50 protein-coding genes and 1 pseudogene (2 of these 51 cut by a window edge) are annotated in these 56,901 nt (G+C 68.0%); 8 read left to right on the forward strand and 43 right to left on the reverse strand.

The window, feature by feature from the left end:
* Nucleotides 1–316, forward strand: partial view of a helix-turn-helix domain-containing protein gene (locus FHS02_RS03915; RefSeq protein ID WP_137317290.1) — the 3' portion only. Its footprint begins 20 nt before the window's first position; 316 of the gene's 336 nt are visible here — the last part of the coding sequence; the start codon falls outside the window, past its left edge; the stop codon is at nt 314–316.
* A gap of 393 nt (nt 317–709) precedes the next feature.
* Nucleotides 710–1,105: pseudogene (locus FHS02_RS03920) on the forward strand (thymidylate synthase); the annotation flags it as partial.
* Here FHS02_RS03920 and FHS02_RS03925 read toward each other — a convergent pair.
* The 28 genes from FHS02_RS03925 to FHS02_RS04060 form a co-directional block, all read right to left on the reverse strand.
* Entirely contained in the window at nt 1,050–1,745 is a 696-nt protein-coding gene (locus FHS02_RS03925; RefSeq protein ID WP_137312892.1) for a hypothetical protein, read from the reverse strand. The pseudogene FHS02_RS03920 and the gene FHS02_RS03925 overlap by 56 nt on opposite strands.
* A 39-nt stretch (nt 1,746–1,784) precedes the next feature.
* Nucleotides 1,785–2,090, reverse strand: coding sequence for a protealysin inhibitor emfourin (locus FHS02_RS03930; protein ID WP_137312893.1), 306 nt, complete (start codon nt 2,088–2,090; stop codon nt 1,785–1,787).
* Nucleotides 2,091–2,156: 66 nt separating this feature from the next.
* On the reverse strand, nt 2,157–3,227 hold the full coding sequence (locus FHS02_RS03935) for a M4 family metallopeptidase (protein WP_137312894.1): 1,071 nt from the start codon (nt 3,225–3,227) through the stop codon (nt 2,157–2,159).
* Between the two features lie 182 nt (nt 3,228–3,409).
* Nucleotides 3,410–3,832: a hypothetical protein gene (locus FHS02_RS03940; RefSeq protein WP_137312895.1), complete on the reverse strand. Its 423-nt coding sequence runs from the start codon at nt 3,830–3,832 to the stop codon at nt 3,410–3,412.
* A gap of 54 nt (nt 3,833–3,886) precedes the next feature.
* Nucleotides 3,887–4,717: a hypothetical protein gene (locus tag FHS02_RS03945; RefSeq protein ID WP_137312896.1), complete on the reverse strand. Its 831-nt coding sequence runs from the start codon at nt 4,715–4,717 to the stop codon at nt 3,887–3,889.
* Between the two features lie 205 nt (nt 4,718–4,922).
* Nucleotides 4,923–7,790, reverse strand: a complete 2,868-nt coding sequence (locus FHS02_RS03950) for a carbohydrate-binding protein (RefSeq protein ID WP_137312897.1) — start codon at nt 7,788–7,790, stop codon at nt 4,923–4,925.
* 138 nt (nt 7,791–7,928) lie between these two features.
* Nucleotides 7,929–8,561: a DJ-1/PfpI family protein gene (locus tag FHS02_RS03955; protein WP_137312898.1), complete on the reverse strand. Its 633-nt coding sequence runs from the start codon at nt 8,559–8,561 to the stop codon at nt 7,929–7,931.
* Between the two features lie 35 nt (nt 8,562–8,596).
* Nucleotides 8,597–10,219, reverse strand: coding sequence for a M48 family metallopeptidase (locus FHS02_RS03960; RefSeq protein WP_137312899.1), 1,623 nt, complete (start codon nt 10,217–10,219; stop codon nt 8,597–8,599).
* A gap of 120 nt (nt 10,220–10,339) precedes the next feature.
* Nucleotides 10,340–11,512 (reverse strand): ABC transporter substrate-binding protein, encoded by a 1,173-nt coding sequence (locus FHS02_RS03965; protein ID WP_137312900.1) that lies wholly within the window; start codon nt 11,510–11,512, stop codon nt 10,340–10,342.
* 22 nt (nt 11,513–11,534) lie between these two features.
* A complete protein-coding gene (locus FHS02_RS03970) occupies nt 11,535–13,394 on the reverse strand; it encodes a feruloyl-CoA synthase (protein WP_137312901.1) in 1,860 nt (619 codons plus the stop codon).
* 9 nt (nt 13,395–13,403) lie between these two features.
* A complete protein-coding gene (locus FHS02_RS03975) occupies nt 13,404–14,849 on the reverse strand; it encodes an aldehyde dehydrogenase (RefSeq protein ID WP_137312902.1) in 1,446 nt (481 codons plus the stop codon).
* Between the two features lie 90 nt (nt 14,850–14,939).
* A complete protein-coding gene (locus FHS02_RS03980) occupies nt 14,940–15,773 on the reverse strand; it encodes a p-hydroxycinnamoyl CoA hydratase/lyase (protein ID WP_137312903.1) in 834 nt (277 codons plus the stop codon).
* Between the two features lie 105 nt (nt 15,774–15,878).
* Complete coding sequence (locus FHS02_RS03985) at nt 15,879–17,645, reverse strand: tannase/feruloyl esterase family alpha/beta hydrolase (RefSeq protein ID WP_137312904.1); 1,767 nt, start codon at nt 17,643–17,645, stop codon at nt 15,879–15,881.
* Between the two features lie 90 nt (nt 17,646–17,735).
* Nucleotides 17,736–19,364: a rhodanese-related sulfurtransferase gene (locus tag FHS02_RS03990; RefSeq protein WP_137312905.1), complete on the reverse strand. Its 1,629-nt coding sequence runs from the start codon at nt 19,362–19,364 to the stop codon at nt 17,736–17,738.
* 15 nt (nt 19,365–19,379) lie between these two features.
* Nucleotides 19,380–19,961 (reverse strand): cysteine dioxygenase family protein, encoded by a 582-nt coding sequence (locus FHS02_RS03995; protein ID WP_137312906.1) that lies wholly within the window; start codon nt 19,959–19,961, stop codon nt 19,380–19,382.
* A gap of 12 nt (nt 19,962–19,973) precedes the next feature.
* Nucleotides 19,974–21,305 (reverse strand): LLM class flavin-dependent oxidoreductase, encoded by a 1,332-nt coding sequence (locus FHS02_RS04000; RefSeq protein ID WP_137312907.1) that lies wholly within the window; start codon nt 21,303–21,305, stop codon nt 19,974–19,976.
* Nucleotides 21,302–22,321: an ABC transporter substrate-binding protein gene (locus FHS02_RS04005; RefSeq protein ID WP_137312908.1), complete on the reverse strand. Its 1,020-nt coding sequence runs from the start codon at nt 22,319–22,321 to the stop codon at nt 21,302–21,304. The genes FHS02_RS04000 and FHS02_RS04005 overlap by 4 nt, the downstream gene beginning before the upstream one ends.
* Nucleotides 22,311–24,800 carry a TonB-dependent receptor plug domain-containing protein gene (locus tag FHS02_RS04010; RefSeq protein WP_137312909.1) on the reverse strand — a complete coding sequence of 830 codons (2,490 nt, stop codon included), beginning with the start codon at nt 24,798–24,800 and terminating at the stop codon, nt 22,311–22,313. Before FHS02_RS04010 ends, FHS02_RS04005 begins: the two co-directional genes overlap by 11 nt.
* A gap of 39 nt (nt 24,801–24,839) precedes the next feature.
* Nucleotides 24,840–25,844, reverse strand: coding sequence for an ABC transporter substrate-binding protein (locus tag FHS02_RS04015; RefSeq protein ID WP_137312910.1), 1,005 nt, complete (start codon nt 25,842–25,844; stop codon nt 24,840–24,842).
* Between the two features lie 22 nt (nt 25,845–25,866).
* Nucleotides 25,867–26,307 carry a protein TolR gene (tolR, locus tag FHS02_RS04020; RefSeq protein WP_137312911.1) on the reverse strand — a complete coding sequence of 147 codons (441 nt, stop codon included), beginning with the start codon at nt 26,305–26,307 and terminating at the stop codon, nt 25,867–25,869.
* 2 nt (nt 26,308–26,309) lie between these two features.
* Nucleotides 26,310–27,071, reverse strand: coding sequence for a protein TolQ (gene tolQ / locus FHS02_RS04025; RefSeq protein ID WP_137312912.1), 762 nt, complete (start codon nt 27,069–27,071; stop codon nt 26,310–26,312).
* A 73-nt stretch (nt 27,072–27,144) separates the two neighbouring features.
* On the reverse strand, nt 27,145–27,951 hold the full coding sequence (locus tag FHS02_RS04030; protein WP_137312913.1) for an energy transducer TonB: 807 nt from the start codon (nt 27,949–27,951) through the stop codon (nt 27,145–27,147).
* A 12-nt stretch (nt 27,952–27,963) separates the two neighbouring features.
* On the reverse strand, nt 27,964–28,845 hold the full coding sequence (locus tag FHS02_RS04035) for a class II aldolase/adducin family protein (RefSeq protein ID WP_137312914.1): 882 nt from the start codon (nt 28,843–28,845) through the stop codon (nt 27,964–27,966).
* Nucleotides 28,846–28,861: 16 nt separating this feature from the next.
* A complete protein-coding gene (locus tag FHS02_RS04040; RefSeq protein WP_137312915.1) occupies nt 28,862–29,815 on the reverse strand; it encodes an NAD(P)-dependent oxidoreductase in 954 nt (317 codons plus the stop codon).
* Between the two features lie 8 nt (nt 29,816–29,823).
* On the reverse strand, nt 29,824–30,927 hold the full coding sequence (locus tag FHS02_RS04045; RefSeq protein WP_137312916.1) for an LLM class flavin-dependent oxidoreductase: 1,104 nt from the start codon (nt 30,925–30,927) through the stop codon (nt 29,824–29,826).
* A 23-nt stretch (nt 30,928–30,950) separates the two neighbouring features.
* Nucleotides 30,951–32,180, reverse strand: coding sequence for an acyl-CoA dehydrogenase family protein (locus FHS02_RS04050; protein ID WP_137312917.1), 1,230 nt, complete (start codon nt 32,178–32,180; stop codon nt 30,951–30,953).
* Between the two features lie 2 nt (nt 32,181–32,182).
* Complete coding sequence (locus FHS02_RS04055) at nt 32,183–33,082, reverse strand: ABC transporter ATP-binding protein (protein WP_137312918.1); 900 nt, start codon at nt 33,080–33,082, stop codon at nt 32,183–32,185.
* Between the two features lie 2 nt (nt 33,083–33,084).
* Nucleotides 33,085–33,843 (reverse strand): ABC transporter permease, encoded by a 759-nt coding sequence (locus FHS02_RS04060; protein WP_137312919.1) that lies wholly within the window; start codon nt 33,841–33,843, stop codon nt 33,085–33,087.
* Nucleotides 33,844–34,076: 233 nt separating this feature from the next.
* Here FHS02_RS04060 and FHS02_RS04065 point away from each other — a divergent pair, with 233 nt between their 5' ends.
* A complete protein-coding gene (locus FHS02_RS04065; RefSeq protein ID WP_137312920.1) occupies nt 34,077–34,988 on the forward strand; it encodes an EamA family transporter in 912 nt (303 codons plus the stop codon).
* A 9-nt stretch (nt 34,989–34,997) separates the two neighbouring features.
* On the opposite strand, the gene FHS02_RS04070 is transcribed toward FHS02_RS04065, so the two are convergent.
* The 4 genes from FHS02_RS04070 to FHS02_RS04085 form a co-directional block, all read right to left on the reverse strand.
* Entirely contained in the window at nt 34,998–35,900 is a 903-nt protein-coding gene (locus FHS02_RS04070; protein ID WP_137312921.1) for a LysR family transcriptional regulator, read from the reverse strand.
* Between the two features lie 76 nt (nt 35,901–35,976).
* Nucleotides 35,977–38,361 carry a TonB-dependent receptor plug domain-containing protein gene (locus tag FHS02_RS04075; RefSeq protein WP_137312922.1) on the reverse strand — a complete coding sequence of 795 codons (2,385 nt, stop codon included), beginning with the start codon at nt 38,359–38,361 and terminating at the stop codon, nt 35,977–35,979.
* A gap of 58 nt (nt 38,362–38,419) precedes the next feature.
* On the reverse strand, nt 38,420–38,938 hold the full coding sequence (locus tag FHS02_RS04080; RefSeq protein WP_137312923.1) for a RidA family protein: 519 nt from the start codon (nt 38,936–38,938) through the stop codon (nt 38,420–38,422).
* The gene (locus FHS02_RS04085) at nt 38,938–40,596 is read right to left on the reverse strand and encodes a flavin monoamine oxidase family protein (RefSeq protein ID WP_137312924.1); all 1,659 of its coding nucleotides are present in this window, start codon (nt 40,594–40,596) and stop codon (nt 38,938–38,940) included. The genes FHS02_RS04080 and FHS02_RS04085 overlap by 1 nt, the downstream gene beginning before the upstream one ends.
* Before the next feature lie 198 nt (nt 40,597–40,794).
* On the opposite strand from FHS02_RS04085, the gene FHS02_RS04090 reads away from it, so the two are divergent.
* The 4 genes from FHS02_RS04090 to FHS02_RS04105 all read left to right on the forward strand — a co-directional run bounded on the left by FHS02_RS04090 (nt 40,795) and on the right by FHS02_RS04105 (nt 45,938).
* Nucleotides 40,795–41,241 (forward strand): MarR family winged helix-turn-helix transcriptional regulator, encoded by a 447-nt coding sequence (locus FHS02_RS04090; protein WP_137312925.1) that lies wholly within the window; start codon nt 40,795–40,797, stop codon nt 41,239–41,241.
* A gap of 138 nt (nt 41,242–41,379) precedes the next feature.
* Nucleotides 41,380–41,865 (forward strand): dihydrofolate reductase, encoded by a 486-nt coding sequence (locus FHS02_RS04095; protein ID WP_137312926.1) that lies wholly within the window; start codon nt 41,380–41,382, stop codon nt 41,863–41,865.
* Between the two features lie 191 nt (nt 41,866–42,056).
* Nucleotides 42,057–44,312: an arginine/lysine/ornithine decarboxylase gene (locus tag FHS02_RS04100; RefSeq protein WP_137312927.1), complete on the forward strand. Its 2,256-nt coding sequence runs from the start codon at nt 42,057–42,059 to the stop codon at nt 44,310–44,312.
* 210 nt (nt 44,313–44,522) lie between these two features.
* Entirely contained in the window at nt 44,523–45,938 is a 1,416-nt protein-coding gene (locus FHS02_RS04105; RefSeq protein ID WP_229422540.1) for a sigma 54-interacting transcriptional regulator, read from the forward strand.
* 27 nt (nt 45,939–45,965) lie between these two features.
* Here the strand turns inward: FHS02_RS04105 and FHS02_RS04110 are convergent, their stop codons facing one another.
* From FHS02_RS04110 to FHS02_RS04160, 11 genes are all read right to left on the reverse strand, one after another.
* Nucleotides 45,966–46,532, reverse strand: a complete 567-nt coding sequence (locus tag FHS02_RS04110) for a hypothetical protein (RefSeq protein WP_137312928.1) — start codon at nt 46,530–46,532, stop codon at nt 45,966–45,968.
* Nucleotides 46,516–47,340, reverse strand: coding sequence for an amidohydrolase family protein (locus FHS02_RS04115; RefSeq protein WP_137312929.1), 825 nt, complete (start codon nt 47,338–47,340; stop codon nt 46,516–46,518). Before FHS02_RS04115 ends, FHS02_RS04110 begins: the two co-directional genes overlap by 17 nt.
* A gap of 10 nt (nt 47,341–47,350) precedes the next feature.
* Complete coding sequence (locus tag FHS02_RS04120; protein ID WP_137312930.1) at nt 47,351–47,998, reverse strand: hypothetical protein; 648 nt, start codon at nt 47,996–47,998, stop codon at nt 47,351–47,353.
* 25 nt (nt 47,999–48,023) lie between these two features.
* Nucleotides 48,024–48,941 (reverse strand): GIY-YIG nuclease family protein, encoded by a 918-nt coding sequence (locus tag FHS02_RS04125; protein ID WP_137312931.1) that lies wholly within the window; start codon nt 48,939–48,941, stop codon nt 48,024–48,026.
* Complete coding sequence (locus tag FHS02_RS31925) at nt 48,938–49,996, reverse strand: aminotransferase class I/II-fold pyridoxal phosphate-dependent enzyme (RefSeq protein WP_217496907.1); 1,059 nt, start codon at nt 49,994–49,996, stop codon at nt 48,938–48,940. The genes FHS02_RS04125 and FHS02_RS31925 overlap by 4 nt, the downstream gene beginning before the upstream one ends.
* 7 nt (nt 49,997–50,003) lie before the next feature.
* Nucleotides 50,004–52,184 (reverse strand): hypothetical protein, encoded by a 2,181-nt coding sequence (locus FHS02_RS04135; RefSeq protein ID WP_137312933.1) that lies wholly within the window; start codon nt 52,182–52,184, stop codon nt 50,004–50,006.
* 21 nt (nt 52,185–52,205) lie between these two features.
* Nucleotides 52,206–53,492 (reverse strand): hypothetical protein, encoded by a 1,287-nt coding sequence (locus tag FHS02_RS04140; RefSeq protein WP_175424729.1) that lies wholly within the window; start codon nt 53,490–53,492, stop codon nt 52,206–52,208.
* Nucleotides 53,493–53,497: 5 nt separating this feature from the next.
* A complete protein-coding gene (locus tag FHS02_RS04145) occupies nt 53,498–54,238 on the reverse strand; it encodes a hypothetical protein (protein ID WP_137312935.1) in 741 nt (246 codons plus the stop codon).
* Nucleotides 54,239–54,300: 62 nt separating this feature from the next.
* Nucleotides 54,301–54,894, reverse strand: coding sequence for a hypothetical protein (locus tag FHS02_RS04150; protein WP_137312936.1), 594 nt, complete (start codon nt 54,892–54,894; stop codon nt 54,301–54,303).
* Between the two features lie 180 nt (nt 54,895–55,074).
* Nucleotides 55,075–55,977 (reverse strand): intradiol ring-cleavage dioxygenase, encoded by a 903-nt coding sequence (locus FHS02_RS04155; RefSeq protein WP_137312937.1) that lies wholly within the window; start codon nt 55,975–55,977, stop codon nt 55,075–55,077.
* A 36-nt stretch (nt 55,978–56,013) separates the two neighbouring features.
* Complete coding sequence (locus FHS02_RS04160; protein WP_137312938.1) at nt 56,014–56,601, reverse strand: Spy/CpxP family protein refolding chaperone; 588 nt, start codon at nt 56,599–56,601, stop codon at nt 56,014–56,016.
* Nucleotides 56,602–56,793: 192 nt separating this feature from the next.
* On the opposite strand from FHS02_RS04160, the gene FHS02_RS04165 reads away from it, so the two are divergent.
* Nucleotides 56,794–56,901, forward strand: the 5' portion of a protein-coding gene (locus FHS02_RS04165) for a response regulator transcription factor (RefSeq protein ID WP_137312939.1). Its footprint extends 582 nt past the window's final position; 108 of the gene's 690 nt are visible here — the first part of the coding sequence; it begins with the start codon at nt 56,794–56,796; the stop codon falls past the right edge of the window.

Consider the following 56,901-nt stretch of genomic DNA (forward strand, 5'->3'; position numbering starts at 1 on the left):
AGACGCTAACAGTAAGCAAAACTTGGTGAGCTCAGCCGTTGGAAAGAGCCTCAAGAGGCACCGCATATCCTCGAACATGAGCCAAGTGGCCCTCGCTTCGAAAGCAGAGTTAGACCGAGCCTTTATCTCTAGGATTGAACGGGGAATTGCCAATCCATCAGTTCTCACTCTGGCCAATGTCTGCTATGCGCTTGGAATCACATTGGCTGACTTTTTCAGTGACATCAACGTCGCGTTGCCGCCTGGCCAAGATCAACCACGCAGGGCGAACGCTGCCCAGCCAAAAGTCAGTCCGCCGAAGAGTCGCTTGCGCTGATGATCAGAACAAGCTCCGTGATCGCAACGTGCTCCGGCTAGCGTGCGCTATGGCAGGCGTACATAGACTCCGCCATAGCTATTTTGATGAGCCATCCCTTGTATGGTTCAAGCGAAAGCGTAGGGCGGGATAACTGCAGCCGTTACAGCGTTGTAACGCAAGCAACCGCGACGCGTAAAGATGCGCGCACTGTGCAATCGAAGGTGCTCCAACCCGATGGGGCGTGGGCGCGCTGTTATAGGTAGCGAAATGCGCTGTGTTACGAGTGATCTCCACATGTCGTACAGCGTTCAAGTCTACATTCGTTGCTTACACGTCGTACCCCGCGCACCTATGAGGATGACGCGTCAGCGAATAATGATTTGGGTGCATTTCGAGTGTACTGCACATAACCACCTGCTGTACCAGTTCATCCCGAACGCGACGACCCGCGAGATCTCGCTGTGCCTGTACGTGCGCAGCAACGACATCGGCCTGGGCACGCCGTTCAACATCGCCGAAGGCGCCGCGCTCCTGCACCTGGTGGGCCGCCTGACCGGCTACACGCCGCGCTGGTTTACGTACTTCATCGGCGATGCCCACATCTATGAAAATCACATGGACATGGTGCAGGAACAGCTCAAGCGCGAGCCGTACGAAGCGCCGCGGCTCGTCATCGCCGACCGTGTTCCGGACTTCGCCGCGACCGGCAAGTACCAACCGGAATGGCTGGAAAAGATCGAACCCGCCGACTTCAGCCTGGAAGGTTACCGGCACCATCCGCCGCTGACCGCGCCGATGGCGGTGTAGGCGGCGTTGACGGCATTCGCGCCGTCGGCGGTTGATCCAGCTTCCGGGCCGATGGCGACCCGATTTCCAGCCAAAAAACCGGTGACAGACACCGGTTTTTTTGCAACAGTTTCCGTGGCGTCAGGGCTGCAAAGGCCCCGCCGATGCCGGCCAGCCAGCGCGACGACGTCGACGTTGAACATGCGCGCCACCTGGTCGAGGTTGTCGAAACCGCCCCGCGCGCGCAGGTACGTGCCGGGATGACCTCGATACTGCCGCTGTAGTCGTACTGCGTGAAGGCGCCCTTGACACGGTCGAGCAGTTGCCGCTGCGCCGTTTCGGTGAGGCCGTTGGTGCGCCCGCCGCCTGGCACGAAGGCGATGCCGACGCGCACCGCCAGGCGCAGGCGCGTCACCGTCGGCGCCATCGCTGGCGCTTTCATCGCGTCAGGATACAGGTAGTCGGCGATGCTGCCGGCCTGCCGGCTGCCGCCGTGGCCGACCATCGAGCCGCAGCCGGCCAGGGCCGGCACGGCGGCCGCACAGAACACAGTCCTGTGAACTTCATGGTTTCCCTTCCGTGGATGGCCGAGAACCGGCCGGACGGGAATCATCACATCGGCTTGCGAAAAAGCAAACGCGCCGACGCCGGAGCCGCGCAATGCGCCACCGGCGGTAGCGCAATATGCTACCGGCCCGGGCTAACGCGAGCCGTGCGAGCGCACCAGTTTCAGCAACTGGCGAAAGGCGGGCGACATGGACCCGTCGGAAGCGTCCAGCGAAACGGAACGGCCGTCGAGATCGACCTTCATCCGGTAGCTGCGGCCATCGCGCATCAGAGGCTGCGGGCGGCCCGCCGCGGTGCCGGCATCCGCCACGGCTTCGCGGGCGAGCCGTTCACAGGCTTCGGTCTCGGCGGGCGGCAGGCTCGCGGTATCGAGCACGATCGGCTTCGCAAGGCCCGGCGCCGCGACGAAGCCGCCTTCTATCGACACTTCGATGCGCATGGCGCTCCCCTTGTCATTGCCCGGCAGCGCAAGGTGCGCAGCCGTGCGTTCGATGGCGTTCCGCCGCTACAGCACGCCCACATCTTTCCAGGCCTGGCTGACGGCTTTCGCCTCGTCGCTGTCGGCACCGAACAGTTTTTGCGCATTCGACACCGTCAGTTTCGCGAACGCGGCAAACGTCGACTTCGGTTTCAGGCGCGCGTCGAGCAGGCTGTCGTACCAGATCTTGCCGGCGCGTTCCCATGCGAAGCCGCCGATGGCCACGGCGGCCAGGTAGAACGCGCGGTTCGGGATGCCGGAGTTGATGTGCACGCCGCCATTGTCCGCCACCGTCACGACATAGTCGTCCATGTGACCCGGCTGGGGATCCTTGCCCAGCACATCGTCGTCATAGGCGGTCCCCGGTGCCTTCATCGAACGGATCGCCTGCCGCTTGGGCCCCGGTTCGAGGAACAGCTGGGCACCGATCAGCCAGTCCGCCTCGTCGGCCTGCTGCTTCAGGCCATACTGCTTGACCAGGGAACCGAAGACATCCGAGATCGATTCGTTCAGCGCGCCGGACTGGCCCTGGTAGACCAGGCCCGCCTCGACTTCCGTCACGCCATGGCACAGTTCATGCCCAATGACGTCGATCGATGCCGTAAACCGGTTGAACAACGTGCCGTCGCCGTCGCCGAACACCATCTGGCTGCCGTTCCAGAAGGCGTTGTCGTAGTCCACGTCGTAGTGGACCGTCGCATCGAGCGGCATGCCCGCATCGTCGATCGAGTTGCGCTTGAAGCCCTCGAGGAACAGCTCGTAGGTGGCGCCGAGACCGTCGTATGCTTCGTCCACGCTAGCGTCGCCAGTGGCTTCGGAACCTTCCGTCCGCACGACATTGCCAGGCAGCGACTGCTCGTTGTTCGCATCGTAAATCGTGCGCTTCAACGCCGCGGTCGTGCCGGGCATCGCGCCGCGCATGGTTTTCTGGGCGCCGCTGACGACATTGGTCGCGCGGAAGTTGCGGAACGAGTTATCGACCGACAGTGTGTCGATCGCGAACCGGCGCTGTGGCTCGGTGCCGTTCTTGGCGATTTCGGTCAGGATGTGGGGCGGCAGGAAGCAGTGTATGGAATGGCGGTGCGGCGCGGTGGACATGTTGTACTCCGTGATGAAATGGGGTGAAACAAAGCGGATTAGGGCGGCCGGCACGCGAGCGCTCGCCCGCCCGGCCGCGCTTGAATCGTCATCGAATAATCGTCATCGAATAATCGTCATCGAATAATCGTCATCGAACAATCGTCATCGAACAGCGCGTGGAACGCAGCGTCGCGGTCCGCTTACGTGGCAGCGGTATCTTCCGCGTCCTCGGCGCCATCGTCGTCCTCCTGCCGGAATGCCTTCAGCGCCTTCAGGATCGCCTTGGCATTCCCCGACAGCACGGCACCGCCGAGGGCGATCACGTTCGTGACCAGGCCGATCACATCGCGCACCTTGTCCAGCTTTTCCAGCGTTTTCCCGGCCGACGCAAGCGCCGCCAGCAAGGCGCCGCTCTTCAGGCTGGCATCGGTGACGACCAGCGCGATGGCCTGGCCGCGCAGCACGTTGGCCAGCGCGTCGAGCTTCTGCTCGCATTCCACGCGAAGCAGATGCTCGTCCTCCGCCGTGAGCGAATGGGTCACGCGGAACTCAAACAGCTGCGTCGACAGTTTGGTAAAGCGGTCGGCCAGGTCGGCCAGCTCATCCGCGGTCAATTCTTTCATGCTCGTATCCTCCGCACATCGATCGGACTACAGCCAACCATTACTTCCGCTGAATTACTTCCGCTGACCCAGCTTCGCCTGCAGGGCCAAGGTGGCTTCGCGGTGCCTGGCCAGCGCGGCGATCAACGCTTCGTTGGCCGCGGCCAGTTTCTTCACGCGCTCCTGCTCGCCGAGCAGCGTGACGGCATACATGCGCACGGCCAGCGGCTCGGTTTTCTCGAACCGGGGCAACGCCGCATCCATGGCGATACGGGACCTCTGCTGGTAGGTGTCGATCTGGGGCCGGGTGACCGACGTGGCATACCAGGCCAGCGCGCCCGTGGTCGCATTGACGGCCTCGCTCTGCTCGAGCAGCTGCGTGATCTCGCCGCGCGCGACCCGTTCGGTAGCAAGCCGGGACACGAGCCTGCCCAGGGTGATCACCGCCTTCGCCTTGTCCGGCGGCACGATCGGTTCGCCGGAGCGGTCCTTCAGTTCGTCGACGGCCGCATCCAGGCCCTTCAGCTCCGCGGTATAGCTGGGCAATTTCTCGTCCGCCAGCGCGGCCAGCGTTGCCGAATAACTGTCCAGCAACGTCACCAGGCTGAGGATCCGGGTATTGTCCTGCGCGAGCGGCGCACAATCCGCGGCCGCGCGCGCCTGCACATCCGCGATCCTGAAGGTGAACGCAGGATCGCGCGTCTGCTCCTGCATCAGGAACTGCGCCTCGCACAGCCGGACCGGCGTATCCGCGATCGCGGTAAAGGAAGCGCCCAGCTTGCTGGTGTCGTCGGCATAGGTCTTCACGGCCGAAAAATCCGCGCAGCCGGCAATCAGCACGGCAACCGCCATGCCGGCGCCTAGCCGGGTGAACGTCGACAGCGAGGTGCGGCACTGGTTCTTCACGTTCTGCTCTCCCCGATCGTTGAGATGACACGACGTGGCCGGCGCTCCGTCCGGCAGCGGCCCGAAGCCGGGGCGCGCTGGCGGAAAACCGATACCTGTCGAATTGTTAATAGCTGTTCGACACGATATCACCAATATGGCAGTCAGCTCAACCTGGTCGTGGCCGCGCGCGGGTGCCACGCCAGGTGCCCCTTGCAGGAATACGCTACCGAGGCGCCGCCGCACCACCGGCAGCGGCGGCCGGCGCGCCAAACGTCACGCGGTCCAGGCTCATCAGGCTGTCCTGCGAACTGCCATGGAAACGCAGGAACACGTTGTGCACGCCGGTGACTTTCCGGATCGGCGTGCTGACCGTGGTCCAGCCCTTGCCGTTTGCGCTGTCCGGCACCACCAGCGAGCCGATCGCGTCGCCGGCCACATCGTCGAGCACGATCTCGATGCCCGCGCCGGGCACGGCGCCGGACACCGTCGCCGTAAAGCTCGTGGCGCCGCCGGCACCGAAATCGACGCGCGAAAACTGCAGCCAGTCGAAGTTGTTGATCGATGCAACGTAGGAACGGCCCGTCGTGTCGACTTCGACGGAAGTGCCGGCCGATTTGCCGGCTTTCGACGCCTGCACCGGCTTGTATGGATCGATCCTGGCGAGGCTCTTCGAATCGATGGGTGCAGGCCGCGTCGACTTCGCCGGCAATGGCGGCGGCGCATGGCCCGGCGCACCCGTCACCGTGACCTTCAGGCCTTCCGTACCCACGGTGCCGTTCCAGTCCACCAGCAACTCCTTCGCATAGCCGCTGCCGGCGCGCCTGACATCGTGCCTGCGGCCATTGACGGTCACGACAACGTCGCCGCCGAAGTCGTCCGCCAGGTGCAGCGTGCCGACTTCCAGTGGCTCGTCGGGCTTGAACAGCAGTTCCTTGTTCTGGCCTTCCCGGCCGCTGGTGGTGACGCTGACGGTGCCGTAGCCTTCGGGCGATGCGTACAGCGCGTTCGTCATCCGCCCGTTCATTTCCGGCAGCACGACCGGTGTCAGCCACAGGGCCTTGCTGCGCGCATCGCGATGGTAGCCGACGATGTCGTAATAGTTGCGCCACAGTGCCGGCATGCTGATGTACTGCTTCTTGCTGCGGATTTCCGTGGCCACCGGCACCGGCGTTTTCACCAGCGGCAGGATGTTCAGCGGGTGATTGAACACATGATTGCGGTCCAGGTACTGGCGCTCGTAGGCGTCCTTCTGCAGGGCCGCCCATTCGTTGGCGCGCCGGCTGTTCAGCAGCAGCCCGCCGTAGTGGGTGACGATGTACGGCGTCCATTCGTCATACGTGCCGTCGGCATACCCGAGGCCCCGGTAATACGGCTGGTAATAGTCGTTCAGCCTGCCCAGCACGAAGTCCTGGTCGGCCGCCGTCCAGATCTCGCCCAGCTTCATGGTCAGCGCCAGCCATTGGCCACCGAAGTATCCCTCGCTGTGCTTGCCCAGCTTGAAGCCGGCATCGTTCAGGTAGCGGGCGCGGAACGAGGCGACGACCGTGTCGTAGGCAGTCTGGTAGCGTGCCGCCAGCGCGTCTTCGCCCCGTTCCGCGGCCAGCCGCGTCATCAGCTTGTACGCCACGGCGGACAGGCTGGCATTGAACGGGTTTGGATCGCCGCCGGCATCGTAGGAATTCTCGGAGTGATCGAAGGTGTACGGATACTGCTTGCTGCCGTACTGCTCCACCTGGTCGAGGATGCGCTGGGCGGCCCGTTTCACGTTCGGCCACAGCGCATCGAACCTGGCCCGGTCGCCGGTCGCCTCGTAGGTTTCGTAGGCGGAGATGATGAAACCGGCGTTCAGGTCCACCCACTTGACGATGTTGCGGTAGTCGGCGTGTTCGGTATCGTCCCAGTCCACCATCACGGAACGCAGCGCGCGGTCGGCGCCGAAGTCCATCCTGTTCGTATCGTGGTGGATCTGGCCGCTCTTCATCTGCGTGCGCGCCCAGTAGCGCAGCTCCTCCCACGCGAAGAACGGCAGCAGCTGGCCGACGATCTGGCGCGCATGCCACATCTGGTCCATCGTGCCGAAACAGGTCCACTGCCCCTCGGCGAATGCCACCCGGCCATCCTTCTTGTACATCGAATTGGTGGCCAGGTTGACCAGCGTGTTCAGCGTCTGGTTCTTCAGCCAGCCAGGCAGGTTCGACGCGCGCATCCGCTCCACCAGTTCCTCGGCATTGGCTTTCAGGGCGTCGAAATGCGCCAGGCCGGCGTCGGCCACGGTGGACGAATCGCGATGCTGCCCAAAGTACCACGAACGTTCGGGATCGGAATCCTCGTACCACGCCAGCACGAAGCGCACGCGCCGGCTTTCCCCCGCAGCCAGCTGCACCTTGATCGCCGTGCTGGCCGGGCCGCCGGCGGCAATGTCCCCGGCCAGGCCGCGTGCCAGGAAGCCGGCCGGGGCGCCGGCGCTGACCTGTGCCGGCTTGCCGTCCGCCGCAGCGTAGACCGACCAGGGCCTGGAACTGAAGCCCTTGCCGGCGACGGACTGGACGGCTGCCCGGCCGGCATCGAGCCGCAGCGCCAGCGCAGCCTGCGCAGCGGTCGAGCCTTCGTTGGTCAGGGTGAATTCATAGAATGCATACGGCAGGCTCATGCGGCCCGGATCGCGCCGGTCGAACGGGGCAAATGCCGTCATGGCGACCGCGATGCCGCCGGTCGACCCGAAGTTGACGCGGTGCAGCGGCCAGATCGCATCGTCGTCCGGCCTGCCGGCGGCCTGGCGGGCCTTCAGCGTGTCCACGGCCGCCACCTTGCCGGCGCGCTGCGTGTACAGCGCGAATCCGGCATTCTTCAGGCGCTCGAAATCGTAGGCATCCGCGGGCGGGCGCAGCATTGCCGCGAAGGTGCCCGTATTGGCATCGAATTTCACCGCCCCGGCACCGAAGCCGCCCAGCGGCGCGCCGGTGGTGCCGTTGACGGCGTAGCCGGGGATGGTGTCGGGGCGGTTCTCGCGGGCACCTGCCGGGATCGAAACCAGCGGAAGCGAAACAAGGACGAAGACGAAGGCACGGGCGGACTGCGTGAATGGCTTCATGGCGATCCCGAAAAAGAGGCGCGCCGGCTTGGCACGCCGCGCAGATTTTCCAACGATCGCCGACGGGCGGCAATTACGAAAATCGCCAAAGACGGAAGCGAATTTCGTTGCTTCGCCAATGCCCGGCAAACGCAGGGGTCATCCGCCCTGCGGTCCCATCGATGCCACCAGCGCGTGGTACCAGCGCTCCTTGCGCGTCTTGTGCAGCTGGTACCAGGCACGGATGGTCTCGGGCCGCCACACCTTCAGCATTTTGAGCACTTCGGCGGAAAACTCCAGCGGGGCCAGGCCGGAAGCGGTCAGCAGGTTATCGCCGCGCACCGCCGGCTCTTGCCGGTACAGCTTCTCGCCCCGGTAGGACGGGCAGGCCTGCTTCAGGAAACCCAGGTCGTTGCTGGTATGGCGGCGCTGGTCCAGCGCGCCGACGCTGGCCAGGCCGTCGACCGCGCCGCAGATCGCCGCCACGTAATGGCCCGCATCGAGCGCGTCGCGCGCGAATTCCAGTACGGGGCGCAGCTCTGGCTGGTCCCAGCGCTCGCTGCCGGGCAGGATCAGCACGTCGCCCGCTTCCAGCGCCAGGTCGGCCAGCGCCACGTCCGGCACGTGCGTCGTGCCGCCCATGCTGGTGACCGCGGCACCGCTCAGGCCCACGCGGCGAAAGCTGAACTCCGCCAGCGGGTTGGCAAAGAAGCGGCGGCCGTGCAGCTCCGCCGTCAGGTAGCCGATTTCCCAATCGGCCAGCGTATCGACCACCACCAGGTAAGCGTTCATCTGTCCTCCTCCATGTCGGGCTTGCCAGTATAGCCTCAGGCGGCGCGCGGCAGCAGGGCCTCGCGCCACAGCCGCGCCGCCCGTTGGCCCTTGGTGCGCAGCAGGAAGGCGCAGCCTTCGGCGGTTGCCGCATCGGCCAGCGTACGGTCATGGGCCACGGCCGCCTCCAGGTGGAACAGTCCGGCATCGCTGCCGTCGGCCAGCAGGATGCAGCCGTAGTGGAAGGCCGCGCGCGGGAACGGGCCGCCCGGCTGCGCCAGCAGGTGGGCCAGCACGTCGCGCGCCGCGGCCGGCGATTCCCGCTCGGCGCGCAGCAGTGCCAGCTCGTGCAGGCTGGCCAGCGACAGCGCGGCCAGCGGCAGCGCGCCCAGTTCGGCCAGCCGCGACCGGTCCCGGCTCGCCTCGCGGTGCCGTGCCTGCCATTGCCGCCCGGTGCGCGCCCACCAGGCCTCGTCGAACTCCTGTATCAGCGCGCACAAGGTGTCGGGCGGCAGCAGCGCGTCGGCCGCCGGGCGGTCCACGGGCCGCGGCAGCGCGGGCCGCTCGCCGATCGCATCGACACGCTCGCGCAGGCAGGGGTGGGTATCGTGCACGCCGGACCGTTCGGCCAGTGCGGCGGCCAGCGCGGCCGGCTGCGCCCAATGCGCATAGCCGGCCTTCAGTGCCGTCCTCATCGCCGCGAACGGCATGAACAGCGGGCGCTCCGCGTCGTCCGCCTGGCGCAGCAGCGTGGGCCAGAACGCGTCCGCGATCCAGCGCGCCTGCAGCGTGTCGCGCACCAGTCCCTGCGCATTGACGACGCTGCCCGCCACGCCGCTCGCGGTACGGTCGGCATCGTACTCGTTCTGCCGGGCCAGCACGAAGGTATATGCATTGTAGTAAGGCATCAGGCGGTCCAGTACCGCCGCGATACCGCGGTGGAGCAGGCTGCCGGCGGCCAGCGCGCGCAGGTGGCCGTGCAGCGTGCCGAACACCAGCCGTTGCCGGTACAGCCACGCGGCGGACTTGCCGTGGTTGCCGCACAGGTGGCCGTATTCGTGGGCCACCGTGGCCGCCATTTCCCTGGCCGGCACGCCAAGCAGGTACGGCAGGCCCAGCGTCAGGTAATTGGTACTGCCGCCGCTGCGGAACCCGAAGAGGCCGAATATGCCCAGCAGCCCGATCCGTGCGCGCTGTGCGGCCGCCGCGTTGTAGCGCTCGTCAACCAGTACATGGTCGATACGGGGGCCATCGAGCTTCACGCGGATGCGGTCCAGCATGTCGAACAGGGCCGGCGCTTCGGCGCGTGTCAGCGGGCGCCCTTCCGGCGATGGCAGGCGGACATACAGCGCGCGCAGCACGATCAGCAGCGCCGCCAGCGGCAGCAGGGCAAGCAATGCGAGCTTGACCGCCGTCGCGCCGCTGTGCGCGCCAAGCGCATGCCGGATGGCGACCATGGACACGACCAGGAACAGCGCCAGCACGATGGCGATGGCGGCACTGGCGGCACCGCCGACCAGCATTACGCGCCGGCGGAACGCCGCCGGATCCTCGTGCGCGTCGCGTTCCAGGCGCCGTACCAGGCGCAGGTAGGTATGCCCGTGCCCCGCCATCCGCGCCGCGTTCGCGACCTGCCCTTCGCTCCCGATCTGCGCGTGCTTGCCATGCTGCGTGTCCAACCCGTCTCCTTTGATCGTCGCTGCCTGATTCGTCAAGCCCGCTACGATAAAAGAAAGTGACCTCTGGAAAACTCTCCAAAGGTCACATTGCCCTACTATATTTGCATGCCGGTGGCGGCGTCACCGCGGCGGCACGTTCTCCAGCACGCTGATCGGCGCGTTGACCAGCTTGCCGTCGACCTTCTTCACTTCGCGGATGTACATGTTCTGCACGATGTCGCGGGTGGCCGGATCGATGCTGATCGGGCCGCGCGGGCTGTTCCACTTCATGCCCGCCAGCGTCTTGATCGCCGCGTCGCCGGTCACCTTGCCGTCCAGCCTGCGCACCGTTTCGGCGATCATGCCCATCGTGTCGTAGGCCGCCACGGTGACGAAGGTGGCCGCCGGGCGCTGCGGGTTGGCCGCCGCATAGGCTTTCAGGAAGGCGCGGTTGGCATCGTTGTCGAGCGCCGTCGAATAGTTCAGCACCGTCACGGCGCCCAGCGCGCGCTCGCCCAGCGCCGCCAGTGTCGGCGAATCGCTGGTCATGTCGCCCACGCCCAGGAACTTGATGCCGGCCTTATCCAGCCCCTTGTCCGTGAATGCCTTCAGCAGGGCCGTACCGTCTTCCGCGCCGGGCGCGAAGAAGAACAGCGCATCGGGCTTCTGGTCCTTGGCGCGCTGCACGAACGGCGAGTAGTCGGGGTTCGCCAGCGGCACGCGCGCCGACCCCACCACCTTGCCGCCCGCCTCGCTGAACCCTTTGATGAACTTGACCTCCGCATCGGCACCCGTGCTGTAGTCGCTGACCAGCGTATACACCTTGCCGATCTTGCTCTTGCCGGTCCAGGTGCCGAACGGCTCCGTCATCTGGTGCATCGTCATCGACGTGCGCACCATGTACGGCGACTTGTCGGTGATGCCGGTGGTCACGGCATTCATCACGATCATCGGCGTCCTGGCCCGGGTGGCAAGCGGCGCCACCGCCAGCGCGCTCGGCGTCAGCGAGAAGCCGATCAGGAAATCGACCTTCTCGCGGGCGATCAGCTCCTGCGCGGCGCGCTTCGAATGGTCGGCATTCGAGCCGCCGTCGTCGCGGTAGATGACTTCGATCTTCTTGCCCGCCACCTTGTCGCCATGCTGGTGCAGGTAGGTACGGATACCGTCCTCGAACGGCTTGCCGATGTTGGCGAAAGGTCCGGTCAGCGCGGCGATCACGCCGATCTTGATGGTGTCCTGGGCCAGCGCCTGGCCGGCCAGCGGCAGGCAGGCGATGGCAACGGCGATGGTGCGGGTCATCGAGCGAAGTTTCATGGTGTCTCCTCCATTGATTTTTTCATTGTGATCGGATGGTGGCCTGGTCGCCGCCCCCGTACATCGCTTCCACCTGCGCCGCGCGCCGCGCCAGCACCGCCGCCTGGTTGACGGATCCCTTGTCCGTCAGCTCGCGGTGATCGATCGACGGCGGCTCTTCCTGCAGCCGCAGCATCGCCACCTCGGTCGACGAACCGGTCGACCCGGCGTTCAGCTGCCGCAGTAGCCCGGCGAAGAATGCCCGCACCGGCGCGCTGGCCAGCACCTGTGCCGCGCTCGCGCCGGCGTCCAGTCCCGACAGGACCTGGCAGTGTTCCATGCGGGGAAATACCAGCAGCCCGACGGCATGCCGGTCGATCCCGGTCACCACGGTGTCCAGCACGTACGGGGCGCCCATGCTGATCACCTTCGCGCGCAGCGGTCCGACGCTGACGAAGGTCCCTGTAGCCAGCTTGAAATCCTCGGCGATGCGGCCGTCGAACATGAAGCCCAGCTCGGGCTGCGCGGGATCGGCGAAGCGCAGCGCGTCGCCGGTGCAGTAGTAGCCCTCGTCGTCGAACGCCTCGGCCGTGAGGGACGGCATGCGCCAGTAGCCCGGCATCACGTGCGGGCCCTTGAAGCGCGCTTCCAGCTTGCCGCCGACCGGCACCAGTTTTACCTGGCATCCCGGCGCCGGCACGCCCACATAGCCGGCCCGCACGATCGGCCCGGTCCCGAACGTGCACGACGGCGACGTTTCGGTCATGCCCAGCCCGGTCATGATGCGGATCGATTCGCCGCAATGGCGCACCGCGATCGCGTCGAGCCGGTCCCAGGCCGCCTGCGACAGCCCGGCCCCCGCGCAGAAGAACAGCTTGACGCGCGAGAAGAAGGTGGCGCGCAACTGCGGGTCCGCTTCCAGCGCATCCGTCAGCATCTCCCAGCCCTTCGGGATGTTGAAGTACACGGTGGGGGCGATTTCCTTCAGGTTGGCCAGCGTGCGCCCGATATCGGCCGGCGTCGGCCGGCCGTCGTCCAGGTACAGCGTGCCGCCGTTGTACAGCGCGATGCCGACGTTGTGGCTGCCGCCGAACGTGTGGTTCCACGGCAGCCAGTCCACCAGCACGGGCGGTTCCTCGCCGAAGAACGGGAACGTCTGCAACAGCATCTGCTGGTTGCTGCTCCACATGCCATGCGTGGTCACCACCGCCTTCGGCTTCTTCGTCGAGCCGGACGTGAACAGGAACTTGGCGATCGTCTGCGGCCCGACGGCGGCGTTGGCCGCGTCGACCGACGACGGCGCCGTTTCCAGCAGCGCGGCGAAGCGGGTGGCCTCGAACCGGGATACTTCGCCGGCCACCTCGCCCACATCGAGGATGAGTTCCGTATCGGAAGGCAGCACGGCGGCGATGGCCCGGCCGAACGCCGCGCCGTCGGACGCGTAGAGCGCCCCCGGCGTCAGGTGCGCCACCAGTTCGCGCAGCCTGCCGAAATCCGTGGCCACCAGCGAGTATGCCGGCGACACCGGCACATAGGGCACGCCGGCGTACATGGCGCCCAGCGCCAGCTGGTAATGCTGCAGGTCGTTCCCGGACAGGATCACCAGCGGCCGCTCGGCCGACAGGCCGCGGTCCAGCAGCGCCTGCCCGATGCGGCGCGCGCGCTCCAGCATGTCCGCATAGGAAAGGCGGATCCATTCGCCGTCCGGCCCGCGCCGGGCCACCAGCGTGCGCTCCGGGAAGTCGCGCGCGCCGCGCACCAGGCAATCGGTGAAACGGGCCGGCACGTCCCCCAGCGGCGTCTGCGCATCGACGTACCAGCTATCGCCTTCCCGCCGCACCGAAACCTGCGGGCGGCCGATGGCCACGGGGCGGCACCGCCCCGGCATCTGAGATGCGATCATGTGCCCTCCTCAGATCGGGTAGTGGCGCGGCGTGGTCTGCACCGTGATCCAGCGCAGGTCCGTGAACTCCGCGATCGCGGCCTTGCCGCCGAAGCGCCCATGGCCGCTGGCCTTGACGCCGCCGAACGGCATCTGCGCCTCGTCGTGCACGGTGGGCCCGTTGATGTGGCAGATGCCCGATTCGATGCGGCGCGCCACCGCCATCGCGCGGCCGATGTCGCGGCTGAACACCGCGGCGGACAGCCCGTATTCGCTGTCGTTGGCCAGCCGGATGCCTTCCTCGTCGCCGTCGAAGCGCACGATCGACACCACCGGGCCGAACGCTTCTTCCCGGTACGCCGCCATCTCCGTCGTCACGCCATCGATGATCGCCGGCTGCAGCAGGTTCCCGACGGCGCTGGGCACGGCGGGCAGCACCGTGGCACCGCGTTCCACCGCATCGCGCACCAGCGCTTCGACGCGCTGCGCGGCGGCCGGGTCGACCATGCCGGCCAGCGGCGCATCGGCGTGGGCCGCCTTCAGCGTGGCCGTCTTGGCGGCGAATTTTTCCAGGAAGGCCGGGGCGATCTTCCGGTCGACCAGGATGCGGTCGGCCGACATGCAGATCTGCCCCTGGTTGAAGAACGACGAGAACGCGGCCGCTTCGACGGCGGCGTCGATGTCCGCATCGTCCAGCACCACGAGCGGATTCTTGCCGCCCAGTTCCAGCAGCACCGGTTTCAGGTACTTTGCCGCCTGCTGCGCGATGATGCGGCCGACGTGCGTGGAACCGGTGAAGTTGATGCGCCGCACCGCCGGGTGGGCGACCAGCGTTTCGACGACAGCGGCCGCGTCCTGCGGCGCATTGGTCAGCACATTGACGACGCCGGCCGGGAAGCCCGCTTCCTCGAACACGGTGCCGATCAGCCGGTGCAGTGCCGGGCATTGCTCGGACGCTTTCAGGATCACGGTATTGCCGCAGGCCAGCGGCATCGCCACGGCGCGCGTGGCCAGGATCACCGGCGCATTCCATGGCGCGATGCCCAGTACCACCCCGCATGGCTGGCGCACGCCCATCGCCAGCGACCCCGGCACGTCGGACGGGATCACTTCGCCGGCGATCTGGGTCGTCATGCCGGCCGCTTCGCGCAGCATGTTGGCCGCCAGCGTGACGTTGAAGCCATACCACATCGGGCTGCCGCCTGCTTCCGCGACGCCGCGCGACACGAAATCGGCGCGGTATTTTTCCATCGTATCGGCCGCTTTCAACAGCAGGCCGCGGCGCTCGGCCGGCGGCATGGCCGACCAGGCCGGGAATGCGCGCTGCGCGGCATCGGCGGCGCGCCGCGCGTCGTCGACCGTGGCGGCGGCCGCGCGGGTGGCGGTATCGCCGGTGGCGGGATTGCGGCGCTCGAACTGTGCGCCGTTCGAAGCGGCGGACGGGCTACCGTCCACCAGCAAATCGGTGTCGAACATGGTGTCTCCTCTGTGTTCTCGGGGGCCGGCGGCGTTGTTATTGTCGCTCTGGCGCCGGCCCGTACTATAAAGGATGGATGGGCGAACGGATCAGCCGCGCTTGTAGGCTTGCAGGCCCGGCTTGATCGTCTTGTCGTCCAGGAACTGCTTCAGCCCTTCCTTGCGGCCTTTTTCCGGATCGCGGTAGTTCGACTGGTCGGTCTTCGCGTACAGGTAATCTTCGCCCTGCTCCCAGGTCAGCTCGCGGGCGCGCTTGAAGCCCTGCTTGGCATAGCGCAGCACCACCGGATTCTTTTCCAGCAGGTTGCGCGCCAGCGCGATCACCGCATCGCGCAGTTCTTCCCTGGGTACGCTGCGGTTGACCAGTCCCATCGCGGCCGCCTGCTTGCCGGTGAAGGTCTCGCCCGTCATGATGTAGTGCAGCGCCTGGCGGTGGCCCATCGTGTCGGCCACGGCCTTGCTGACCAGGTTCCCCGGCGGGATGCCCCAGTTCACTTCCGACAGGCCGAATACCGCTTCATCCGCGGCGATCGCCAGGTCGCACGCCACCAGCGGCGAGAAGGCACCGCCGAAACACCAGCCGTTGACCATGGCGATCGTCGCCTTGCTGTACATGCGCAGCAGCTTCCACTGCCATTGCGAGCAGTCGCGGCGGATGCGTTCCTGCGTGATCTCGGGCTTGCCGTCCGTCTCGCGGAAGTATTCCTTCAAGTCCATGCCGGCGGACCAGGATTCGCCCGCGCCGGTCAGCACGATGACCTGCGCGGCATCGTCCAGTTCCAGTGTTTCCAGCACGTCGATCATTTCGCGGTTCAGCGTCGGACTCATCGCGTTGCGCTTCTCCGGGCGGTTCAGCGTGATCCAGCCGATGCCATCGGCCACTTCCACTTTCACGGTCTGCCAGCGTGCTTCGTAGTTGCTCATGTCTGTCTCCTCTAGGTCATTGCTTTGTGGGTTGTATCAGGCTGCCTGATATTAAGTTCATACTAGACCACATCAGGCAGCCTGACAAGCGATTTTTTGCGCGCTTTATTTGCAGGCGAAGCTGGCCGCGTCGTCGATGCTGCCGCCCGTATAGGTCGCCACTTTCGGCCAGCTGCACAGTGGCCGCGTACGGCCGGCGGGAATCGCGCCGAGGCCAGGATTGGCGCTGGCGGTGCGCGCCGTGGCGCGGATCGCCTCCGGCTCGACGCCCTTCTCCACCCAGTCGACCAGCGCGGTCAGCATGTCGAACTGGTCGGTGGCCGGGCCGCCCGAGCAGTGGTTCATGCCGGGCACCGCGAACACGCGGGCAAACGATGGCGTATCGGGGTAGTTCGCCTTCAGCGCATCGAGCCACCTGACCGTGTCGTCGAACGAGAAGACCGGGTCGCTGACGCCGTGGAAGACCATCACCTTGCCGCCGCGGCCACGCAGCGTGTCGAGCCGGCCCGGCGTTGCCGGCGTCATGAACGACATCGACGATTCGGCAAACCGGTCCGTCGTCGCATGGATTTTCGCGGCATCGGTATCGAAATTGAAATTCAGCGCATAGTCGAGCAGCGCAGTGCCGCTCGCTGTCAGCGCAGCGGGATCCGCTGGCGGCGTGGCAAAAATCAGTGCCATCGACGGCGCGCCCAGTGTGGCCGTCAGGCCCGGCGCCGTCGCGGAACCGAGCTTCCAGACGCGCCAGCCGCCAGCCGCAAGGCCCGGGTCCCACGACCAGCGTGTATACAGCGCGGTGCCGGCGGAATTTTTCGGGCCGTCATAGACTTTCTGCAGCGCCGCCTTCTGCGTGGCCGTCAGGCAGGTGCCGTCCGCCGAAGCGCTGCAGGTCGGCACGTCCTTCGCCAGCGAGAACGTGGCCTGGCAGCGCGCGGTGTCGGCGACCATGCCATCGGCGGCGCCATCGAGCGCGTCGCAGCGTTCGACGATTTTATTGGCGACCAGACGCAGGTCGAGGTCGGAGAACCCGGCGCCGATGTTGGGCCGGCCATCGGCACCGCGCGGCGCAGCGGCGGCCAGCGCCTGGGCATCCCACATCTGCGTCACCGCCGCCTGCGGCAGGTTGTAGCCGGGCGCGCCGGCCAGCACGCCGTCGTACTGGTCGCCGAAGCGGCTGGCTGCAACCAGCCCGTGCCGCCCGCCGTTCGAGCAGCCGACGATGTACGACCGGTCGGGCGCCTTGCCGTAGGCAGCCTTGATCAGGTTCTTCGCCATCGGCGTCAGCTGGCCGACCGCGTTGTAGCCGTAGTCGATGCGCGCCTGTGGATCGAGGCCGTACACCTGGCCGGCGACCGCGCCCGGACGCGTCGCATCCGGCACGTGGCCGGCATCGGAACTGATCACCGCGTAGCCCTGCAGCAGCGCATTGCTGACCGGGCCGCCGCCCGGCAGGTTGCCGAACGCCGCGTTGCCGCCGCTGATGCTGCCGTCGTTGCCGCCGTTGGCCTGGTAGAAGAAGCGGCCGTTCCAGTCGCGCGGCAGCCGCATTTCAAAACCGATCGCGTACGGCCGGCCATCGACGCCGGTGCGTTCGTTCATCTTGCCGAGTACCACGCAATGTTCGGGCATCGGCGTGGCAACGCCGTTCAGCGTCTGCGTCACGCTGCCGGCCGGCGCCAGCGTGGCCGAGGTGATGGCGGTGTTGGCAAATGCCGCGCCGGCGGCAAGCTCGGTGCAGCTGGCAAGCCTGGCGCCGCTGGCGGGCGCGAGGTGGGTGGACGAAGCGTTCGGGGTGCCGCTGCCGCCACAGGCGGTCAGCGCGGCGGCAAGCGCCACGGCCGTCAGCGCGGGACGGAAGGATGGGTCGTGCATGCAGGTCTCCGGTTATTATGGAAGTCAATATCAGGCGTCCTGATATTGACTTCATGGTAACGCCGAAGTCTCTGCCGTGGCAAGTACGCCTTACAACACGCGGAAGCCGTGCGTACCGTCGCGCTCCAGCTGGTCCACCAGTCCGAACTCCCAGTCCAGGTAAGCCTGCATCGCTTCCTGCCGGTTGTCGGTGCCTTCGTACGGCCGGCGGTAACGGTCGATCAGCGGCGACGCCAGTCGCGTGGCGCCCTCCTCGACCGGCAGGCCGGCGGCAATCCACGCGCTGGTACCGCCCGACAGCACGAACACCGGCAGCGCCGTCAGGCCGCGAAGGTCGCCGGCCACGTAGCGCGCCAGCTGGCTGCTGCCGCAGGTCAGCACGAGTCGTTGCGCCGCCGCCGGCACCGAAGCGAGCGCCTGCCGCAACTGCGAGCGCAGCGCAAAGTACGCTCCCGGGATATGCCGCTTGACGTAGTTGACGCCGCTGGTGAAATCCAGCACCACGGTTGCCCCGCGATCTTCGTCGAGCCAGCGCGCCAGCGTGGCGGTATCCACTTCCGGCGTGGCCGGCGGCGCCGGTACGTCGGCCTGCCACGCCGGCGCCGCGCCGAAATCGGCCGGCACCAGGGCGTCGACCACATGTACCTCGTTGTTCAGCTGCCGCAGCCACGATGCCGTGAGGTTGGCGCGCACGCCGTCGCTGTCGGCCAGCACGAAACGGGCGCCCCGCACCGGCGCGAACTGTTCGGTTTCCTGCACCAGCTGGCCGCCCGGTGCCGAACGGAAGCCCGGCAGGCTGCCGTCCGCGTACTCCTCCGGCGTGCGGATGTCGAAGTAATACGTGGTGCGCCCGCTGTCGGCGCGCAGCCGCGCGAGGCCGCCGGCGCCGAGCCGCCCCACGCCGGCGCGGTCGGCCAGCGCGCGGGCGCCGGCCGCTGCCTTCGCCCGGTTCTCCTCGGTGACGGGTGGGTGCCGGCGCGCCTGCCCGTGTTCCAGCTGCTGCCCGGCCAGCGTCCAGCCGATCGTGCCGTTGCGCAGTGCCGCCACCGGATTCGGCAGGCCGGCATTGACCAGCGACTGGGTGCCGATGATGCTGCGCGTGCGCCCGGCGCAGTTGACGATCACGCGCGTGGCGGGATCGGGTGCCAGTTCGCGCGCCCGCAGCGCCAGCTCGCCGCCCGGCACGCTGATGCTGCCGGGGATGCTCATGGTCTGGTATTCGTCGTAGCGGCGCGCATCGAGGATGACGATATCGGCGCGGCTGTCGATCAGCGCCTGCACTTCCTGGGCCGACAGCGACGGCGTGTGCCGCTGCGCTTCCACCAGTTCGCCGAACGCCTTGCTCGGCACATTCACATCGCGGAACAGCTCGCCGCCGGCGGCGCGCCAGCCGGCAACGCCGCCCTCCAGCAGCGCCACGTTCGTATAACCCAGTCCGCGCAGGCGAGCCGCCGACGCGGCCGCCAGCCCTTCCCCCCCGTCGAGCAGTACCACCGGCACGTCGCGCCGCGGCAGCTTGGTGAATGCTTCCAGTTCGATGCGGCCGTACGGGAAATTGGCCGCGAACAGCGGATGCTCCTGCGCGTGCGGGTCCTCTTCGCGGACATCGAGCAGCGCGACTTCGTGGCCGGCCAGCAGTGCCTGGCGAACGTCGGCGTATGTGCGCGACGGGAAGCCACCCGCGCCGTTTTTCTGCAGTTCTTGCAATGGATTGCTCATGGTGCCCTTCAATGGTCAAGCCGCGTTGGCATAGCCGGAGCGGAAAGGCTTGCGGCCGCCTTCCCTCGTGTACACCGAGCGGTCCACGGCGCCGATATCGGCGCCATAAACGTGGATGCCGATGGACACCCGGTCATCGTATGCATTGGAAACCTGGTGGATGTCGCCCAGCGACGGCGATACCGCCGTCACCTTGCCGGTCTCCAGCCGTTCGGGCGGGCCGTCCGGCACCAGCGTGCCGTCGTCCAGCCGGCGCCATGCCTGGGACACTTCGGCGCCGCGCAGAAGCCCGACGAGCCCCCAGACTGTGTGGTCGTGGATCGGTGTCGACTGCCCCGGCCCCCACACAAAGCTGACAACGGAAAAACGTGCCTCGGGGTCGAGGTACAGCAGATACTGCCGGTAGTACTGCGGGTCGGGCTGCGCCGCTTGCGGCGACAGCCAGCCGTCGGTGCGCAGCAGCTCGCGCAGCAGCGCACCGCCCTTCGCCACGATGGCCGCTTCATCGGCGCCGCTTTCCAGCAGCACGTCGAAGCCGGCGATGAAATCGCGCAGCGGCGCGGGCAAGGTGGGTGTCGCCAGGTCCTGGGTCGTCATCGCATCCTCCCGTCAGGCCGCCTGCTGCCGGCGCGCCGCCGTGTTGCGGTTCTCCGGCACGTCCAGGCCCAGGTTGCCGCGCAGGGTCGCGTGTTCGTACTCGCGCCGGAACAGGCCGCGTTCCCGCAGGACGGGCACCACCTCGGCCGCAAAGGCATCCAGTTGCCGGGGCAGCGTCTCGAAGAAGATGAAACCGTCCGCCGCGCCGCCGGCGAACCAGCGCCCGATCGCATCGGCCACCTGCGTGCCGGTGCCGACGAATTCGCGGCGCGGGCTGGCGAAACGCAATGCCGCCTGCCGCAGCGTCAGGTTGTCCGCGCGCGCCGCGGCGACGATCCGCTCCGACGTGCTGCGGTTGCTCTGCGCGCCGTAGGCGGCGATGTCCGGAAACGGGCCGTCCAGCGGGTACTGCGACAGGTCGTGCTCATTGAAGGCCCGTGCCAGCGCCACCAGCGCATCCTCGACGCGGATCAGGCCGACCGCTTCGCCGTACAGGCGTCCGGCCTCTTCTTCCGTGCGGCCGACAATGGCGCGCAACGCCGGCAATACCGCAAGGCGGGACGGATCGCGGCCGAAACCGGCGGCACGGGCCTTGATGTCGTCGTAGTATGCCTTCGCGCTCTCGAACGACGCGCCTTCCGTGAAAATCGCTTCGGCATGCCGCGCGGCGAAATTGCGGCCCTCCTCCGAGGCGCCGGCCTGGAAGATCACCGGCTGGCCCTGCGGCGAGCGGGCGATGTTCAGGGGGCCGCGCACCGAAAAGAATTCGCCCTTGTGGTGCAGCGCATGCAGCTTGGCCGGGTCGATGAAGCGGCCGCTGGCCTTGTCGTGCACCAGCGCGTCGTCCTCGTACGAATCCCACAGTCCCTGCACCGTCCGCAGGTGCTCGGCGGCGATCCGGTAGCGCACCTCGTGCGGCGGGTGCACCGGCTTGCCATAGTTTTCCGCACTGCCCGACAGCCACGACGTGACCACGTTCCACCCGGCCCGGCCGCGGCTGATGTGATCGAGCGAGGCGAATTGCCGGGCCACCGTGTACGGCTCGCTGTAGCTGACAGTCAGCGTGCCGACCAGGCCAATATGGGTCGTGTGCGTGGCCAGCGCAGACAGGATCGTCAGCGGCTCGAAGCGGTTCAGGTAATGGGGGCTGGACTTTTCCGTGATGTGCACGCTGTCGGCCACGAACAGGAAGTCGAACTTCGCCGCCTCGGCCACTTTCGCCTGGCGCAGGTAGAAATCGATGTCGGTGCTGGCGCCCGGATTGGCGTCGGGGTGGCGCCAGTCGCCCCAGCCGGGGCCCACGCCATGCAGGATGAAGCCCAGTTTCAATTGACGACGGCTCATGCTTTACCTCCTTGGTGGGGATTGAACAGCGTCGGATCGACCAGTGCGGCGGCGTCGACCCGGCGGGGAAACAGCTTTGCGGCATAGAACGTGTCGGCCACCTGCTGCAGCTGGGCGACGATGGACGCGTCGACCGGCCGCAGTTGCGGCTTTTCCCGGCCGACCACGCGGCGCACCACCTCGGGCGGCAACCCGGTGATCTTCTGGAATACCTGGCCATACTCTTCCGGATGGGCGTTCGCCCACGTGTTCGAGCGGGCCAGGCGCTGCAGCACGTCGGCCAGCGCGGCACGCTTGCCCGGATCGGCCAGCGCCGCATCGGAGGCGGCGATCACGCCGATGCCGGAGTTGATGCCGACGCCGTCGCGCAGCACCCGGGCGCCGCGCAGCTCGGCCGCCGCCTGGTACACGCCGAATGTGGCCCACGCCTCGATCTGGCCGCCGGCAAATGCCACCGCCGCGTCGCTGGGCAGCATGAAGCCGGTGGTGACGTCGTCGGGTTTGAGACCCACTTCGCGCAGCGCGCCGAACAGCAGGTAATGGGCGACGCTGCCGCGTGCCGACGACACCACGACCTGCCGTCCCTTCAGGTCGGCGACCGACCTGATCGGGGAGTTCGGCGGCACCAGGATCGCCACCAGCGTCGGCGACGACACGCTGGCCGCGACCACTTTTACGCGCGCGCCGCCGGCGGCGGCGGCCAGCGCCGGGGTATCGGCGGCCATCGCCGTGTCGACGTCGCCCGACACCACCGCCTCGAACAGCGGCGCGGCGCCCTGGAAGCTGGCCCACCGGATGTCGTACGGCGTGCCCTGCAGGACATTGGCCGCTTCGGCCTTGGTCCTCAGCAGGTTGACCTGGTCGCCCAGCACCACCGTCACGCGGGACGCATCGGACACGGGATCGGTCGCGGAACCACCGGCAGCGGGCTTGGCCGCCTCGCGCGGACTGCACGCGGCCAGCGCGGCGGCCGGCAGCATGGCGAGCACGCGGCGGCGCTGGAGTTTAAAAGTCATGGCTGGCCTTGGCGTAGTAATACACGCCCGACGGCGCGAACGGCGACGGGCCATACGTAAAACCGCTGGAGCCGGTATTGGCGTCGCCGGGACCGTTCCGGTCCGGACGCACGTCGAACAGGTTCGCGGCGCCCAGCACCAGCCGGGTTTTTTTCGTCAGCGCGTAGCTGACATCGAGGTCCGTCAGCCACTTCGCGCCGAAGTGATAATCCTGCGCGCGGTTGGCCGTGGTCTGCCACGTGAACGAGTCGTAGCGCGTGCCCTGCAGGCTGGTTTCAAACGGCCCGGCGAACCAGCGTGCCGACAGGATCAGCTTCGTGCGCGGTGAGGCGGTCAGGTCGCCGATGCCGCCGCCGGCCGAATAGCCGAACCAGACGGAACTGCCGCCCGGATTGGCGCCCAGCGCGGTGATCGCGGCAGGCGTCGCAGCGATGCCGGCCAGCGTGGTCTTGTTCCAGTTCAGCGCCGCGCCCCAGCGCACCACGCCCAGGCGGCCGTAGTCGGCCGTCGCGTCGGCCACCACGTCGACGCCGCGCGTGCGGGTATCGACAGCGTTGGCGAAGTACTGCACCCACTCGCTGCCGGTAAGGCCCGCCGCCAGCAGCGTCGGTGTGAAGGCCGGACCGAACATGTAGCCGCTACGCACGATCCGGTCCTTTACCTTCACCTGGTAGGCGTCGACCGTGACATTGACGCTGTCGGCAGGTTTGAATACGAGGCCGAGCCCGAAGTTGATCGACTCCTCCGGCTCCAGGTCGCGTGCGCCGAACGCGCGCGCCAGGGCCGAGTCGTTGCGCAGCAGTTTCGACAGGCTCGGCGCCACCACGCCCGTCACCGGGTTGATGTTGGTGCGGTTATCGGTCTGCGAATAGCCGACCTGTGTCAGCGATGGCGCCCGGAATCCCGATCCCGCGGTGGCGCGCAGCGCCACCTGCGGCGTGAAGTCGTAGCGCGTGTTGATCTTGCCGCTGACGGTATTGCCGGCGCTGTCGTCGTAGTGCTCGAAGCGCACCGCGCCGCCGATGAACCATTCGCTGGTCGGCTGGAAGCCCAGGTCGTTGTACGCGGCCAGCACGGTGCGGCGCACCCGCGTGGCGTCGCCCGGCGCCAGCGCCACGCCGGCCTGCGCGCCCACCGCCGCGGGCTTGCCGACGTTCGGATCGCCTTCCTGGTCGCCCGGCCGGAAGATGTAGCCGCCGTTGATGTAGCCCAGCGGATCGCCGGCGAACGTGGAGAAGCGTTCCACGCGGTGCTCGACGCCCCACGACCACTGCAGCGGCCTGGCCTGGCCGATGCCGACCTGGCGCGTCACGTCGAGGTTGTTGGTCCACTGCTCGAAGCGGTAGGTGGCCAGGTTGTCGAAGTGCGTCGGCGACGCCGGGCCCAGCGAAGGATTGATCGTCAGGTTGCTGTACTGGCGCGCATGGTTGCGGCCATAGCCGCTCGACAGGTCCCAGTTCCAGCCGGCCGTGCGGCCGCGCGCGCCCACGTTCAGCTGGTAATCGTAGGCGCTCATGTTGTTGAGGGCGAAGTACCCGTCCGGGAACAGCTGGCCGATCGTCGCCAGGCCGTTCGGCCGGCGGAAATTGTTGCCGGCCACCGTGTTGCGGGTGCCGGCGGTACCGAACGCATACAGGACCACCGCGGCGTTGTAGGGCAGCTCGGCGTTGAAACCCACGTCGTAGGCCTCGATGCCGGGATCGCCGTTGTGCGCGCCGTCGCGGTTCCACGTGGCGTTCTTCGGGTTCGACGCAGGAGAGTACGCCACCAGGTTCGTTGCCGGGAAGTTGTCCCAGCTCTGGCCGCGCTTGCGCGCCGCGGCGCCGATGTGCAGGAAGCCTGATTCGCCCAGCCGGAAGCCGGCATTGCCCTCGATCTTGCGGTTGCGCGTGTCGCCATTGCCGTGTTCCAGCTCGCCGTAGCCGACCTGCACCTGCCCGCCGTGGCTGGCCGATTTGAGGATCACGTTGACGACGCCGGCCACCGCGTCGGAACCGTACTGGGCGGCGGCGCTGTCCTTCAGCACCTCGACGTGGTCGATGACCGACAGCGGGATCGTGTCCAGGTCGATCGCGTTGACGCCGCTGGTGTCGCCGCCGCCATTGGTCAGCAGCGCGCCGTTGTGGCGCCGCTTGCCGTTGACGAGCACCAGTGTGTAGGCCGGCCCCAGCCCCCGGTTGCTGACGGGGCGCACCACGGAATTGACGCCGGCCTGGTTGGTGCCGAAATTGAACGACGGCAGCAGCCGTGCCAGCGCCTCGGCCAGCTCGGCGCGGCCCGTGTGGATCAGCTGTTCGCCGCTGATCACGTCGATCGGCGCCGGGCTGTCCGCCACGGTGCGTGCTTCGCCGCGCGTGCCGGTCGTCACCACCACATCCTGGACCTGCCCGAGGTTCTGGGCCCCGGCCACGCCGCCGCCGGCCAGCCCCGCGGCAAGCAGGGCCAGATGCAGGGCGGTCTTCTTGTTGGTTCGATACATGCGTAGTTTCCTGTTCTGTGTTTTTTTTGGTTTGAATGATCACGCCGCCGCGAGGTACCGGCTGAAACTGCGGTCCCACACGGGGGTGACGTCGAGGCGCCGTTCCAGCAGGCCGGCCCCGGCGAACGTGTCCGCCACCTGCTGCTGCGAGCGGATCGCCGCGTCGTTCACCTGCACCAGCTTGTAGGGCTGGCTGCGGTTCCTGGTCTGCGCCAGGAACAGCTGCGGCGACACGCCGGCGATCTGCCCGCTCCGGGCGGCCCATTTTTCAGGATTGCGGTTCATCCAGTCGTAGACCCTGGCCACGCGGCCCAGGTAATCGCCGATCGCCGCGTGCTTGACGGGGTCGGCGATGGCCTTGGTGGCCGCGCTCAGCACGTAATTGCCGGACAGGTAGCCGTCGGCCGTGCGGAATACCCGCGCGCCGCCCTGCTTGGCCAGTTCCACCACCAGCCCGTAGATCACCCAGGCATCGAGCTGCCCGCTGCGGAACGCGGCCAGCCCATCCTGCGGCGACAGCGGTACGGGGGTGATGTCCTTGAACGCCAGGCCCCGTTCCTGCAACAGCCGCAGCAGGAAATAGTGCGACGTGGTCGAGCGCGCGAAGCCGATGCGCCTGCCCTTGAACTGGGCGGCGTCCGACAGCTTCGAGTCCTTCGGCACCAGCACCACCTGGTTGTTGACGTCGCCCTTCAGCACGGCGATCACCTTCATCGGCGCATTGCCGGCCAGCGCGAAGATCGGCGGGATCTCGCTCATGCCGCCGAAATCGAGCGAGCCGGCCGCCAGTGCCTCGACGATCAGGTTGCCCGCCGAGAATTCCGCCACATCCGTGCGGTATGGCAGCTGGCCGACGCCCGCGTCATTGAAGTAATACGTGTCGCCACCCTTGTAGGAACCGACCCGCAACACGGTGTCGCGCAGCGGCGGTGCGGCCCGGGCCAGCGACCCGGCAAGCGGCCCGGCCAGCGCGGCAAGCCCCGCGCCCGCCCCGGCTTTCAGCAACGCACGGCGTGCGCCATCCTTCGAATCCATCGAATCCATGGTCTTGCTCCGCAGGGAAAAGTTATGGTTGGGGAGGTTCGGAGACCAGCGCGATGCGGGCGTACCCCGCATCGTTCAGCGCGCCCATCGTCCTGACGATGCTGCCGTAGGCCAGCGTCTGGTCGCCGCGCAGGTGCACGCGCCGTTCCTTGTCGCCGCCCGCTTCCCTGGCGACCAGCTCGACCAGATTGCCAGGGTTCGCGGAATCGCCGCCATCGACGGCCGTCTGGTTGACGTAGACCGTGCCGGCCGCGTCGATGCTGACGACGATCGGCGCCTTCGGTTCCTCGAGCGGCCTGGCGTTCGAGGTCGGCAGGTCGACCTTCACGCCGGCCGCCATCATCGGCGCGGCCACCATGAAGATGATCAGCAGCACCAGCATCACGTCCACCAGCGGCGTCACGTTGATGTCGCTGACGGGGCCCACGCGATGGACCGGCCCGGAGTGCAGCTTGGCGCCCATGCTCACGCTCCCTGCGCGGCCAGGGCCACGCCGCGGTCGGCGCGGGAGGCCGGTTCCGGCAGCTCCGGCAGCGGCTCGCCCGACTCCAGCTGGCGCGACAGCTGCACTTCGACGAGGCCGGCCAGCGTGGCGAGGCGGCCGGCATAGTGATTCAGGTCGCCCGAGATGCGGTTGTACGCGATCACCGCCGGGATTGCCGCGACCAGTCCCAGCGCGGTGGCGAACAGCGCTTCGGCGATGCCGGGCGCCACCACCGCGAGGCTGGTGTTGTTGCTGGCGGCGATGCCCTGGAACGCGTTCATGATGCCCCACACGGTGCCGAACAGCCCGACGAACGGCGCAACGGAACCGATCGTGGCCAGTACCTGCAAGCCCTTCTGCAACCCTTCGACTTCGCCGCTGGTGGCGATCTGGGCGACGCGGTTGATGCGCTCCTTCAGGCTGTCCTTGCCGGCCGGCGTCGCTTGCAGGTGCTGGTGGTGGCTGGCATGCCATTCGTCGGCGATGGCGTGATAGATGCGTGCGAACGGGTCCTGCGGATGCTGGCGCAGCTCGTTGGCGAGGCGCCCCAGCGAGCGCTGCCCGGCCAGCGCGGCGCTCCAGTTGCCGGCGTGCCGGCGCAGGCTGGCGAAGCGCAGCAACTTGTCGACGATGACGGCCCAGCTGGCGATGGAAGCCACGGCAAGCAGCACGATAATGGACTTGACGATGATGTCGGCCTGCTGGAACAGTTCCAGCGGGCCGAGGTGGGTTGAAATTTGCATGGTGGATTCCTGTTCGGATGAGCGTGATGTGGTTGATCTGAATGTGGTTGATGTGGATGTGGTCGAGCTTTGTTCAGTTGATCCTGAAGAAGATATTCCCGGCCAGCAGGTAGCTGCTGCCGCCCAGGTCCGGCAGTTTCGGGAATGGCGCGGCGCGCCCGATCGCTTCCCGTGCCGCCTCGTCGAGCACGTCGTTGCCGGAGGTCTGGATCTCCACGCCGAGCAGTGCACCCTGGGGGCTCAGCGTGAGCCGGTAGCCCACCTTGCCCTGCTGGCGGCGCATTTTCGCTTCGCGCGGATACTCGGTGCTGCCGTTGATGCGCGCATACACCTGGTTGACGTAGTCGGTGGGAATGCCCTCGGTAGCGATCTGCTTCGGCGCGGCCGGGGGCGGTGGCTCGGGCGTTGCAGGCGCCTGGGCCACCGGCGACGGCGCCGGCGGCGCGACGGGGCCGATCGATGCCGCTTGCTGCGGTGCCGGCGGCGGCGTATAGGTCTCCGCAGCCTCGGCCGCCACGGCCACCGTTTTCGGTACCGGCACCGGCGCGGGTACCGGCCGTGCCGCCGTCAGCTGCTTCGGCTGCTCGGGCTCCCGTTCTGGTTCCGGTGGCGGCGGTGGCGGCTTCAGCACCTCGGGCTGCAGCCGGATCAGTTCCACCACCGGCGCGGGGGCCGGCGTATCGGCCGGGCCGCCGGACAGCGCCAGCACGGCCAGCAGCACTGCGCCGTGCACGGCCGCGGAACCGGCCACGCCGCGCCCGCGCAGCCATCCGCCGTCCGTGCCGGCCGACACCCCGGCCAGCGCGCCGCCCGTCAATGGGGGCGGCACTGGCCGCGGCACCCTGGCGTTTTCCTGCAGCGATAACGTGGCAGTGGACATGGCTTTCTCCTTTCAGTCGAACAGGTCGGGCTCTTCGCGCGTGATGACGTCCCACAGCGGCTGGAAGCTGAACCAGCCGCCGGCCTCCGAGCCCATCTGGCCGGCGGTGTGCAGCGCCACGTCGTGGGGGATCGGTTTCGTGTTGCCGGCCGCCTCGGAAAGCAGTTGCGCCTGCGCCGCGTTCTCGAACGCGATGTAGCGCCACACCGCCGATTCCACTGTCTGGCCGACGGTCAGCAGGCCGTGGTTCTGCAGGATCACCGCCTTGCGCGGCCCCAGCGTTTCGGCAATGCGCTGGCCTTCGCTGGCGTCGAGCACGACGCCGGAGAAGTCGGCGAAGATCGCATGGTCCTGGTAAAAGGCGCAGGAGTCCTGCGTCAGCGGGTCCAGCAGCCGGCCCTGGGCGGCGAACGCCTTGCCCCACAGCCCGTGCGAATGGGCGGCGGCGATCACGTCGGGCCGGGCCTTGTGCAGTTCCGAGTGGATCGCGAACGCGGCGCGGTTCAGCAGGCCGTCGCCTTCCACCACCCTGCCGTCATGGCTGACCAGCAGCAGGTCGGAGACCCGCACGTGGCCGAAGTACACGCCGGCCGGGTTGACCCAGAAGTGGTCGGGGAATTCCGGATCGCGCGCGGTGATGTGACCGGCGCCGCCCATGTCGAAGCCGTAGCGGGCAAACAGCCGGAACGACACGGCCAGCCGCTCCTTGCGGTGGCGGCGTTCCGCTTCGACGGTCGGCTGCGGCGGCGGCACGGCGAAGACGATCCGGCCTTCCGCGTCGCGCGGGGCGTCGTAGATGGCAGGCCGCGGATACGCCGGATTGCCGGTCCGTCCGACCTGGCGCAGGTGCGGCCGCGACAGCGGCGCGGAATGAAGGGGTGCGGGACTGCTCATGTGGTTGTCCTTGTAGTCAGTAGCCGCGCGACGTATCGACGACGTCGGCCAGCGGGTGGCCGCTGCGGAAGCGGTCCAGGTTCGACAGGAATTTCTCGATCAGCGCCGGCACGATGCGGTCGGAACTGGGCGAGATGTGCGGCGACAGCCGTACTTTCGGGTGGCCGTAGAACGGGTGCCCGGCCGGCAGCGGCTCCGGTTCCGTCACGTCCAGCGTGGCCAGTGCGACGCGCCCCTGATCCAGCGCGGCGTGCAATGCCGCGTGATCGACCAGGTTGCCGCGCGCGATATTGATCAGGTGAAGCCCAGGTTTCGCATGCGCCAGCGTGGCGGCATTGATCGCATGCCGCGTGGCCGGCGTGGACGGCGCGGCCAGCACCACGTGGTCCGACCGTTCCAGCAGTTCCTCGATCGAGCGCACCGCTTCCACGCCGGGTACGCCGGGCTGCGCGTCCGAACGTCGCAGCGCCAGCACGCGCAAACCCAGCGCCACGGCGCGGCGGGCCACTTCCTCGCCGATCGAGCCGAAGCCGTACAGGCCCAGCGTGGTGCCCTGCACCACCGTCAGTTCGATGCGGCGCCAGTCGGCGGCCTGCGACAGCCAGATGTCGGGGATCCGCTTGGCGGCGCTGAAGACCGCTGCCAGCACGTATTCGGCGATGGCGACCGACGCGGTGCCGCGCGCCGACGTCACCACCGGTCCGTCGAACAGCCAGTCCGGGTAGTAGTCGATGCCGACCGATGCCAGCTGCACCCAGCGCACCGACGCCCAGTTGGGCGGCGGCGGCGCTTCCTTCAGCGACTGCCCGCGCGGTGCCGGCAGCGCGAACAGCACGTCCGCCTCCGGCAGCTCGTGCAGCGGGCCGGGCGGCACGTCGCGCACGGCCAGGCCGGCACGCTCCGACAGCAGGGCATTGACAGCCGGGGCGAACTGGCTGGCGATGATCAATTCACTGGAACGCTCGCTCATGGCTTTCCTTATGCCGCCAGCCGGCCTTGTTCCGCTTCGCGCGCCGCCACGGCTTCGCGCACCAGCGGAATCAGCTCGCGGCCGTACTGCAGCGCATCCTGGATCGGATCGAAGCCGCGGATCAGGAAGGTCGTCACGCCCAGCTCCCAGTATTTCAGCAGCGCGTCGCGCACCTGTTCGGGGGTACCCACCAGCCCGGTGGAATTGCCGGCGGCGTTGGTCAGCGCGGCGATGCCGGTCCACAGGCGTTCGTCGACGACCTTGCCCTGCGCCGCCGTTTCCAGCAGCCGCTGCGAGCCGGCATTGGCCGGCTGCTTCGGCCGCGAGTTGTAGAACTTGTTGTGCTGGATCTGTTCGCTCGCACGGGCCACGATCGCATCCGCCCTGGCCCATGCCGCTTCCTCGGTCCCGGCCAGCACGGGCCGCAGCGACAGGCTGAAGCGGATCTTGTCGGCCCGGCCATGGCGCGCGGCGGCGGCGCGCACCTTGCCGATCGTCTCGGCAACCTGGGCCAGCGATTCGCCCCACAGCGCGTACACGTCGGCGTGCTTCGCGGCCACCTCGATCGCCGCATCCGACGAGCCGCCGAAATAGATCGGCAGGTGCTGGCCGCGTACCGGCCGCACGCCGGCATTCTGGCCGACGTGGCGGTAATGCTTGCCCTCGTGTGTCCACGCGCCGTCGGAAGTCCAGGTTTTACGCACCACGTCGAGGAACTCGTCGCTGCGCGCGTAACGCTCGTCATGGGTGAGGAAATCGCCGTCGCGCTGCTGCTCGGTATCGTCGCCGCCGCTGATGATGTGCACGGCCACGCGGCCATCGGAGAAGTGATCGAGGGTGGCCAGCTGGCGCGCCGCCAGGGTGGGCGCCACGAAGCCGGGCCGGTGCGCCAGCAGGATGCCCAGCTTTTCCGTTTCGTGGGCGATGTAGGAAGCTACCTGGAAGCCATCCACGGAACCGCTGCTGTGGGCCACCAGCACACGGTCGAAGCCGGCGTACTCATGGGCGCGGGCCACGGCGCCCAGATAGGCCTTGTCGACGACGGGGCCGCTGGCCAGGATGGTCTCGGTCACTTCCTGGGTGGCGGAAAAGCCGATGAATTCGATGCTCATGATGTTTCCTTGAAGGTGAATGACTACGGTGAGGTGGAAGATGGCGCCGGGATCGGTGCGGCCACCGGCGCGGGATTCAGTGCGGCGAATGCGGCCTTGCCGGCGCCCGCCAGGATGGTGTCGTTCTGCGGCGTGTGGATGCGGCTGCACAGCACGTCGCGGTAATGGCGCTCCAGCGGATTGCCGCGCGCGAGCGCCGGGTTGCCGGCCAGTTCCACTGCCTTCTCGACCACCGCGATGGCCTGGTTGGTGACGAGGTATTTGACGCGGAAGGCATCGGCAGCCTCGATGCGGCCGCCGGCGGCCGCGTCGATCAGCACGCGGTTCGAGAACAGCCACGTATCGACCTGGCCCAGCGCTTCCTGGAAGCGCGGTAGGCTGGCCAGCGGTGCGCCGAGGTTGGCGGGCACCCGGTCCAGCAGCCACCGTGCCAGCCAGTCGCGGGCATTGCGCGCCACCGCGTCGTACAGCGCCGACAGCAGGACGGACATCCACAGCAGCAGCGCCGGATCCAGGTCGGGCGCGCTGCCGGCAGGCGCCACGTCCACGGCGTGCTCCAGCGGCACCAGCACGTCGTCGAACACCACCTCGTGGCTGCCGGTGGCGCGCATGCCCAGGTGGTCCCAGTTCTCGATCACGCGGATGCCGGGCGTGTCGCGGTGCACCAGCCAGCTGCCCACCAGCGGCGCGGCGTCGTCGCTGCGGGCCCAGACGGCCAGCCACGTCAGGCGCGGCATGCCGGTCGAGTAGATCTTGCGGCCGCTGATGCGCCAGCCCTCGGCGGTGCGGCGGGCAACAGTGCCGGGCAGCCCGCCGCGGGCCGGCGTACCCAGTTCCGGCTCCACCCGCAGCGCGTTGACCAGTGCACCGTTGGCCAGGGTGTCCTGGGCCACCCGTTCCAGCAGGTGGCGCGGCCAGCGCTTCGCGTGCTTCGGCGAAGCGTGGTGCAGGTAGGTCATCGCCAGCACCAGCGCGGTGGATGGCTCGCCGCGTGCCACCGCGGCGATCACGCGGGCCGTTTGCGCCAGCGTCGCGCCGGCACCGCCAAGCGCGCGGGGCACGGTCAGCCCAATCAGGCCCAGTTCGTGCAGCCGCGCGAAGTTCGCGTGCGGGAACGTGCCGTCGCGGTCGTGGCGGGCCGCGGTGCCGGCGAATTCATCGCTCAGTTGCGCCAGCAGCGCCGCGAATTCGGGGCTGTCGAGGTCATGTTGCGGTACCGCGGCTTGCGGCAGGCGAAGGACGGAAGGTGCCATGGTCAGTTGTGGGCGTAGTGAAGTTCCGGGCCGGCGGCGGCGCTGGTGCCGGCGTCGGCAGCAAGGTCGGCAGCGGGATCGGTATCGATGCCTGCATCGATGTCCGCATCGACACCGAGCAGTTGCAGCAGCCGTGCGCGCAGTTGCTGGAATTCGTGGCGTTCGCCCCTGCGCGGCCGTGGCTCGCGTACCGCGATGTCCGCCACGAACCGGCCCTTCTCCAGCACCAGCACGCGGTCGGCCAGCAGGATCGCTTCATCGACGTCGTGCGTGACCAGCAGCACGGCCGGCCGGTGGCGCGCCCACAGTTGCAGGATCAGCCGGTGCATCCTGATGCGCGTCAGGGCGTCGAGCGCGGCGAACGGCTCGTCCAGCAGCAGCAGTTGCGGTTCGCGCACCAGCGCCCGGGCCAGCGCCACGCGCTGCGCTTCGCCGCCGGACAGCGTGGCCGGCCACGCGTTCTCGCGGTGCGCCAGGCCCACTTCGGCCAGCGCCGCCCGGGCCCGTTCGCGGGCCTGGGGAATGTTCAGGCCCAGCGTGACGTTGCGCCACGCGCGCTTCCACGGCATCAGCCGCGGTTCCTGGAACGCTGCCGCAAGCGCCCGGGGCACCTGCAGCGTGCCGGAAGTGATGCCGTCCAGCCCGGCGAGGGTGCGCAGCAGCGTGGTCTTGCCGCAGCCGCTGCGGCCCAGCAGCGCGACGAACTCCCCGGCGCGGATCTCCAGGTCCAGGCCGTCCAGGATGACGTTCTTGCCGAAGCGCTTCGTGACGGCGGCGGCGCGTACGGCAGGGCCGGCGCTGTCCCGTGCCGCGCCGGGCTGCGTGCCCGGTTGGGCCGGGGCCGGCGCGGGCGGCTCGGAACGGCGCACCACGCCGCCAAGGTCCAGTTGCAGGGTCTGCATGCTTACTCCTTGATGAAAGACGGACGCCAGGCCAGCGCGTAGTGTTCGATGCCGCGCACCAGCGCGTCGGTGGCCAGCCCCAGCAGGCTGTAGATGATCAGGCAGACGACGATCACGTCGGTGCGCATGAAGTCGCGGGCGTTGTTGATCAGGTAGCCCAGCCCCGCGGTGGCGTTGATCTGCTCGACGGCGACCAGCGACAGCCAGGCCACGCCCAGCGAATAGCGCAGGCCGACCAGGAACGACGGCAGCGCGCCGGGCAGGATCACGTGGGCGATCAGCTGCGGATACGACAGGCCGAACAGGCGCGCCGCCTCGACCAGCTTGGCATCGATGCCGCGGATGCCGCTGTACAGCGTGAGGTACATGGGAAAGGTGGTGGCGAAGGCGATCAGCGCGATCTTCGTGAACTCGCCGATGCCGAACCACAGGATGAACAGCGGCACCAGGCCGAGGAACGGCAGCGTGCGCACCATCTGCATCGTCGAATCGACGGCCACTTCGCCGTTGCGCGTCAGCCCGGCGACCAGCGCCAGCGACGTGCCGAGCGTCAGCGATACCGCCAGCCCCGTCAGCACGCGCTGCAGCGATACCAGCACGTTGCCGCCGATCTCGCCGGAGGCCACCAGTTCGCCCAGCGTGACGAAGATCTGCGACGGCGCCGCCAGGATCCGCTCGGGCAGCACGCCGGTGCGCGACGCCGCTTCCCACAACAGCAGCAGCACCAGCGGACCGGCCGCGCGCCTCAATACATTGTTCATCTTCCCTCCTTGCCAGGGCCGGATGCGGCCGTTGAAAACAAGTATAGGGAGGCGAAGATTATGTTAAAACTAATTGTTTAGCACAAGGATATATGAAATTTGAGAATAATCTTAAGCAGGATTATGCCCGGCGCGGGGGACGGCGCGGCAGGCGAACCGATAGTTTTGGATAGGATCCGTGCCCGGCAAGCGTGCTAGGATCGGCCGTCATCGACAACCGAGCGAGGCAGGCAATGATCCCCACGCGCCCTGGAAGCGGCAACCTGCCGGCCATTCTCTGTGGCGTTGCCGCCAACCTGCTCCTGGGCTTTTCCGCGCTGTTCTGGAAAGCGCTGGCGGCGCTGCCGCCGGCCACGCTGCTGGGCTACCGGATCCTGCTGTCGCTGGCCACCCTGGCCGTGGTCATGGCCGTGCTCGGGCGCTTCGCCGGGCTGCACGCACGGCTCACGTGGCGCATCCTCGCGATCCATGCCGCGGCCGCCGGCCTGGTCGTGATCAACTGGGGCGCTTTCATCTGGGCATCCATCCACGGCCATGTCGTCGAGAGCGGGCTCGGTTACCTGATCGCCCCCTTCGTGGCCATCGCGGTGGGCGCGCTGGCGCTGGGCGACCCGACGAGCTGGATCCGCAAGGCCGCGCTGGCCGTCATCGTCGCCGCCGTCTTCGCCATGGTCCAGCGCAGCGGCGAACTGCAGCACTGGGTGTACCTGGTGATCGGCGCCACGTGGGGCGGCTACGCCTGCCTGAAGAAACTCACCACGCTCGATGCGTTCAGCGGCCTGCTGTGCGAAACCATCGTGCTGGCCGCCCTGCTGGCGGTGGCGCTGGCGGCATCGGCCACTTCCCTGCGCCTGCCCGGGCCGCTGCCCGACGACGGCCTGCCGGTTCTGCTGGCCCTGTGCGGCGTGGTCTCGGTGCTGCCGCTTTGGCTGTTTTCGCTGGCCGCGGCGCGGCTGCAGCTGTCGGTGATGGGCTTTTTCCAGTTCGTGCTGCCCACCACGCAACTGTTCGTGGCGCTGGTCTTCTACCGCCAGGCCGTGTCGCCGAATACCTTGCTGTGCTTTGCCGTCATCTGGCTCGCGCTGGGCGTGCTGGTTTGCGAACCGCTGGCCAGGCGGGCCCGTGGCACGCGCCCGGCGGCGTAGGGACCGGTGTCAGCGCGGCTGCGGCGTGGCGAACGCCTGTTCCACCGTGGCGGCGAAATGATCGATCGCATGCTGCATGGGCCCGGCCAGGTGCGGCTGGATCAGCCAGATATCCAGCACGGGCTTGAAGTCGGAAACGGGCACCGCATCCAGCGCGTCGCGGTGGCGGCTGCGCTCCAGGATCGGGCGCGGCATCAGCCCCAGCCCGACGCCGCTGGCGACGAGGCCCAGTTGCAGATCGGCGCCGAAGGTTTCCAGCTTGATGCGGAACGACAGGCCCTGCTCGGCCAGCGCGCGCGCCAGGCCGGCACGGAAGCCGCAGCCGTCGGGATTGAGGACCCAGCCCAGCTCGAAGATGTCGCGCAACTTGTACGAGCGCCGCGGCAGCGCGCCCTTCTTCGCCACCACCGCCAGCTCGATCCGGCCCAGCGTGCGCCCGGCCAGGCCGTCCGGCAGCACCCTGGTGGCCGGGAACAGGCCCACGGCGGCATCGAGTTCGCCGTTGGCGACCCGCTCGACGAGCTGGGCACCCCAGCCTGACGCCACTTCCGTATGCAGGCCGGGAAACGCGCCGTTCAGGCCCTGCAGCGCATCGAGCAGCACGACGTCGCCGATGGTCTGGATCACGCCGACGCGGAACACGCCGGTGGGCGTCTGGTCGTGCTGCACCAGGTCGCGCAGCCGGTCCACTTCCAGCAGCACGCGGGCGCACTGCTCGAACACCTTGCGTCCCATCGGGCTGGCGCGCGGCGGCTTGACGCTGCGGTCCAGCAGATCCGTGCCCAGCTCCTGCTCGAAGTTCTGCACGCGGCGGGTGATGGCCGATTGCGTCAGCCCCAGCGCCTCGGCGGCGGCGCTGACGGACTGGTTGCGCACCACGGCGACGAAGGCGGCGATATCGTCAATTTTCATGAAGGTGTCGGGATGGCTGTCCTGAAAGACCGCCATCTTACCTCCGCCTCCCGGCTCGCGTAACATTATTTACCCCCTAGAACTTGTAGCTGGCGCGCGCGTAGTAATAACCGCCATTGAAGCCGATCTGCGCTGCCTGGTTGTTGAACCGGTAGACGCCCAGGTAGCGGGTTTCCGCCGGCATCTCGGTCGGCGTTTCGTCGAACAGGTTCTGCGCCCCCAGCGCCACCTGCCAGCGCGGCGTGGCCTGCCAGCGCACTTCCAGGTCCGTCAGCGTCTTCGGCGCGTTTTCCACGTGCTGGAACACGGTGGTCGAATACGCGTCGGGACCCTTGTACAGCGTGGCCTCGCTCGACGTCTTGCCATAGCGGCTCGCATGCAGGCTCACGCTCCACTGGTCGCGCGTCCACACGCCGCCGACGATCAGCTTGTTTTTCGGCGACGTGCTGGTGATCCAGCTGACCTGCTGGGCGTTCAGCAACGGGTTGCCGTTGGTGTCGAAAGCGATCCGTTCCACCTTCGTGTTGTTGATGTTGGCGGCGGCATCCCAGTCGATGCGCCCGCCGCCGCCCAGCGGCGTCGTGTAGTTGAGCACGAAGTCGACACCCTCGGTGCGCGTGTCGACGCCATTGGCGAAGTAGCTGGCGCTCACCGATATCAGCCCGGTCGGCAGCGTGATGCCGGCGGTGCGCAGCGCATCCACGGCACGCTGCCCAGTATAGGTGCCGCCCTGGATGATGCGGTCGCGGATGCGGATCCGGTACGCATCCACGGTCACGTGCAGCCGGTCGACCGGCTCGGCCACGAAGCCGACGTTGATGCTGCGCGACTTCTCCGGCTTCAACGACTGCGCGCCCAGCGTGCGCGCGGCCGGCGAGTTGACGGCCAGCTGGCCCCCCGCCGTGGTCGGCGAGACCATCAGGCTCGTGTAGTTTTCCTGCGCCAGCGACGGTGCCCGGAAGCCGGTGCCCACAGTGCCGCGCAGCGCCGCCTTCTTCGTGAATTCGTAGCGGCTCGACAGCTTGGCATTGGTGGTGCTGCCGGCATCGCTGTAGTGTTCGTAGCGGGTGGCCAGGGCCGCCTCCCACTGCGGCGTGAAGCGGGTGGTCAGGTCGGCATATGCCGCGCCGATATTGCGCGTATGCTTGCCGGCGCTGATGTCCGACAGGCCGGGCAGCGCCTGCGCGCCGCTGCCGAACGACGAGGCCGCGTCGCCCGGGCCCACCTCGTAGGTCTCGCGGCGATACTCGGCGCCCAGCGCGACCTGCAGCGCGGCGGGCAGTACGCCCGTATCGAACGCGCGCGACACATCGCCGTTGGCTGCGATGTGGCTGTTCCTGTAGCGCGCCAGGTGGAAGCTGGTCGGCGTGGAGCCGGTGGCGACATACAGGTCCACGTTGGCCGAGTCTTCCATGCCGATGTTGACATTGTCGATGCCGTAGCTGACGCTGGCGTCCCAGCGCCAGGCACCGGTGCTGCCGCCGCGCGCGCCGGCCGTCAGGCTGCCGTCGTTCTCGTTGCTGGTCTCGACCGGGCTGAAACCGTCCGGATGCACGGCCGGCAGCCGGCTCGGCAGCCGGTAGTTCTGCACCGTGGCGCCGGCCCGGTGCGCCGCCGTGGCGAAGGCATAGAGTTCGATGTCGCCGCCCAGGTCGTAGCCGGCGTTGGCCGCCACCGACGTGCGCTTGCTGGCCGGGTCGCCGACGATGCGGTTCGCATACGTGCCGGTGCGTTCGTCCGGCCCGCTGCGCACGCTGTGCTCATGGCGGCGGAATTCCGCCGACAGGTGCAGGAAGCCGTCGGCGCCGAGCGCCAGGCCGGTATCGGCCGCCGCGCCCACGGTCAGGCCATCGCGCTTGTAATAGCGGCCCGACGTGCCGGTCAGCGTGCCGCCGCTGGACGATGATTTCAGGATCACGTTGATCACGCCGGCAATGGCGTCGGAACCGTATTGTGCGGCGGCGCCGTCGCGCAGCACCTCGATGTGGTCGACCGCGCTGACCGGGATCAGGTCGATGTCCACCGGGGTGGAGCCCTGTTGCGAGCCCGGGTCCGCCGAGATGTTGGCCGACGTGTGGCGCCGCTTGCCGTTGATCAGCAACAGGACGTGGTTCGGGCTCAGGCCGCGCAGGGTCAGCGCGCTGGTGAGGTTGGCGGCATCGCCGGCGATCGCCAGCCGGCTGACGGACGGCAGCAGCTTCACCAGCGCGTCGCGCAGGTCGGTCGCGCCGGTGCGCTGCAGCTCCTTGGCGCCGATCACGTCGATCGGGCTGAGGCTCTGGCCGGCGGAACGGGTCGTGTCGCGCGTGCCCGTCACGACGACATCCTGGATCAGCGCGGCGCCGGCGGCGCTGTTGGCGAGGGCGGTACTGCCGCCTGGTGCGGCCTGCTGCGCCAGCGCGGCGCCGGAAAATGCCAGCGACAGTGCGGCGGCGATGGGCAATCTGTTCTTGTTGGTCATGCGGATCGGGTCCTGTTGTTGTTGATGGTCGGGCTCAATGACGGGCAAAAGGCCGGGCTCACTGCCTGGCTTTGACGCGCACGGCCACCAGGTCGATCTCGACCAGTGCACCGGGCGCCGGCAGCGCGGCCACCTGCACGGCGGTGCGCGCCGGCTTGCCGGGCTGCGCTGCCGTGCCGAAGTACTGGCCGAACGCCGTGTTCAGGCCGTTGAAATCGAGCTTGTTGTCCAGCTGCGGGTCGCCGACGAGGAACACCCGCAGTTGCACGACGTCGCCGAACGTCAGGCCCTCGGCAGCCAGTGCCGCCTGCAGCTTGCGCAGCACCGAGTGCGTCTGCGCCTGCGTATTGCCGTACGCGGCGGGCGTGCCCTTCGGCGCGGACTGGTCGGCCACGTCGGGCAGCACGCCGCTGAAGTAGATGGTCTCCGCGCCGGCCGGCACGGTGACGGCGACGGAAATGGGGAAATTCGAGTCCGGGATCGGCGTACGGCGTACTTGCGCTGCGGCGCTGCCGGCGAGCAGGGTCGAGGCGGCAATGGCGGCGACGGCGGCCAGCGTGGCGACGGGAGTTTTCATCAGGCTCTTTCAGTGGTGGGAATGATTGCGGATTCAGTGGTGAAATCGCTTGTCGACGTGGATGTCGAAGCGGTTTTGCCGGCACGGCCGGCGACTTCCGCGGCAATGGCCGCCACGGCATGGTGGGCCGACAGCGCGGCGCCCTCCTGCCATGCGCCGATCTGGCTCAGGTATTCGCCGGCGAAATGCACGCGCCCTTCGGGCCGGTTCAGGCGCACGTATTGCCGCTCGTGCGGCGTGGCCCAGTGCACCCACGGGCCCAGCGAGTAAGGCACCTTGTGCCAGGCCACGCTGACCGGATTCTTCAGCAGCGCGGCGCTGCCGGGATGCACCCGGTCGATGACGGCGCGCGACGCATCGAACTGCGCCTGCAGCGGCAGGCTGGTGAAATCGCGCGCCGCCTGGCCGATGTTGTAGCAGCCGACCAGCACGCCGGTTGACCGGTGAAAACCTCCGCTCGGATACCAGATCAGCGCCGTTGGATGCTTGACGACCGATATGCCGCCATAGATGTTGCTGCCGCTTTCCCAGAAGCGCTCCGACTGCCAGGCGATCTTGCTGGCCGCATCGTAGGCAACGGAAGCAATGGCTTCCTTCACTTCGGCCGAGAAATTGGTCTGCACCTTTGCCAGTACGGGCAGCGGGAACGTGACGATGGCGAAATCGGCATCCAGCGTGCGCGCATTGCCGCCGCTGCGGTCACGCACCGCCACACTGACCCCGCCGGCGGCGCCGTCGCCGGTATTGCGGATCGACGTGACTTCGGTGTTCAGCGTGATCACATCGGCCAGGCGCGCCTGGAAGGCGGCCGGTATGCGGTCCATGCCGCCCACCGGTTGCAGCATGGTCGGCTGGAAGATCAACAGCTCGTCGAACACCAGCGCACCCCACAGATCCGGATCGAGCAGCGCTTCCAGCGACAGGGGTTCGGGCCGCTCGCCGACCTGCCCGTCGGCGCCCGGATAGACGGTGTAGCCGGAGCGCTCGGTGCCCTTGAAGGCCAGCTGACCATCGAGGTCGCCATACACTTTCAGGAATTCGACCAGCCTGGCGCGGTCGTCCGTGCCCAGCTCCCGGTCGAGCGCACCGCGGTCGGCCGCCCTGGCGAGCAGCTCGGCGACACGGCCGCGTGCATCGTTGACGGCGCGGCGCAGCTGGATCGGCTGGCCACCCTTGGCGGCGTCGGGCAGGAAATAGGCGCTGCGGCTGGAATTGACTTCCGCTTCCAGTTCCACGCCGAATTCCCTGCAATAGCCGAGGATCGTGCGGTGATGGCTCGGCAAGCGGGCCGGCCCGGCGTTGAAGTAGTGGCCGGCGGCGAAGTCGGCCACCTGCACGGTGCCGTCGGTGAATTCGATGCGGGTGCCGTTGCGGATGGTCCAGTTGCGCCCGCCCACCCGGTCGCGCGCCTCGATCACGCGCACCGTGTAGCCGGCCTTGCGCAGCTCGTGCGCCGCCACCAGCCCGGCAATGCCGGCGCCCAGCACCAGCACGCTGCGGCCGTTGCCCGAGCCGGGCGCCAGGTTCAGCGGCGCATTGGTGCCGGCACTGGCCACGTCGATCGCGCCCAGGCCGAGGGTCGTCATGGCCGCGCGTGCCGCCGCATAGCCGCCGCTGGCCGCCAGCTGCATCAGGAAAGACCTGCGTGTCACCGTCATCGAACGCTCCAGAATTGAAAGGATGGAACGATCTTAGGGGTGGCTTAATTATGTTAAAACTAATTATTTATCATAACTAAATATGATTGATACGCATAATCATGGCGGCGCGCGAGCCGTCTGGTTCCGCCGCGGCAAGCCACGGCCGCGATTGGTTCTACAATACCGGCCAGTCCGACTTCAACCTTTCGCTTCGACATGCCTCTGCAAAACGATACGCCGGGCCGCCCGTCCGGCCTTGCCTACCTGGTGGGCCGCCTCGATCACGTGCTGAGCCGCCGCCTGCGCGACAGCCTCGCGCCGCTCGGCCTTACGGTCACCCAGTACACTGCCCTGTCGGTGTTCCGCGCCCAGGGTTCGCTGTCGAACGCGCAGCTGGCCGAACGCACGATGGTATCGCCGCAGTCGGCCAACGAAATGGTCAAGACGATGGAGGCGCAGGGCTGGATCGAGCGCCGGCCGGACCCGTCGCACGGGCGCATCATCCAGATCAGCCTGACCATTGCCGGCCACGCCGTGATGGAACGCTGCGACGCCGAGGTGGTGAAGGTGGAGGCGCAGATGTTCGCCGGCCTGGCGCTGGAGGAAAAGATGGCGCTGCACAGCGCGCTGCGCGGCGCGGTGCGGGCGCTGAGTGGAAGCTGAACGGAAACTGAACGCGAACCAGGCGGAAACCGCGCCGCCAGGCAGGCGAAACCCGGTGGCAACCGCACGAAGCGCATCCACGCGTCACACGGCTGAAGCAAAAATCACCGATAATGGCGCACTTTTCCAACACACACTATGACGCAACTTTCCATCATCGTCGCCATCGACCGCCAGCGCGGCATCGGCGTCCGCAACACGCTGCCGTGGCACCTGCCGGAAGACCTGGCCCACTTCAAGCGCCTGACGACCGGGCATCCGATCATCATGGGCCGCAAGACGTTCGACTCGATCGGCCGCCCGCTGCCGAACCGCCGCAGCATCGTCGTCACGCGCGATGCGGCATGGCAGCGCGATGGCGTCGAAGCGGTGCAGTCGCTCGACGATGCGGTCGCCCTCGTGGGAGACACGCCGGCGTTCATCATCGGCGGCGCCCAGGTGTTCGACGCATCGCTCGCCATCGCGGACCAGCTGATCGTCACCGAGATCGACGGCGAATTCGAATGCGACACGTTCTTCCCGGCGATCGATCCGGCGGCGTGGCATGAAGCGGAGCGCACGCGGCACCAGTCTGCCAGCGGCCTGGCGTTCGATATCGTGCTTTACCGGCGCGTTGCCGGGTGAGCATTTCTCTGCCCCCTCAGGGTGGCGCCGCCGCCCATGCGCATTGAGTAATATTTTTCCACCTGAGCGGTGCGAATTCTGCGAGAATCGCGGACTTTTATTCCACAGTGGGTCGCTTCGTGGCGTCCCGCTAGCACCCAGCCCGCCCCGGTCATGAACGATCCCGGGCGGTTCTTCTTTTTGGAGACATCATGAAATTTCGTTTCCCCATCGTCATCATCGACGAGGACTTCCGTTCCGAGAACTCTTCCGGCCTGGGCATCCGCGCCCTCGCCGCGGCGATGGAGAAGGAAGGCATGGAAGTGCTGGGTGTGACCAGCTACGGCGACCTGTCGCAGTTCGCCCAGCAGCAGTCGCGCGCCTCGGCCTTCATCCTGTCGATCGACGACGAGGAATTCGGCGCGGGCTCGAAGGAAGAGACCGACCATGCGCTGAAGTCGCTGCGCGCGTTCGTCGAGGAGATCCGCTACAAGAATGCCGACATCCCGATCTACCTGTACGGCGAAACGCGCACCTCGCGCCACATCCCTAACGACATCCTGCGCGAACTGCACGGCTTCATCCACATGTTCGAGGACACGCCGGAATTCGTGGCGCGCCACATCATCCGCGAAGCCAAGAGCTACCTGGACGGCCTGTCGCCGCCGTTCTTCCGCGCGCTGGTGCACTACGCGAACGACGGCTCGTATTCCTGGCACTGCCCCGGCCACTCGGGCGGCGTGGCGTTCCTGAAATCGCCGATCGGCCAGATGTTCCACCAGTTCTTCGGCGAGAACATGCTGCGCGCCGACGTGTGCAACGCCGTGGAGGAACTGGGCCAGCTGCTGGACCACACGGGCCCGGTCGCCGCTTCCGAGCGCAACGCGGCACGCATCTACAACGCCGACCACTGCTACTTCGTCACCAACGGCACGTCGACGTCGAACAAGATGGTGTGGCACTCGACCGTGGCGCCGGGCGACATCGTCGTCGTCGACCGCAACTGCCACAAGTCGATCCTGCATTCGATCATCATGTGCGGCGCGATCCCCGTGTTCCTGATGCCGACCCGGAATCACCTGGGCATCATCGGCCCGATCCCGCTGGAAGAATTCTCGATGGAGTCGATCCAGAAGAAGATCGACAACAACCCGTTCGCGCGCGACGCGAAGAACAAGAAGCCGCGCATCCTGACGATCACGCAATCGACCTACGACGGCGTGGTGTACAACGTCGAAGTGCTGCGCGAACTGCTGGACGGGAAGATCGACACGCTGCACTTCGATGAAGCCTGGCTGCCGCACGCCACCTTCCACGACTTCTACAAGGACATGCACGCGATCGGCAAGGACCGCCCGCGCGCCAAGGAATCGCTGATCTTCTCGACGCAGTCCACCCATAAACTGCTGGCCGGCCTGTCGCAGGCTTCGCAGGTGCTGGTGCGCGATTCCGAGACCGTCAAGCTGGACAAGGACATGTTCAACGAGGCGTACCTGATGCACACGTCGACCTCGCCGCAGTATTCGATCATCGCCTCGTGCGACGTGGCCGCGGCCATGATGGAAGCGCCGGGCGGCACCGCGCTGGTCGAGGAATCGATCCTCGAGGCGCTGGACTTCCGACGCGCCATGAAGAAGGTCGACGAGGAATGGGGCAACGACTGGTGGTTCAAGGTCTGGGGCCCGGACACGTTCGCCGAGGAAGGCATCGGCACGCGCGACGACTGGATCTTCAAGGCCGAGAGCAAGGAATGGCACGGCTTCGGCGACCTGGCGCCGGGCTTCAACATGCTCGATCCGATCAAGGCCACGATCGTCAACCCGGGCCTGTCGCTGGACGGCCAGTTCGCCGACTCCGGCATCCCGGCATCGATCGTCACCAAGTACCTGGCCGAGCACGGCGTGATCGTCGAGAAGTGCGGCCTGTACTCGTTCTTCATCATGTTCACGATCGGCATCACGAAGGGCCGCTGGAACACGCTGCTGACCGCGCTGCAGCAGTTCAAGGACGACTACGACAAGAACGCGCCGCTGTGGCGCATCCTGCCGGAGTTCTCGGCGAACAACCCGCGCTATGAAAAGATGGGCCTGCGCGACCTGTGCCAGCAGATCCACGATTTCTACAAGGCCTACGACGTGGCGCGCCTGACGACGGAGATGTACACGTCGAGCATGGTGCCGGCGATGAAGCCGTCCGATGCATTCGCCAAGATGGCCCACCGCGAAATCGAGCGCGTGGCGATCGACGAACTGGAAGGCCGCATCACGTCGATCCTGCTGACGCCATACCCGCCGGGCATTCCGCTGCTGATCCCGGGCGAACAGTTCAACCGCACGATCGTCGACTACCTGCGCTTCGCGCGCGACTTCAACGAACGCTTCCCGGGCTTCGAAACGGATGTGCATGGCCTGGTCAAGCGCGAGGTCAACGGCAAGCGCGATTACTTCGTCGACTGTGTAAGGGAATAGTACGGCCGGGTTAAGGCCCGGCTGGCCCGGCAATGAGGCGGCCTGCGTGCCGCCTTTTTCGTGGCGGGTGTTTTTTATCGATTCGCGATACGACCGATAGCTCCCGGTCAAGGTTTTAATTAGTTAAACCGGGCCGTGGACTGCACTGCTATATTGACTGATGCGCCGCAAGGATTGCACGCGGCTACGGTCTTCGCGCATGAGGTGGCCATGGCGTTGTCGATCTGGATGCAGGCGCTGGGCCAGGGCGGTGCAAAAGCCGTTCCGGCACTGCGCGCGGCGCTCGGCAATGCGGGGGTGGCCGTGCGGGATGCCGGCGCCGCTCTATCGGCATCGAAATCGGCATCGATCTCTGCCTCGTCTTCAACTTCAACGTGCACCAGCGGCTTCGGCGTCGTGCTGTGCGGCGCGTGCGATGGCACGGTGCTGCAAACCATCCAGGACCTCGCGCTTCATGCGGCCGTGCTCGCCATCGACTGTACGGCCGAGCCGCTGCCGTCGGACACGATGTGGGCGCTGCTCGACGCGGGCGCGACCGACCTGTTGCCATGGTCTGGCGCCGAGCTGTGCGCGCAACAGGTGGCCGCGCGCCTGCAGCGCTGGGATGCCTTGCAGACACTGATGGCGTCGAATGCCGTGCAGGGCTGCCTGGTCGGCTGCAGCGCGGCGTGGCGTGCGCTGGTGCAGGGCGTCGTCGAGGTGGCCGCCTTCACGCAGTCGCCCGTGCTGATCACCGGCGAAACGGGCACCGGCAAGGACCTGATCGCCCAGCTGATCCACCGGCTGTCGGGCACGCCCGGCGAGCTCACCGTGCTCGACTGCACCACGCTGTCGCCCGAACTGGCCGGCTCCGAGCTGTTCGGCCATGAACGGGGGGCGTTTACCGGCGCCGTCAACGCGCGCGACGGCGCTTTCGCGCTGGCCGACGGCGGCATCCTGTTCCTCGACGAGGTCGGCGAACTGCCGCTGTCGCTCCAGGCTCAACTGCTGCGCGTGATCCAGGAAGGCAAGTTCAAGCGGGTCGGCAGCAACCAGTGGCAGCCGACCCGGTTCCGGCTGGTGTGTGCCACCAATCGCGACCTGGAAGCCGATATCGCCACCGGCGCCTTTCGTGCCGACCTGTATTACCGGATCGCCGCCTGGCGCTGCCGTCCGCCGCCGCTGCGCGAGCGCCAGGCCGACATCCTGCCGCTGGTCGACCATTTCCTGCGCCAGTTCGACCCGAAGGGCCAGGGCTGCCGGCTCGACGGCGCGGTGCGCGACTACCTGCTGACGCGCGACTACAAGGGCAATGTGCGCGACCTGCGCCAGACCGTGGCGCGCATCTGGTACCGGCACACCGGCCCCGGCCCGATCACGATCGGCGACGTGCCGCCGGACGAACGGCTGCACCACGCCCCCGCCTGGCCCGATGCGCCGTTTCGCGACGCCATCCGCCATGCCGTCGACCGTGGCATGTCGCTGGCGCGGATCGGGCAAGCCGCCGCCGATACCGCCATCCAGCTCGTGCTCGAGCAGGAGGACGACAACAACCAGCGCGCTGCCCAGCGGCTGGGGGTCACGGACCGCGCGCTGCAGATTCGCAGGAAGGCGGCGCGCGAGGTGGACGCCGGTAGCGGGCTGTGAACCCGGCGGTTCCATCGATGATCCATGCTACAGGAACTGCGATGCGGTGAATGCTACCGGCAGTTCGTTGAGGATGTTGCTCAGCACGCCACTTGGGCGGGCCCGTACATGCAGCTCCTTTTCGCATGCCCTGCGCTCGTCCGGCGTCAGGTGGGGCGCCACCCAGATGAACACCGGATAACGCGCCAGGTCCAGCCCGAACGCGTTGCCGCAGCGGCGGTGCTGCATCAGCCGCTGGCGCAGGTTGCCGCTTTCGCCGCTGTACGCCCGCGACGGCGATCCGGGCGGGAACTGGATGATGTACAGGCCGCAATAAGGTCCCTGCCCGGGTGCCGAATACAACAGCCGGTCCATCTGGTCGAGGGTACCGATGTAGACATAGGACGCCATCGCGCCGGCGACCGGCGTGCGCAACTGGGCGGCGATGGCCGGGTCCAGCGGCGGGCCGCCCGGGTGACCGGTCAGGAAGCGGCTGCCTATGGTCTTGCGCTGCCGGCACACCGGCGGCGGGCTGGCGCCCCTGCCGCGCAATGCCTCGTCCTCCTGCTCCCCTTCAAGCACGGGGAAATCGAGCGTTTCAAAGTACGCGTTCATGGCGATCCTTACCTTTCGATGATGGTATGGCCTGCGGCTGCGCATCCGTGGCCGCGCCCCTGGGCGGCGGCGCATCGGCAGGCGCGAGGCCGGCCAGGCGCAGGAAATTGTTGCCCAGGATTAGCGCCTCGTCTTCCTTCTTCAGCCCCAGCAGCCGCACCTTGTGCAGTTCCAGCCCAGGGTGCAGCCACGGCCCGTCCGATCCGAACAGCACCTTGTGCGGCCCGGCGCGGCGTACGGCGTCGCACAGCAGGTCGAAGCGCCGGATGCCGGAGGTGTCCGTATAAATGTTCGGATGCCGCACCAGGTGGTCGATCAGCGAGAGCTGCGCCGACCACTGGTCGCCGAAGCTGCCCAGGTGCGGCAGGATGAAATCGACGTCCGGGTACTGCGTGGCCAGCAGTTCGGCCACGTGCACGTCGCCCATCGGGTCGTACAGCACGGGAATGCCGAAGGTGCGCGCGGCCTCGCAGATCTCGCCGCTGATCGGCGCGTCGTGCCGGTGCACCTTGATGCCGACAAAGCCGTACTCTTCCACGGCCGTCCTCACCATCGTGCCGATGCGGCCCCGGTCGCGCGCCGCGTGGACGAAGGCCAGGCCGTAGTAGCGTTCCGGCTGCGCCGCGACGAGCTCCGCCACGGCCGCGTTGGCACGCGCGTAGTCGGAGTGGAACGCGGCCAGCAGCACGGTGCGGTCGATGCCGGCCGCCGCCGCGCGGCGGGAATAGCGCGCCAGTGCCAGGTCGCTGTCCCACGGCCCCGTGAGCCCGTCGCCGGGGCCGGCGTGGCAATGGCAGTCGATGATCATGGCGCACCGCCTAGACCCGCGCCGACGGCACGTGCTGGCGCATTGCCGCCAGCAGGGCGTCGCGCACGGCGGCCGGGCTGCCGTCGCCATCGACGGCGTTTTGCGCCGCGCTGCCGGCAATGCGCACGAAGCGGCGCGCCATCTCCAGTTCGGCCTGCTCCGGATCCATGCCTTCCGCTTCCATTTCCAGCGCACTGGCCAGCGCGGAACCGGCCGCCTTGCCGATCATCGTGCCCACGCCGGGGATCGGGATCATCGAGCCCAGCGCGCCGCCGACGAACGGCAGCGCCGTCTTGGCGACCCCTTTCAGCACGCCGCCCAGCGGCTTGACCACCTTGCCGACCACCGAGCCCACCTTCTTGATGCCCTTCCACGCCTTCTTGAACAGGCCGCCGAGGAACTGGTCCAGCTCCTCCTCGCTGGCGACCGACAGCAATTCCATCGCCAGTTCCATTTCCTCGACTTCCGAGAACGGCCCTTCGAACTCGCCGAAGCCGCCGCTCTCACTGCTGAACTCGGCGCCGAACTCTGCGCTGAACTCCGACCGGTATCCGCCGTTGAGCCCACCACCGAAGCCGGCCGAAAATGGCAGGACCTCGAACTCCCCCTGGCCGCGGCATTTGCCGCAGGTGCCACAGCTGCATTGTGATCCACTCATGATGTTCTCCCCTGGTTCATGTCCGTTACTCCCAGCCCAGCAATTCCATTTCCAGCTCCGCGTTCTGGTTCGTCAGCACGCCCGGGTGGTGCTTCAGCATCGCCCGGTTGATCGCCATTTCGATGTTGCGGCGCGCCGCTTCCGGCCGCGCGCTTTCCGCGATGTAGACGTGGTGTCCCGCCACCGGCAGGCCCAGCACCGTCGCTCCCAGGCGGTGCTTGACGAGGCGCTCGTGCAGGTTGCCGGTCTGGCCGTTGTAGGCCTTCCACGCATTGCCCTTCCTGAACGTGATCAGGTAGAAGCCGGGCTTCCTCGGCAGGACCAGGTTGCGCACGTTGTCGAGGCGACCCACGTACCGGAAGGCGGGCGCCGCCGCCGCCATCGAGGCCAGCACGCTGCGCAGCACGCCGGGCATCTCGTCCTGCGTGGCAGCGTCGCCGTCGCCATCGCCGCCGTCCGTGGCGGGAAGATCGATCGGCTCGATGGGCGCAGGCGGCTGGTCCTCCGGCGCCGCGGCACCCTGTGCCGGCAGCGGATACCCCATCGGTTCGCTGACCATCACGCCACCCGGCCAGCCGCCGTAGAACGGGCCCCAGTAAGGCCCGCGCGGCCAGCGGCCGGCAGGTGGATAGGGACGCGGACCGGGACGCGGCCCCGGACCAGGCCTGGGGCGCCCCTGCGGCCGGCCCGGCCGGGCTGCCTGGCCGCGCCCGGGCCGCGGACCGGGTCGGGACCCTGGCCGCGAACCCGGCCCGCTGACCGGCCCGCTGACCGGCCGGCCACCGCCCCTGCCGCCGCCCCTGCCGCCTCCCCTACCTCCTCCCCCGCCACCCCGCGACATGCCGCCCCGCTCTTCCTCCATCTCGTCCTCGCCCAGCCACTCGTCAGCCGTGGCTTCCAGCTCGCCTGCCGCGAACGGCAGCGTTTCGAATTCCTCGTTCATGCCAGCTCCTTCACGTGATGCCGCAGGGCCTGCGCCGCCCGTGCGATGTCCGCCTTCGTGTGGTCCGCGCGCAGCAGGAACGCCAGCAGCGCGGCGCCACCCCTGCACTGCGGTACCGCCATGACACCCTCGCGCCGCAGCGCCGCATGGGCCGGTGCCAGGTCCAGCCGGCGCGGCAGCCGTACCGCCTGCACGGGGAACGCGCCCCCCTCGGCAGCGATGCCGCGCGCCGCCAGCGCGGCGCGGAACTCGCCGATCCGCTGCCGCAGCGTGGCGCGCAATGCGTCGCCGCAGGCCGCGTTCAAGGCCAGCGCGTGGCGCGCCGCGACGACCGTCGCCACCGCCGGCGGGCTGGCGTGCAGGCGCATGTCGCTGACGGATTCGAAGCGCCGCACCAGCGCGGTACTGCCTGCCAGTACCGCCAGTGGCACGCCGAATCCCTTCGCCAGCGATGCCCCGACCAGCACCGGTGCACCAGCCAGTCCATGGGCGGCGACCGAGCCGCCGCCACGCCGGCCCAGCACGCCCAGCGCCTGCGTATCGTCCAGCAGCAGCAGGCCGTCCGCGCGTGCCGCCAGCGCTGCGTAGCGTGCCAGCGGCGGCGCGTCCGCATGGCCGGGGTAGTAGCCGTCCGCCAGGATCAGCGGCCGGCGGCCCAGGTTCCGTGCCTGCGACACCAGCACGGCGAGCTCCGGCAACGCGCCGCTGCGAAACACCCGCAGCGGCAGGCCCATGCCGGTGGCGCGTTCGGCGCCCCAGCGCGCCACCGGATACGCCGCCCCATCCACCAGCACCGTGTACGGCCGGCCCTCGCGCTGACGGCCCAGCATGCCGAACAGGTCCCAGAACAGGTGCAGCGTCGACGGCAGCAGCGTCGCCGCCGCGCATCCTTGCAACTGCGCGAGCTCGCGTGCCACCGCGCGCGCGCCCGGCACTTCGGCCAGCGCCGCCGGCTTGCCCAGCGTGAGCGCCGGCCAGTCGTCCAGCGTCGCCCGGCCATGCCGCAGGCCCAGGTACAGGGCGCTGGTGAAATCGGCCGCCGCGTCAGCGCCCACCGCGCGCTCACATCGCCGAGCGCTGTTGCTGCCGGGCCAGGCGCTGGCGCAGCAGCACCGAAGGCAGCGTCGCTTCCTCGGCCGGGTTGGTCGCATCGACCGACAGGTCGACACCGGTGGCGGCGCGGTAGGCATGGATGTAGCCCTGCGCCTGCGGCCGCCAGAAGCGCGCCCAGTTGAATGCCTGGGTGGCTTCGTAGACATCGCTCCAGTGGCCGAAGCGGATCGACAGCAGCAACTGCTCGCCGAAGATCGCCAGATTGCGGAAGTGCATCACGCTGGTATCGCTCCACATCTGCAGCTTCTTCATCGCATCGACCCGGTCCATCCACGGTTCCGGGTAGGCCACCATCACGCGTGTGGGCAGGAATTCGCGGAACTCCGGACGCGCCAGCAGCCATTGCTGCATCAGCATCTCGATGCGCGCCGTCGACGGCAGGTCGCCATACTGGTTGTGCGCCCCCTGCGACAGGATCAGGTGCACTTCCTTCAGCGCGTTCAGGATCGGGAACGCGTCGGCCTTGACCGTGGTGTCGTCGTCCTGGCGATAGAAGGCCGTCAGCAGGCGCAGCAGGTGGTGGAACGCTTCCAGGAACTTCGACCGGCTGTCCGCCGGGCGCATGTTGCGCACCGCCTTGCCGTCCAGCCGGACACCGTAGTGGTGGTCGTACTCGTAGTTGCGGCGCACCACGGTGAGGCGGTGCTGTTCATCCTGCGTGTAGCCCCACAGCAGGTTGTTCAGCGGGCGCAGCATATCGATCTCGGTGTTCGCCAGCGGGTCCGACGCCAGCGGCGAGCGCAGGTTCTGGAAGCGCTGCGTGATCACATTCATCGTCTGCACCAGCATGCCCTCTTCCTGCCAGTAGTTCCAGATCAGTTCGATCAGGCAGGGGTTGGCCAGGCGCTCCTGGATGATGCCGAAGCAGATGTCGGCATTGTGTTCCTGGTTGTGCGCGATCAGGCGCACGTCGGGCAGCTTGCCGCGGATGACGGCCAGGTACGGCAGCATCGGTGCACCCTCGATCGTCTCCAGGTAGTCGCGCTCGAGGATCTCCTTCAGGCTGCCCACCGCCGGGATATCGCGCCGGTCCAGGTAGGCATTGTCGCGCTGGTTGTCGAAGGCGAACGGCGACGAGAACACGCCGCAGTTCACCATCACGAAGGCTTCGGTGGCCGCCTTCAGCACGCGGTACGCATCCGAATCCGTGAACGGCAGCGCGCGCCGGCGCTTCAGGTCGTTGAACGCGGCCCGGGTCGACTTGAACGGCTCCGAGTCACGATCGACCGTGTCGACCGTCCTGCCGCAAAACAGTTCGTCGAGGAAGTCGCGATAGTGGTTGAACGACAGCGCTTCCGTGCTGTTGCGGATCAGCGTCCACAGCGCCAGGTCCGGCGTCGCCTCGGTTTCCGTGCGCGACAGGGACACGCCGATGTTGCCGGAAATCGGCTGCGTCGGCCTTTCCACCGACTCGAATTCCAGTCCCACCGCCAGCGCCGCCCCGGCCGGCCCAGGGCCGGACTTCCGGTGCGATTCCGCGCCGGGTCGGATACCGCGCACGGCGAACACCACGTCGGCCAGGAAATCCTGGCGCCCTGGCGCCCGCAACTGGCGGCTGTACGCCATGTCCGAGGTGGCGCCGTGCACGCGCCAGTCGCCGGCCGGCACCACCGACACCGTACCGACGTCGAACAATTTCCACGGGCTGCCATGGCGCACGATCGCCGTGTTGCCGACCACGGCGTCACCGTCGTCGGCTACCCTGCCCGGCTGCTGGAAGCGGATCTCGAACACCGGATCGATCGGCAACGCAAAGGCCAGCGTCGGGTCGGCGTTGCCGGTCAGGTCGGCCGCCAGCACGCGCGTGGTACCCGGCTGCATGTCGAACGGCGTGACGTTGCCGTACACCACCGCGTAGCGTCCCCGCTGCAGGTTGAAGAACTCGACCTCGCCCTTTTCGCCGGTTTCCTCCGTTGCCCGCCAGTGGAAGATCGATTCCGTCAACCGTTTCTCCTCCATCAGCGCGCCCGGATGCATGTCGAACGGGAAGTGGTCGGTCTCGATCCAGTACACGTCCACGGTGGCATTGCGCACCGGCACTCCGCTTTTCGCATCGAATACCCTGACTGTCATGCGTCCCAACGTCCCGTCATTCACGGCCGCGGCCGGTACTACCCTCTTGTTAGCCATGTCACTCTCCTCAATGGTCAATCACCGTTCGATCCGTGCCGTGCCTTCGCCGGCGAGCGTGCCGCGCATCGCCCAGTACGTGAGCAGGCGCGCCAGCAGCACGCTTTCATCCTCCGGCGCCAGCAGGCCATCCGCGCGCGCCTGCCCGATCACCGCCAGCACCAGCGACGGCGCGCTGTCGTACATGCGCTGCGGCGCCGCGTGCCACCAGCGGAACAGCCGCGCCAGCCGCGCCGGCTGCCTGGCGCCCACCGCCATCGCCTCCATCAGCGAGGCGCCGCGCAGCGCGCGCGGCCGGTGGTGGGCCAGCAGGCCGGCCATCGCCGGCAGGCTCGCCGTCAGCTGTTCCAGCAGCAGCCGGTCGTGCGCCACCAGGCCGTCGAGCGGATAGAAGCCGTCCCACAGCCGTTCGATGCGCGTCCATTGCGGGTGCGGATACAGCAGCCGACCCAGCGCGCAACTGAGTTTCACGCGCAGCCACGGCACCGGGTGCGGGTCGTCGCCATTCAGGCGAAACACGAAGACGCGCGGCAGCGACAGCACGCCGATCAGCCCCAGCGTGGCGACCACGCCGACCCGTGCCAGCGACCAGAAATCGGCCACCACCTCGGAGATCCACCGTTCCCACAGCCGCCACACGTGGCCCGGGCCGCTGCCGCCGTGCTGCAGTGCCTGCAACACGGGCCGCAGCGAGCCGACCAGGTCGAGCAGCGCGGCACCCTGGTGCCCCACCTCATGCACCAGCGACGAAGCGATGCTGCTGCCGATCATCCGCTCGCGCGGCACGCGGATGATGGCGACCGGGTTCTCGCCGCCGCCGGGCAGGCGGGTACGGGCGCGCCGGATCGCGGCACCGGGCCCCCGGTCCAGGTAGCACACCAGTGGCGGCGAGTCGAAATAGCCGCCGGGCAGCCGCAGCGCATCGCGCGACACCGCATCCAGCCCGGCCAGCCAGACTCCGTTGCCGTGTTCGCTGCGCTGCGTGACCACGTCGATGAACAGGTCGAACTGGGTCAGCGCGGCGTTGAACTTCAGGCGCAGGAACGTGAAGCGGCGCTGCGCATCGGCCACTGACACCCGGCGCGCCGCCGGCCCGCGCAGCCAGTCGAGGAAGCGCCGCACCATGGTGCGCAGTTCGCGCCGACCCAGCGTCAGGTGCCGTTCGATGGCCGCCTGCGCCGGCGCCGGCAGCGCGGCCGCCGGCACCATCGGCTCGATCAGCACGAACGGCTGCATGCGGTCGACGCGGTTCAGCAGCGAGCGCGCTTCCTGCGCCAGCATCCACGCGGCATAGGCGTCGATGGCCATGGCCGTCAGGCGCCGTACAGCACGATCTTGCGGCCCTGCCGCATCCAGCGCCCGCTGCTGGCGCGCGCGCCGCTGCCGCCAGTACGGCCCTGGCCGGAGGACTGCATGCCCTGGCCGCCCTGCGCCGTCATCGCGCCCTGCCCGCCCCGTGCCCCGCCCTGCCCCTGGCCCAGCAATCCCGGCGCGAACTGCTTCGCCGCCGCGGTGGCCGCCTGCTGGGCGATCTGGCGCGGGTCGCCGCCACGCGCCTGGGCGGCGCGGTTGACGGTATCCGCGGCAATCTTCACGAACGTCTTGGCGCCTTCGAATTCACGGTCTTCACCGGACATTTCTCCTTCCGCCTCCAGCCCCAGCGCATTGCCCGCCGCCGACGCCAGGCCGCTGCCGATCTTGGCACCCAGCGGGCCGCCAAAGTAGCCGCCGATCGCGCCGCCGGCCATCGGCAGTGCCTTCTTGGCCACCCCTTTCAGCACGCCGCCGACCGCCTGGCCGACGGGCGACTTGATGATGTTGCCGGCCACCGATGCGGCCTTCTTCAGGAAGCTGCCGAGGAACTGGTCCAGTTCCTGTTCATTGGTCACCGACAGCAGTTCGTTGGCCAGTTCCATCTCGTCCGCCTCGGACAGCAGGCCGCCGCCCTCGCCGGTCCATTCGCCTTGGCCGAACTCGTACTGTTCCATTTCGTAGCCGCTGCCGCCGCCAAATTCCTGGCCGTATTCCAGGGTCGTGCGATCGATGTCGTGCATGATTAGCTCCCGTTAGATAACACTTACAACACATCAAAATTGGAACGGCCCCACCGCCCCGCCTACAAATCGATGATCTGGATGCGCTGGCCCCGGCGCCGCCAGTTGCCGCCCTGCGGCCCGGCCGGCTCGGCAGGCCTGGAGCGCTGCCGCAGCAACCCGGGGGCATTGCGGCGCGCGGCCTGCATCAGTGCCTGCTGGGCCGCCTGCCCGGGCGGCTGCGCGGCCCGGGCCAGCGCCTGCCGGGCGGCGTCGCTGGCCAGCCGCACGAAATGCCGCGCCACTTCGAATTCCTTGTCCTCGGGCGACAGCCCTTCCAGTTCGAGCCCGAAGACGGCCGATGCCTTGCGTTTCAGGTCGGCCGGCGCGCCCGTGGCATCGAGCGGGAAGATCATCCGCGCGGCGCGCTGCAGCACGCGCAGCACCGGCTCGCGCGCCGCCGCCTGCCGCGCGTTGGCGGCCGGGCCGACGAGGTCGGCCAGCACCGGCGCCAGCTCGGCGGCGCTGCGTGCTTCCAGCAGCCTGACGGCGAAATCCAGTTCGCCATAGTCGCCCCGGCTGCCGCCATCCGATGGCGCGGCCACCTCATCGACGGGCGGTAATTCCAGTTCCGGTTTGTAGTCGAGCAGGCGGCGATCAGCGCGTTGACGATCCATGGCGGGCTCCCCGTGGTGTGCGGCCCGATGCCGCACGCACCGTGGGTAAGTGCAAAGGCCATGCCAGGCTTTTTACGGGGGGGGTGCCGCGGCGCGGCGAAAAAGGGTTCGCCCCGCGGCGGGCGCGGGGCGAAAGCGGCGAAGCGACGTTCGCCGGCGGGATTCAGCGAAGGCTGCGGCTCAGGCCACGACGGCGACCGTCAGCGTGGCCACGTAGCCATCGGTCGCATTGCCGGTCAACGTGGCCAGTTGCAGCGAGTAGCCGTCGCTGAAGATGTTGTCGGTGGCAAAGCTGATCTGTGCCAGGTTGCGCACGCTGGCGCTGTAGCCGGTGGTGGCGTACACGTGGTTGCAGATGTCGGTCGGGAACGCGAACTGCGACGTCTTGATGCGGTTCGACGCACTGGATGCCTTCGCCAGCGTGGCATACACCTCGAAGTGCACGTGCGGCATGCGGCCCGCATAGCAGCCGGGGAAGATCGTCGCGAACGTGATGTCGCCGTTCGCGTCGGCTTCCTGCACGCCGCGCAGGTAGTTCTGGTTCGTCACGCCGCTGGAATACAGCGAATAGTTGCCGTCCCGGTCGCAATGCCAGAGGTATACGGCGAACCCGCTGGCCGCCGCGCAGCTGTTGTTGGCGTTGACGATGTGCAGCCTGATCGTCAGCGGTACGCCGGCCGCCGTGCCGCTCATGCCGCCGAAGCTGGAGCGGATGTCGCTGCGCACGACGCCGCTCTGCGCCAGCACGTTGACGACGCCGCCGCTGTTGCTGTTGGTCCCGTCGGCCGGGTACGGGCCACCGGTTTCCTCGGGGATGACCGAGCAGCTGCTGCTGGTGGTCGTGGCGGTGCCCGTGCTGCCGCCGCCTGTATTTGTCGTGGTGCCCGTGGACGTCGTGCCGGTCGCACTGGTACCTGTGCCGGTGTCGGTGGTGCTGGCTGCCGTGTCCGAAGAACCGCCGCATCCGAGGATGGGCAACGATGCCGCGCCGGCCAGCAGCCAGCGCAGCGACTGGCGCCGTCCGGCCGTGGTGTTCAGCATCGTTTGCAGGTCTTCTTCCAGGCTGTGGCCGTGATATGCCATGACTTGCTCCGTTTGTCTCGTTGTTGGTCTCGTTCGTCAGTTCGCGCCGGGGCGCGGCGCATCCGCACTCCTGCGCTCGTCGAACGACTTGCGCTGCTCGGCGGTCAGCACGCCCAGCACCTTCTGCTCGGTACGCAGGTGCGACAGCGTGATGTTGGCATCCGCCTGGGCCGCGGCCTGCGCGAGCTTGACGGCCGCGCCGTCGTCGTACTTCGCCGTGGCGTGCAGTTCGAACAGCGCGCGGTCGGCCTTCTCGCGCGCCCTGGCCTGTTCGCGCAGGTAAGGCACCTGGCCGTGCACGATGGCGAAGATCTTGTCCTGCTGGGCCTCCGTCAGCACGGTGCCGCGCAGGTAAGGCGGCACGCCGTCGAAGGCGGGACCGGCATCCGGGCCGAAGCCCTGACCACCGCCGTCGCCGCGCGCGCCGCGCGGTCCGTCTTCTCCGTGCATCGCAGGGCCGCGGCGGTCATCGGCGCGCGGGCCGATGCGCTGGCCGTCGCGCTGGTTGTCGGGCTGGTTTTCATCGAAGCCTTCGTCGCCGTTGCCCAGCGCAAGCGCTGCCAGCGGCAGGGCCAGCACGGTGGCAAGCAGGAATCGTTGCAGGTTCTGTGTTGTGTTTTTCATCAGCGGTCCTTCGGGTGACAGTGGAGCCGCCATTCTCCGAGGGTGCCGTGTAAAGCGCGGTTAGACGCACGTAAATCCATGTAAATGGCCCTGTGCGTCAGGCTGTAAAAGCACGTAAATGCGCATTGCGGCGATGCCTTCGCGCCCAGCCGGGCTGCTATCATGGACCCTTTGCAGCCTGACGAAGACGTGATGAGCAAGGTCCTGTTGATCGACGACGATGTCGAACTGGTAAGCATGTTCCAGGAATACCTGGAACAGGAAGGTTTCGAAGTGAAGACGGCCCACGACGGCGAAGCC

Origin of the sequence: Pseudoduganella umbonata, assembly GCF_014192225.1 — a bacterium.
Lineage (GTDB): Bacteria > Pseudomonadota > Gammaproteobacteria > Burkholderiales > Burkholderiaceae_D > Rugamonas > Rugamonas umbonata.

Excerpts from the sequence above, each read along its gene's own strand:
- FHS02_RS03930 (WP_137312893.1), bottom strand. The coding sequence starts at position 2,090 with ATGCGCATCGAAGTGTCGATAGAAGGCGGCTTCGTCGCGGCGCCGGGC.
- FHS02_RS03935 (WP_137312894.1), bottom strand. The coding sequence starts at position 3,227 with ATGTCCACCGCGCCGCACCGCCATTCCATACACTGCTTCCTGCCGCCC.
- FHS02_RS03940 (WP_137312895.1), bottom strand. The coding sequence starts at position 3,832 with ATGAAAGAATTGACCGCGGATGAGCTGGCCGACCTGGCCGACCGCTTT.
- FHS02_RS03950 (WP_137312897.1), bottom strand. The coding sequence starts at position 7,790 with ATGAAGCCATTCACGCAGTCCGCCCGTGCCTTCGTCTTCGTCCTTGTT.
- FHS02_RS03955 (WP_137312898.1), bottom strand. The coding sequence starts at position 8,561 with ATGAACGCTTACCTGGTGGTGGTCGATACGCTGGCCGATTGGGAAATC.
- FHS02_RS03965 (WP_137312900.1), bottom strand. The coding sequence starts at position 11,512 with ATGAAACTTCGCTCGATGACCCGCACCATCGCCGTTGCCATCGCCTGC.
- FHS02_RS03970 (WP_137312901.1), bottom strand. The coding sequence starts at position 13,394 with ATGATCGCATCTCAGATGCCGGGGCGGTGCCGCCCCGTGGCCATCGGC.
- FHS02_RS03975 (WP_137312902.1), bottom strand. The coding sequence starts at position 14,849 with ATGTTCGACACCGATTTGCTGGTGGACGGTAGCCCGTCCGCCGCTTCG.
- FHS02_RS03980 (WP_137312903.1), bottom strand. The coding sequence starts at position 15,773 with ATGAGCAACTACGAAGCACGCTGGCAGACCGTGAAAGTGGAAGTGGCC.
- FHS02_RS03985 (WP_137312904.1), bottom strand. The coding sequence starts at position 17,645 with ATGCACGACCCATCCTTCCGTCCCGCGCTGACGGCCGTGGCGCTTGCC.
- FHS02_RS03990 (WP_137312905.1), bottom strand. The coding sequence starts at position 19,364 with ATGAGCAATCCATTGCAAGAACTGCAGAAAAACGGCGCGGGTGGCTTC.
- FHS02_RS03995 (WP_137312906.1), bottom strand. The coding sequence starts at position 19,961 with ATGACGACCCAGGACCTGGCGACACCCACCTTGCCCGCGCCGCTGCGC.
- FHS02_RS04000 (WP_137312907.1), bottom strand. The coding sequence starts at position 21,305 with ATGAGCCGTCGTCAATTGAAACTGGGCTTCATCCTGCATGGCGTGGGC.
- FHS02_RS04005 (WP_137312908.1), bottom strand. The coding sequence starts at position 22,321 with ATGACTTTTAAACTCCAGCGCCGCCGCGTGCTCGCCATGCTGCCGGCC.
- FHS02_RS04010 (WP_137312909.1), bottom strand. The coding sequence starts at position 24,800 with ATGTATCGAACCAACAAGAAGACCGCCCTGCATCTGGCCCTGCTTGCC.
- FHS02_RS04015 (WP_137312910.1), bottom strand. The coding sequence starts at position 25,844 with ATGGATTCGATGGATTCGAAGGATGGCGCACGCCGTGCGTTGCTGAAA.
- tolR (WP_137312911.1), bottom strand. The coding sequence starts at position 26,307 with ATGGGCGCCAAGCTGCACTCCGGGCCGGTCCATCGCGTGGGCCCCGTC.
- tolQ (WP_137312912.1), bottom strand. The coding sequence starts at position 27,071 with ATGCAAATTTCAACCCACCTCGGCCCGCTGGAACTGTTCCAGCAGGCC.
- FHS02_RS04030 (WP_137312913.1), bottom strand. The coding sequence starts at position 27,951 with ATGTCCACTGCCACGTTATCGCTGCAGGAAAACGCCAGGGTGCCGCGG.
- FHS02_RS04035 (WP_137312914.1), bottom strand. The coding sequence starts at position 28,845 with ATGAGCAGTCCCGCACCCCTTCATTCCGCGCCGCTGTCGCGGCCGCAC.
- FHS02_RS04040 (WP_137312915.1), bottom strand. The coding sequence starts at position 29,815 with ATGAGCGAGCGTTCCAGTGAATTGATCATCGCCAGCCAGTTCGCCCCG.
- FHS02_RS04045 (WP_137312916.1), bottom strand. The coding sequence starts at position 30,927 with ATGAGCATCGAATTCATCGGCTTTTCCGCCACCCAGGAAGTGACCGAG.
- FHS02_RS04050 (WP_137312917.1), bottom strand. The coding sequence starts at position 32,180 with ATGGCACCTTCCGTCCTTCGCCTGCCGCAAGCCGCGGTACCGCAACAT.
- FHS02_RS04055 (WP_137312918.1), bottom strand. The coding sequence starts at position 33,082 with ATGCAGACCCTGCAACTGGACCTTGGCGGCGTGGTGCGCCGTTCCGAG.
- FHS02_RS04060 (WP_137312919.1), bottom strand. The coding sequence starts at position 33,843 with ATGAACAATGTATTGAGGCGCGCGGCCGGTCCGCTGGTGCTGCTGCTG.
- FHS02_RS04065 (WP_137312920.1), top strand. The coding sequence starts at position 34,077 with ATGATCCCCACGCGCCCTGGAAGCGGCAACCTGCCGGCCATTCTCTGT.
- FHS02_RS04070 (WP_137312921.1), bottom strand. The coding sequence starts at position 35,900 with ATGAAAATTGACGATATCGCCGCCTTCGTCGCCGTGGTGCGCAACCAG.
- FHS02_RS04075 (WP_137312922.1), bottom strand. The coding sequence starts at position 38,361 with ATGACCAACAAGAACAGATTGCCCATCGCCGCCGCACTGTCGCTGGCA.
- FHS02_RS04080 (WP_137312923.1), bottom strand. The coding sequence starts at position 38,938 with ATGAAAACTCCCGTCGCCACGCTGGCCGCCGTCGCCGCCATTGCCGCC.
- FHS02_RS04085 (WP_137312924.1), bottom strand. The coding sequence starts at position 40,596 with ATGACGGTGACACGCAGGTCTTTCCTGATGCAGCTGGCGGCCAGCGGC.
- FHS02_RS04090 (WP_137312925.1), top strand. The coding sequence starts at position 40,795 with ATGCCTCTGCAAAACGATACGCCGGGCCGCCCGTCCGGCCTTGCCTAC.
- FHS02_RS04095 (WP_137312926.1), top strand. The coding sequence starts at position 41,380 with ATGACGCAACTTTCCATCATCGTCGCCATCGACCGCCAGCGCGGCATC.
- FHS02_RS04100 (WP_137312927.1), top strand. The coding sequence starts at position 42,057 with ATGAAATTTCGTTTCCCCATCGTCATCATCGACGAGGACTTCCGTTCC.
- FHS02_RS04105 (WP_229422540.1), top strand. The coding sequence starts at position 44,523 with ATGGCGTTGTCGATCTGGATGCAGGCGCTGGGCCAGGGCGGTGCAAAA.
- FHS02_RS04110 (WP_137312928.1), bottom strand. The coding sequence starts at position 46,532 with ATGAACGCGTACTTTGAAACGCTCGATTTCCCCGTGCTTGAAGGGGAG.
- FHS02_RS04115 (WP_137312929.1), bottom strand. The coding sequence starts at position 47,340 with ATGATCATCGACTGCCATTGCCACGCCGGCCCCGGCGACGGGCTCACG.
- FHS02_RS04120 (WP_137312930.1), bottom strand. The coding sequence starts at position 47,998 with ATGAGTGGATCACAATGCAGCTGTGGCACCTGCGGCAAATGCCGCGGC.
- FHS02_RS04125 (WP_137312931.1), bottom strand. The coding sequence starts at position 48,941 with ATGAACGAGGAATTCGAAACGCTGCCGTTCGCGGCAGGCGAGCTGGAA.
- FHS02_RS04135 (WP_137312933.1), bottom strand. The coding sequence starts at position 52,184 with ATGGCTAACAAGAGGGTAGTACCGGCCGCGGCCGTGAATGACGGGACG.
- FHS02_RS04140 (WP_175424729.1), bottom strand. The coding sequence starts at position 53,492 with ATGGCCATCGACGCCTATGCCGCGTGGATGCTGGCGCAGGAAGCGCGC.
- FHS02_RS04145 (WP_137312935.1), bottom strand. The coding sequence starts at position 54,238 with ATGCACGACATCGATCGCACGACCCTGGAATACGGCCAGGAATTTGGC.
- FHS02_RS04150 (WP_137312936.1), bottom strand. The coding sequence starts at position 54,894 with ATGGATCGTCAACGCGCTGATCGCCGCCTGCTCGACTACAAACCGGAA.
- FHS02_RS04155 (WP_137312937.1), bottom strand. The coding sequence starts at position 55,977 with ATGGCATATCACGGCCACAGCCTGGAAGAAGACCTGCAAACGATGCTG.
- FHS02_RS04160 (WP_137312938.1), bottom strand. The coding sequence starts at position 56,601 with ATGAAAAACACAACACAGAACCTGCAACGATTCCTGCTTGCCACCGTG.